The 55,901-nt window shown below is 70.2% G+C and carries 59 protein-coding genes and 1 tRNA gene; 50 read left to right on the top strand and 10 right to left on the bottom strand.

Annotated elements, in window-relative coordinates; all coding sequences use genetic code 11:
• Positions 1-13: 13 nt before the first annotated feature.
• The 10 genes from BJP40_RS20960 to BJP40_RS20915 all read left to right on the top strand — a co-directional run bounded on the left by BJP40_RS20960 (position 14) and on the right by BJP40_RS20915 (position 12,603).
• Positions 14-86, top strand: a tRNA-Trp gene (locus tag BJP40_RS20960).
• 102 nt (positions 87-188) lie between these two features.
• Positions 189-473 (top strand): preprotein translocase subunit SecE, encoded by a 285-nt coding sequence (gene secE, locus BJP40_RS20955; protein ID WP_071273091.1) that lies wholly within the window; start codon positions 189-191, stop codon positions 471-473.
• Between the two features lie 77 nt (positions 474-550).
• Entirely contained in the window at positions 551-1,438 is an 888-nt protein-coding gene (gene nusG / locus BJP40_RS20950) for a transcription termination/antitermination protein NusG (protein ID WP_071281664.1), read from the top strand.
• 181 nt (positions 1,439-1,619) lie between these two features.
• Complete coding sequence (rplK, locus tag BJP40_RS20945; protein WP_071273094.1) at positions 1,620-2,054, top strand: 50S ribosomal protein L11; 435 nt, start codon at positions 1,620-1,622, stop codon at positions 2,052-2,054.
• 82 nt (positions 2,055-2,136) lie between these two features.
• Entirely contained in the window at positions 2,137-2,859 is a 723-nt protein-coding gene (rplA, locus tag BJP40_RS20940) for a 50S ribosomal protein L1 (RefSeq protein ID WP_071273097.1), read from the top strand.
• Positions 2,860-3,015: 156 nt separating this feature from the next.
• Positions 3,016-3,267, top strand: coding sequence for a hypothetical protein (locus tag BJP40_RS20935; protein ID WP_143065980.1), 252 nt, complete (start codon positions 3,016-3,018; stop codon positions 3,265-3,267).
• Positions 3,268-3,552: 285 nt separating this feature from the next.
• Positions 3,553-4,083: a 50S ribosomal protein L10 gene (rplJ, locus tag BJP40_RS20930; protein ID WP_071273103.1), complete on the top strand. Its 531-nt coding sequence runs from the start codon at positions 3,553-3,555 to the stop codon at positions 4,081-4,083.
• Positions 4,084-4,199: 116 nt separating this feature from the next.
• Complete coding sequence (gene rplL, locus BJP40_RS20925; RefSeq protein WP_071273106.1) at positions 4,200-4,589, top strand: 50S ribosomal protein L7/L12; 390 nt, start codon at positions 4,200-4,202, stop codon at positions 4,587-4,589.
• A gap of 532 nt (positions 4,590-5,121) precedes the next feature.
• Positions 5,122-8,607: a DNA-directed RNA polymerase subunit beta gene (rpoB, locus tag BJP40_RS20920; RefSeq protein ID WP_071273109.1), complete on the top strand. Its 3,486-nt coding sequence runs from the start codon at positions 5,122-5,124 to the stop codon at positions 8,605-8,607.
• Between the two features lie 96 nt (positions 8,608-8,703).
• Positions 8,704-12,603, top strand: coding sequence for a DNA-directed RNA polymerase subunit beta' (locus tag BJP40_RS20915; RefSeq protein ID WP_071281662.1), 3,900 nt, complete (start codon positions 8,704-8,706; stop codon positions 12,601-12,603).
• A gap of 164 nt (positions 12,604-12,767) precedes the next feature.
• Here the strand turns inward: BJP40_RS20915 and BJP40_RS20910 are convergent, their stop codons facing one another.
• Positions 12,768-13,028, bottom strand: a complete 261-nt coding sequence (locus BJP40_RS20910; RefSeq protein ID WP_071273115.1) for a hypothetical protein — start codon at positions 13,026-13,028, stop codon at positions 12,768-12,770.
• 844 nt (positions 13,029-13,872) lie between these two features.
• Here BJP40_RS20910 and rpsL point away from each other — a divergent pair.
• The 4 genes from rpsL to tuf all read left to right on the top strand — a co-directional run bounded on the left by rpsL (position 13,873) and on the right by tuf (position 18,234).
• Positions 13,873-14,244 (top strand): 30S ribosomal protein S12, encoded by a 372-nt coding sequence (gene rpsL, locus BJP40_RS20905; protein WP_003948652.1) that lies wholly within the window; start codon positions 13,873-13,875, stop codon positions 14,242-14,244.
• Between the two features lie 2 nt (positions 14,245-14,246).
• Positions 14,247-14,717, top strand: coding sequence for a 30S ribosomal protein S7 (gene rpsG / locus BJP40_RS20900; RefSeq protein WP_023587042.1), 471 nt, complete (start codon positions 14,247-14,249; stop codon positions 14,715-14,717).
• A 39-nt stretch (positions 14,718-14,756) separates the two neighbouring features.
• Positions 14,757-16,883 carry an elongation factor G gene (fusA, locus tag BJP40_RS20895; protein WP_071273118.1) on the top strand — a complete coding sequence of 709 codons (2,127 nt, stop codon included), beginning with the start codon at positions 14,757-14,759 and terminating at the stop codon, positions 16,881-16,883.
• 157 nt (positions 16,884-17,040) lie between these two features.
• Entirely contained in the window at positions 17,041-18,234 is a 1,194-nt protein-coding gene (gene tuf / locus BJP40_RS20890; protein WP_031134103.1) for an elongation factor Tu, read from the top strand.
• Positions 18,235-18,538: 304 nt separating this feature from the next.
• On the opposite strand, the gene BJP40_RS20885 is transcribed toward tuf, so the two are convergent.
• On the bottom strand, positions 18,539-20,551 hold the full coding sequence (locus tag BJP40_RS20885; RefSeq protein WP_371258674.1) for a PIG-L family deacetylase: 2,013 nt from the start codon (positions 20,549-20,551) through the stop codon (positions 18,539-18,541).
• Positions 20,552-20,933: 382 nt separating this feature from the next.
• Between BJP40_RS20885 and BJP40_RS36370 the strand changes: the two genes are divergently transcribed.
• Positions 20,934-21,689, top strand: a complete 756-nt coding sequence (locus tag BJP40_RS36370; protein WP_071281661.1) for a MarR family winged helix-turn-helix transcriptional regulator — start codon at positions 20,934-20,936, stop codon at positions 21,687-21,689.
• 68 nt (positions 21,690-21,757) lie between these two features.
• On the opposite strand, the gene BJP40_RS35775 is transcribed toward BJP40_RS36370, so the two are convergent.
• From BJP40_RS35775 to BJP40_RS20845, 7 genes are all read right to left on the bottom strand, one after another.
• Positions 21,758-24,940: an RNA repair domain-containing protein gene (locus BJP40_RS35775; protein WP_226962503.1), complete on the bottom strand. Its 3,183-nt coding sequence runs from the start codon at positions 24,938-24,940 to the stop codon at positions 21,758-21,760.
• A 4-nt stretch (positions 24,941-24,944) separates the two neighbouring features.
• Positions 24,945-26,618 carry an RNA ligase family protein gene (locus BJP40_RS20870; protein WP_071281660.1) on the bottom strand — a complete coding sequence of 558 codons (1,674 nt, stop codon included), beginning with the start codon at positions 26,616-26,618 and terminating at the stop codon, positions 24,945-24,947.
• A gap of 165 nt (positions 26,619-26,783) precedes the next feature.
• Positions 26,784-27,116, bottom strand: coding sequence for a hypothetical protein (locus tag BJP40_RS20865; RefSeq protein ID WP_071281659.1), 333 nt, complete (start codon positions 27,114-27,116; stop codon positions 26,784-26,786).
• Positions 27,113-27,610, bottom strand: coding sequence for a DUF6232 family protein (locus BJP40_RS20860; RefSeq protein WP_071281658.1), 498 nt, complete (start codon positions 27,608-27,610; stop codon positions 27,113-27,115). The genes BJP40_RS20865 and BJP40_RS20860 overlap by 4 nt, the downstream gene beginning before the upstream one ends.
• Positions 27,611-28,173: 563 nt before the next feature.
• Positions 28,174-29,058, bottom strand: coding sequence for a hypothetical protein (locus tag BJP40_RS20855; RefSeq protein WP_071281657.1), 885 nt, complete (start codon positions 29,056-29,058; stop codon positions 28,174-28,176).
• 10 nt (positions 29,059-29,068) lie between these two features.
• Positions 29,069-30,304, bottom strand: a complete 1,236-nt coding sequence (locus BJP40_RS20850; RefSeq protein WP_071281656.1) for a hypothetical protein — start codon at positions 30,302-30,304, stop codon at positions 29,069-29,071.
• Positions 30,305-30,444: 140 nt separating this feature from the next.
• Complete coding sequence (locus BJP40_RS20845; RefSeq protein ID WP_071281655.1) at positions 30,445-30,999, bottom strand: ATP-binding protein; 555 nt, start codon at positions 30,997-30,999, stop codon at positions 30,445-30,447.
• 158 nt (positions 31,000-31,157) lie between these two features.
• On the opposite strand from BJP40_RS20845, the gene BJP40_RS20840 reads away from it, so the two are divergent.
• The 34 genes from BJP40_RS20840 (at position 31,158) to truA (ending at position 53,002) form a co-directional block, all read left to right on the top strand.
• Positions 31,158-32,018 (top strand): helix-turn-helix transcriptional regulator, encoded by an 861-nt coding sequence (locus BJP40_RS20840; RefSeq protein ID WP_071281654.1) that lies wholly within the window; start codon positions 31,158-31,160, stop codon positions 32,016-32,018.
• Complete coding sequence (locus BJP40_RS20835; RefSeq protein WP_071273145.1) at positions 32,015-32,224, top strand: DUF397 domain-containing protein; 210 nt, start codon at positions 32,015-32,017, stop codon at positions 32,222-32,224. The genes BJP40_RS20840 and BJP40_RS20835 overlap by 4 nt, the downstream gene beginning before the upstream one ends.
• Before the next feature lie 278 nt (positions 32,225-32,502).
• Positions 32,503-33,456, top strand: a complete 954-nt coding sequence (locus tag BJP40_RS20830; protein WP_226962501.1) for a hypothetical protein — start codon at positions 32,503-32,505, stop codon at positions 33,454-33,456.
• A 909-nt stretch (positions 33,457-34,365) separates the two neighbouring features.
• Positions 34,366-34,674: a 30S ribosomal protein S10 gene (rpsJ, locus tag BJP40_RS20825; protein ID WP_003948644.1), complete on the top strand. Its 309-nt coding sequence runs from the start codon at positions 34,366-34,368 to the stop codon at positions 34,672-34,674.
• A 13-nt stretch (positions 34,675-34,687) separates the two neighbouring features.
• The gene (gene rplC, locus BJP40_RS20820) at positions 34,688-35,332 is read left to right on the top strand and encodes a 50S ribosomal protein L3 (RefSeq protein ID WP_071273227.1); all 645 of its coding nucleotides are present in this window, start codon (positions 34,688-34,690) and stop codon (positions 35,330-35,332) included.
• 8 nt (positions 35,333-35,340) lie between these two features.
• Positions 35,341-35,994 (top strand): 50S ribosomal protein L4, encoded by a 654-nt coding sequence (rplD, locus tag BJP40_RS20815; RefSeq protein ID WP_071273148.1) that lies wholly within the window; start codon positions 35,341-35,343, stop codon positions 35,992-35,994.
• Positions 35,994-36,317, top strand: a complete 324-nt coding sequence (gene rplW / locus BJP40_RS20810) for a 50S ribosomal protein L23 (protein WP_071273151.1) — start codon at positions 35,994-35,996, stop codon at positions 36,315-36,317. Before rplD ends, rplW begins: the two co-directional genes overlap by 1 nt.
• A gap of 41 nt (positions 36,318-36,358) precedes the next feature.
• Complete coding sequence (gene rplB / locus BJP40_RS20805) at positions 36,359-37,195, top strand: 50S ribosomal protein L2 (protein ID WP_071273154.1); 837 nt, start codon at positions 36,359-36,361, stop codon at positions 37,193-37,195.
• Positions 37,196-37,207: 12 nt separating this feature from the next.
• On the top strand, positions 37,208-37,489 hold the full coding sequence (gene rpsS, locus BJP40_RS20800) for a 30S ribosomal protein S19 (protein ID WP_071273157.1): 282 nt from the start codon (positions 37,208-37,210) through the stop codon (positions 37,487-37,489).
• Between the two features lie 44 nt (positions 37,490-37,533).
• Entirely contained in the window at positions 37,534-37,881 is a 348-nt protein-coding gene (rplV, locus tag BJP40_RS20795) for a 50S ribosomal protein L22 (protein ID WP_071281653.1), read from the top strand.
• A complete protein-coding gene (gene rpsC / locus BJP40_RS20790; RefSeq protein ID WP_071273163.1) occupies positions 37,881-38,708 on the top strand; it encodes a 30S ribosomal protein S3 in 828 nt (275 codons plus the stop codon). Before rplV ends, rpsC begins: the two co-directional genes overlap by 1 nt.
• Positions 38,709-38,713: 5 nt before the next feature.
• On the top strand, positions 38,714-39,133 hold the full coding sequence (rplP, locus tag BJP40_RS20785) for a 50S ribosomal protein L16 (RefSeq protein ID WP_009190136.1): 420 nt from the start codon (positions 38,714-38,716) through the stop codon (positions 39,131-39,133).
• The gene (rpmC, locus tag BJP40_RS20780) at positions 39,133-39,357 is read left to right on the top strand and encodes a 50S ribosomal protein L29 (protein WP_071273166.1); all 225 of its coding nucleotides are present in this window, start codon (positions 39,133-39,135) and stop codon (positions 39,355-39,357) included. Before rplP ends, rpmC begins: the two co-directional genes overlap by 1 nt.
• Positions 39,357-39,644: a 30S ribosomal protein S17 gene (rpsQ, locus tag BJP40_RS20775; protein ID WP_071273169.1), complete on the top strand. Its 288-nt coding sequence runs from the start codon at positions 39,357-39,359 to the stop codon at positions 39,642-39,644. The genes rpmC and rpsQ overlap by 1 nt, the downstream gene beginning before the upstream one ends.
• 151 nt (positions 39,645-39,795) lie before the next feature.
• Positions 39,796-40,164 carry a 50S ribosomal protein L14 gene (gene rplN, locus BJP40_RS20770; protein ID WP_003956455.1) on the top strand — a complete coding sequence of 123 codons (369 nt, stop codon included), beginning with the start codon at positions 39,796-39,798 and terminating at the stop codon, positions 40,162-40,164.
• Positions 40,165-40,166: 2 nt separating this feature from the next.
• Complete coding sequence (rplX, locus tag BJP40_RS20765; protein WP_071273172.1) at positions 40,167-40,490, top strand: 50S ribosomal protein L24; 324 nt, start codon at positions 40,167-40,169, stop codon at positions 40,488-40,490.
• Complete coding sequence (gene rplE / locus BJP40_RS20760) at positions 40,490-41,047, top strand: 50S ribosomal protein L5 (protein ID WP_019329632.1); 558 nt, start codon at positions 40,490-40,492, stop codon at positions 41,045-41,047. The genes rplX and rplE overlap by 1 nt, the downstream gene beginning before the upstream one ends.
• Before the next feature lie 5 nt (positions 41,048-41,052).
• Positions 41,053-41,238 carry a type Z 30S ribosomal protein S14 gene (locus BJP40_RS20755; protein WP_003948630.1) on the top strand — a complete coding sequence of 62 codons (186 nt, stop codon included), beginning with the start codon at positions 41,053-41,055 and terminating at the stop codon, positions 41,236-41,238.
• A gap of 209 nt (positions 41,239-41,447) precedes the next feature.
• Positions 41,448-41,846, top strand: coding sequence for a 30S ribosomal protein S8 (gene rpsH, locus BJP40_RS20750; protein ID WP_071273175.1), 399 nt, complete (start codon positions 41,448-41,450; stop codon positions 41,844-41,846).
• Between the two features lie 21 nt (positions 41,847-41,867).
• Positions 41,868-42,407, top strand: a complete 540-nt coding sequence (gene rplF / locus BJP40_RS20745; protein WP_071273178.1) for a 50S ribosomal protein L6 — start codon at positions 41,868-41,870, stop codon at positions 42,405-42,407.
• Between the two features lie 3 nt (positions 42,408-42,410).
• Complete coding sequence (gene rplR / locus BJP40_RS20740) at positions 42,411-42,794, top strand: 50S ribosomal protein L18 (protein ID WP_071273181.1); 384 nt, start codon at positions 42,411-42,413, stop codon at positions 42,792-42,794.
• 40 nt (positions 42,795-42,834) lie between these two features.
• On the top strand, positions 42,835-43,440 hold the full coding sequence (rpsE, locus tag BJP40_RS20735) for a 30S ribosomal protein S5 (protein ID WP_016645168.1): 606 nt from the start codon (positions 42,835-42,837) through the stop codon (positions 43,438-43,440).
• Entirely contained in the window at positions 43,440-43,622 is a 183-nt protein-coding gene (rpmD, locus tag BJP40_RS20730; protein WP_023587020.1) for a 50S ribosomal protein L30, read from the top strand. Before rpsE ends, rpmD begins: the two co-directional genes overlap by 1 nt.
• Before the next feature lie 2 nt (positions 43,623-43,624).
• Complete coding sequence (rplO, locus tag BJP40_RS20725) at positions 43,625-44,080, top strand: 50S ribosomal protein L15 (RefSeq protein ID WP_071273188.1); 456 nt, start codon at positions 43,625-43,627, stop codon at positions 44,078-44,080.
• Between the two features lie 1,428 nt (positions 44,081-45,508).
• The gene (secY, locus tag BJP40_RS20720) at positions 45,509-46,828 is read left to right on the top strand and encodes a preprotein translocase subunit SecY (RefSeq protein ID WP_071273191.1); all 1,320 of its coding nucleotides are present in this window, start codon (positions 45,509-45,511) and stop codon (positions 46,826-46,828) included.
• Positions 46,828-47,487: an adenylate kinase gene (locus tag BJP40_RS20715; RefSeq protein WP_071273194.1), complete on the top strand. Its 660-nt coding sequence runs from the start codon at positions 46,828-46,830 to the stop codon at positions 47,485-47,487. Before secY ends, BJP40_RS20715 begins: the two co-directional genes overlap by 1 nt.
• A 136-nt stretch (positions 47,488-47,623) precedes the next feature.
• A complete protein-coding gene (gene map, locus BJP40_RS20710) occupies positions 47,624-48,460 on the top strand; it encodes a type I methionyl aminopeptidase (protein WP_071281652.1) in 837 nt (278 codons plus the stop codon).
• Between the two features lie 174 nt (positions 48,461-48,634).
• Complete coding sequence (gene infA, locus BJP40_RS20705; RefSeq protein ID WP_003956442.1) at positions 48,635-48,856, top strand: translation initiation factor IF-1; 222 nt, start codon at positions 48,635-48,637, stop codon at positions 48,854-48,856.
• A gap of 56 nt (positions 48,857-48,912) precedes the next feature.
• Positions 48,913-49,026 (top strand): 50S ribosomal protein L36, encoded by a 114-nt coding sequence (gene rpmJ / locus BJP40_RS20700; protein ID WP_071273200.1) that lies wholly within the window; start codon positions 48,913-48,915, stop codon positions 49,024-49,026.
• Between the two features lie 192 nt (positions 49,027-49,218).
• The gene (rpsM, locus tag BJP40_RS20695) at positions 49,219-49,599 is read left to right on the top strand and encodes a 30S ribosomal protein S13 (RefSeq protein ID WP_071273203.1); all 381 of its coding nucleotides are present in this window, start codon (positions 49,219-49,221) and stop codon (positions 49,597-49,599) included.
• Positions 49,600-49,672: 73 nt separating this feature from the next.
• Positions 49,673-50,077, top strand: coding sequence for a 30S ribosomal protein S11 (gene rpsK, locus BJP40_RS20690; protein WP_003956432.1), 405 nt, complete (start codon positions 49,673-49,675; stop codon positions 50,075-50,077).
• Between the two features lie 269 nt (positions 50,078-50,346).
• Complete coding sequence (locus tag BJP40_RS20685) at positions 50,347-51,369, top strand: DNA-directed RNA polymerase subunit alpha (RefSeq protein ID WP_071273206.1); 1,023 nt, start codon at positions 50,347-50,349, stop codon at positions 51,367-51,369.
• A gap of 148 nt (positions 51,370-51,517) precedes the next feature.
• Complete coding sequence (gene rplQ, locus BJP40_RS20680; RefSeq protein WP_071281651.1) at positions 51,518-51,997, top strand: 50S ribosomal protein L17; 480 nt, start codon at positions 51,518-51,520, stop codon at positions 51,995-51,997.
• Positions 51,998-52,126: 129 nt separating this feature from the next.
• Entirely contained in the window at positions 52,127-53,002 is an 876-nt protein-coding gene (gene truA, locus BJP40_RS20675) for a tRNA pseudouridine(38-40) synthase TruA (protein WP_071281650.1), read from the top strand.
• Here the strand turns inward: truA and BJP40_RS20670 are convergent.
• Complete coding sequence (locus BJP40_RS20670) at positions 52,964-54,022, bottom strand: hypothetical protein (RefSeq protein ID WP_071281649.1); 1,059 nt, start codon at positions 54,020-54,022, stop codon at positions 52,964-52,966. The two genes, truA and BJP40_RS20670, sit on opposite strands and share 39 nt — an antisense overlap.
• 77 nt (positions 54,023-54,099) lie before the next feature.
• On the opposite strand from BJP40_RS20670, the gene BJP40_RS20665 reads away from it, so the two are divergent.
• On the top strand, positions 54,100-55,722 hold the full coding sequence (locus BJP40_RS20665; protein ID WP_107416823.1) for an ABC-F family ATP-binding cassette domain-containing protein: 1,623 nt from the start codon (positions 54,100-54,102) through the stop codon (positions 55,720-55,722).
• Positions 55,723-55,901 lie beyond the last annotated feature (179 nt).

Genomic DNA, 55,901 nt, shown 5'->3' with positions numbered 1-55,901 from the left:
GGGAGCACCACAAAGGGTCGTAGCTCAATTGGTAGAGCACTGGTCTCCAAAACCAGCGGTTGGGGGTTCAAGTCCCTCCGGCCCTGCTACACACACCGCCAGGATGTGTGCGCAGGTATGTACTTCATTGCACCGCCGTGCGGCTCCACCCGGGCGCGGCACGGCCGACCCGGAATCAGGTGAGAGACGTGACGGACGCCGTAGGCTCCATCGACATGCCTGATGCTGAAGACGAAGCGCCGGAGTCGAAGAAGAACCGCAAGGGTGGCAAGCGAGCCAAGAAGGGCCCGCTGGGCCGTCTCGCGCTCTTCTACCGCCAGATCGTCGCCGAGCTGCGCAAGGTCGTCTGGCCCACTCGTAGCCAGCTCTCGACCTACACGACCGTTGTGATCATCTTTGTTGTCATCATGATCGCCATGGTGACCGTGATCGATCTCGGCTTCACGGAAGCAGTCAAGTACGTCTTCGGCTGATTCCCGCGGAGGGCGCCCACCCCGGCGCCCCTTTTCGCATGTTCCACCCCATCTGTATCCAGGAAGAAGCAGCCACCGTGTCTGACCCGAACCTGAACGAGTCCGCCCAGGACGAGCTCGACGTCGTCGAGGCGGCCGACGAGGACCAGGCGGAAGCTGCGGACGCCGCTGCCGACGAGGCGGCCGAGGGTCACGCCGAGGCCGGCGAGACGGCGGATGACGCCGAGGACGCCGACGAGACGGAGTCCGAGGACGAGGTCGAGGCCGAAGAGGCCGACGAGGACGTCCAGGACGAGGCCGCCGAGGCTGACGACGAGTCCGAGGACGAGGCTGAGGCCGCCGCCCCCGTCGATCCGGTCGCCGCCCTCCGCGAGGAGCTGCGCGGCCTCCCGGGCGAGTGGTACGTGATCCACACCTACGCGGGCTACGAGAAGCGCGTGAAGGCGAACCTGGAGCAGCGTGCCGTCTCGCTGAACGTCGAGGACTTCATCTACCAGGCCGAGGTCCCCGAGGAAGAGATCGTCCAGATCAAGAACGGCGAGCGCAAGAACGTCAAGCAGAACAAGCTGCCTGGCTATGTGCTCGTCCGCATGGACCTGACGAACGAGTCCTGGGGCGTCGTCCGCAACACGCCCGGCGTCACCGGCTTCGTCGGCAACGCCTACGACCCGTACCCGCTGACCCTGGACGAGATCGTCAAGATGCTCGCCCCGGAGGCCGAGGACAAGGCCGCCCGCGAGGCCGCGGAGGTCGCGGGCAAGCCCGCCCCCGCCCGCAAGGTCGAGGTCCAGGTCCTGGACTTCGAGGTCGGCGACTCCGTCACCGTCACCGACGGTCCGTTCGCCACGCTGCAGGCGACCATCAACGAGATCAACGCCGACTCGAAGAAGGTCAAGGGCCTCGTCGAGATCTTCGGCCGCGAGACCCCGGTCGAGCTCAGCTTCGACCAGATCCAGAAGAACTGAGGCCAAGCCGGGCCCACCCGGCGTTCTGAAGGCTTCCGGACAGGTCAGAGGTGGGGCTTCCCACTTCTGACCTGCTCGGTTTTTGGACGTGCACCGATACCCGTTATCGTTGTGCGGTATGCCTCCATCCGGATGATGCCGGGTGGCGGCGGAACACTCTCACTAGGACCCGGAGAGAGCAATGCCTCCCAAGAAGAAGAAGGTCACGGGGCTTATCAAGCTCCAGATCCAGGCCGGCGCCGCCAACCCGGCCCCGCCGGTCGGCCCGGCGCTGGGCCAGCACGGCGTCAACATCATGGAGTTCTGCAAGGCCTACAACGCCGCGACCGAGTCGCAGCGCGGCTGGGTGATCCCGGTGGAGATCACGGTCTACGAGGACCGCTCCTTCACCTTCGTCACCAAGACTCCGCCGGCCGCGAAGATGATCCTCAAGGCCGCGGGTGTGGAGAAGGGCTCCAGCGAGCCGCACAAGACCAAGGTCGCCAAGATCACCGAGGCGCAGGTCCGCGAGATCGCCACCACCAAGATGCCCGACCTCAACGCGAACGACCTGGACGCCGCCGCGAAGATCATCGCCGGCACCGCCCGTTCCATGGGCATCACGGTCGAGGGCTGACCAGCCCCCTCGCAGTGACCTCTGTGGTAGGGCCAGGCGCTGGCCCGCACCACGACTCCACCCCTGAAACACAGGAGAAGCAGTGAAGCGCAGCAAGGCTCTGCGAGCCGCGGACGCGAAGATCGACCGGGCGCGCAACTACGCCCCCCTCGAGGCCGTCCGCCTCGCCAAGGAGACCGCCAGCACCAAGTTCGACGGCACCGTCGAGGTCGCCATGCGTCTGGGCGTCGACCCGCGCAAGGCCGACCAGATGGTCCGCGGCACCGTGAACCTTCCGCACGGCACCGGCAAGACCGCCCGGGTCCTGGTCTTCGCGACCGGTGACCGTGCTGCGGCCGCGGAGGCCGCCGGCGCCGACATCGTCGGCTCCGACGAACTGATCGACGAGGTGGCGAAGGGTCGTCTGGACTTCGACGCCGTCGTCGCCACCCCGGACCTCATGGGCAAGGTCGGCCGCCTCGGCCGCGTCCTCGGCCCGCGTGGTCTGATGCCGAACCCGAAGACCGGCACCGTCACCATGGACGTTGCCAAGGCCGTCACCGACATCAAGGGCGGCAAGATCGAGTTCCGTGTCGACAAGCACTCGAACCTGCACTTCATCATCGGCAAGGTGTCGTTCGACGAGACGAAGCTGGTCGAGAACTACGGCGCGGCCCTGGAGGAGATCCTCCGTCTGAAGCCGTCCGCCGCGAAGGGCCGCTACGTCAAGAAGGCGACCCTCACCACCACCATGGGCCCCGGCATCCCGCTGGACCCGAACCGCACCCGGAACCTCCTCGTCGAGGAGGACCCGGCCGCGGTCTGAGCCTGACGGCTCACCCGGTTCGCCGACCGGCCCCCGCCCTTCTCCGGAAGGGCGGGGGCCGGTTTGTGTGGCGGCCCCCGTTCCTCTCCCCTGAGGGCCGGGGGCCGGCCCCATCCAGAGGGGGTGCCGGCCCCTTGGGTTGCCGTGCAGGTGCTCGTGACCGAGGTCTGGGTCAACGGGGACGGCTGCCCCGTCAAGATGGACGCCGGCATGGAGTCGGCACAGGGCACGGTGAAGGTCACCGCCGAGTACTCCGACTACGGCACCGAGGCGGCCGTGACGGCGCCGCCGGCCGACGAGACCGTCGACCTCGTCAAGATGCTCGAAGGGATGACGGGCGCCGCGGACGAGGGCACGGGTGCCGACGGCACGGGCGCTGGCGAGGACCCGTTCGCCGACGCGGCCTGACGCGCGGCCCCCGGGAGCGGTCGGCGCCGATTTGCCTGTCGGCGTCACCCTCCCGTACGCTGCCTGGGAAGCCAAAGACCGCTGGTCGCTGCTGTGCCCGTACGGGTGCGGCGGCCGAAGGATCCGCTAGCTGCGGACGACCCGCGCAGGTGACTCAGGAGTGCTCCCAGGATTCTCGTCCTGGTCGAGTGACGCCCCGTGTGCCTGCGCCGGGGCGTTTCGTTTTGCCCAGTCTCCTTCCTTCAGCCACTGCGGTCCGAATCACCCGGAAGGAGGCCGAGGCTCATGGCGAGGCCCGACAAGGCTGCCGCGGTTGCCGAGCTGACGGACAAGTTCCGCAGCTCCAGCGCCGCTGTGCTGACCGAGTACCGCGGTCTCACCGTGGCGCAGACCAAGCAGCTGCGCCGTTCGCTCGGTGAGAACGCCCAGTACGCCGTGGTGAAGAACACGCTGACCAAGATTGCGGCCAACGAGGCCGGGATCAGCACGCTCGACGACCTGTTCAACGGTCCGACGGCGGTCGCCTTCGTCACCGGTGACCCGGTCGAGGCGGCGAAGGGTCTTCGTGACTTCGCCAAGGAGAACCCGAATCTCGTCATCAAGGGCGGTGTCCTTGACGGCAAGGCGCTGTCCGCCGACGAGATCAAGAAGCTTGCGGACCTCGAGTCCCGCGAGGTTCTGCTCAGCAAGCTGGCCGGTGCCTTCAAGGCGAAGCAGTCCCAGGCTGCCTCCGTCTTCCAGGCGCTGCCGTCGAAGCTCGTCCGCACCGTGGACGCGCTGCGCGCCAAGCAGGCCGAGCAGGGCGGTGCCGAGTAATTCGGCTCGCACTCTGATCGCCGCCTGATCCCCGGCGGCGGTCACCGCGGGCCAGACGTACGCCCGCCTCACATGTACATCCCGGCACCTGCCGAATGAGTGGAAGGACCGCCATCATGGCGAAGCTCACCCAGGACGAGCTGCTCGCGCAGTTCGAGGAGATGACCCTCATCGAGCTCTCCGAGTTCGTGAAGGCCTTCGAGGAGAAGTTCGACGTCACCGCCGCCGCTGCCGCGCCGGTCGTCGTCGCCGGTGGTGCCGCTGGTGGCGCCGCCGCCGAGGCCGAGGAGGAGAAGGACGAGTTCGACGTCATCCTCACCGGCGCCGGCGACAAGAAGATCCAGGTCATCAAGGTCGTGCGCGAGCTGACCTCCCTCGGCCTGAAGGAGGCCAAGGACCTGGTCGACGGCACCCCGAAGCCGGTCCTGGAGAAGGTCAACAAGGAGGCCGCCGAGAAGGCCGCCGAGTCCCTCAAGGGCGCCGGTGCCTCCGTCGAGGTCAAGTGACCTCCTGCGGGTCTCCTGACTCGTTCTGACGCCCCTCAGCGGGCGTGAGGAAGGGCGATCACCCATTGGGGTGGTCGCCCTTCCGTCGTTGCGTGGCAGCCGGGTTGCACTGGGGCTCCAGGGGAGTATGGTGATCTTCGCCGTGCGCCGCGCACAGCCCGGGGCCTTGACGAACCGCACGCCGCGCGCAATTCTCAGGACGCGTCGGCAGCCGATCCAGATCCGAGGCATGGATCGGTGACCGAACGGGCAGTATCGATGTGCGCCGACGGCGCGAGGTGCGCGAAGTTGAGAACAACGAGGGTCGCGATCTACTCGCCCTGGACATCAGTGGGCCAAGTGGCTACACTGACCCTTTGCGCTGCCTGTTAGCTGCTCCCTGCCCGTCACCAGGGGCATCCCCTCGCAAGAGCACAGTTGACCGAGTGCCCTGACCAGGCCCTTTGGCCCCTTCAGGAACATTCGTCGTCTCTGCGCCCGGCTGGGAACCGGTACGCGCGTAGTGAGTCCGAGCCCTCGGAAGGACCCCCTCTTGGCCGCCTCGCGCAACGCCTCGACCGCGAATACGAACACCGGCGCAAGCACTGCTCCGCTGCGCATCTCCTTTGCAAAGATCAAGGAGCCCCTTGAGGTTCCGAACCTTCTCGCCCTGCAGACCGAGAGCTTCGACTGGCTGCTCGGCAACGCGGCGTGGAAGGCTCGTGTCGAGGCGGCTCTTGAGCGGGGAGAGGACGTCCCCACCAAGTCCGGTCTTGAGGAGATCTTCGAGGAGATCTCCCCGATCGAGGACTTCTCCGGGTCGATGTCGCTCACCTTCCGCGACCACCGCTTCGAGCCTCCGAAGAACTCGATCGACGAGTGCAAGGAGCGCGACTTCACCTACGCCGCGCCGCTCTTCGTCACGGCCGAGTTCACGAACAACGAGACCGGCGAGATCAAGTCCCAGACGGTCTTCATGGGCGACTTCCCGCTCATGACGAACAAGGGCACCTTCGTCATCAACGGCACCGAGCGTGTCGTGGTGTCGCAGCTCGTCCGCTCGCCGGGCGTCTACTTCGACTCCTCCATCGACAAGACGTCCGACAAGGACATCTTCTCGGCCAAGATCATCCCGTCCCGGGGTGCCTGGCTGGAGATGGAGATCGACAAGCGCGACATGGTCGGCGTCCGCATCGACCGCAAGCGCAAGCAGTCCGTCACCGTCCTCCTCAAGGCGCTCGGCTGGACCACCGAGCAGATCCTGCAGGAGTTCGGCGAGTACGAGTCCATGCGCGCCACCCTGGAGAAGGACCACACCCAGGGCCAGGACGACGCGCTGCTCGACATCTACCGCAAGCTGCGCCCGGGCGAGCCCCCGACGCGTGAGGCCGCGCAGACGCTGCTCGAGAACCTCTACTTCAACCCCAAGCGCTACGACCTGGCCAAGGTCGGCCGCTACAAGCTGAACAAGAAGCTGGGTGCGGACGAGCCGCTGGACGCGGGTGTCCTGACCGTCGACGACATCATCGCGACGATCAAGTACCTGGTGCAGCTGCACGCCGGTGAGACCGAGACCGTCGGTGCCAACGGCTCGACGATCGTCGTCGAGACCGACGACATCGACCACTTCGGCAACCGCCGCCTGCGCAACGTCGGCGAGCTCATCCAGAACCAGGTCCGCACCGGTCTGGCCCGTATGGAGCGCGTCGTCCGCGAGCGCATGACGACCCAGGACGTCGAGGCGATCACGCCGCAGACCCTGATCAACATCCGGCCGGTCGTCGCCTCCATCAAGGAGTTCTTCGGCACCAGCCAGCTGTCCCAGTTCATGGACCAGAACAACCCGCTGTCCGGGCTGACGCACAAGCGTCGTCTGTCCGCGCTCGGCCCGGGTGGTCTGTCCCGTGAGCGGGCCGGCTTCGAGGTCCGCGACGTGCACCCGTCGCACTACGGCCGCATGTGCCCGATCGAGACCCCCGAAGGCCCGAACATCGGTCTGATCGGCTCGCTCGCCTCCTACGGCCGCGTCAACGCGTTCGGCTTCGTCGAGACCCCGTACCGCAAGGTCATCGACGGCCAGGTCACCGACGACGTCGACTACCTGACCGCCGACGAGGAAGACCGCTTCGTCATCGCCCAGGCCAACGCGCCGCTGACCGAGGACCTCCGGTTCGCCGAGCCCCGCGTCCTGGTCCGCCGCCGCGGCGGCGAGGTCGACTACCTCCCCCCCGAGGACGTCGACTACATGGACGTCTCGCCGCGCCAGATGGTGTCGGTCGCGACCGCCATGATCCCCTTCCTGGAGCACGACGACGCCAACCGTGCCCTCATGGGCGCGAACATGATGCGCCAGGCCGTGCCGCTCATCCAGGCCGAGTCCCCGCTCGTCGGTACCGGCATGGAGTACCGCTCCGCCGTCGACGCCGGCGACGTGGTCAAGGCCGAGAAGGACGGTGTGGTCCAGGAGCTCTCCGCCGACTACATCACCGTCGCCAACGACGACGGCACGTACATCACGTACCGGCTGGCCAAGTTCGCCCGCTCCAACCAGGGCACCTCGGTCAACCAGAAGGTCATCGTCGCCGAGGGCGACCGGGTCGTCGAGGGCCAGGTCCTCGCCGACGGCCCGGCCACCGAAGACGGCGAGATGGCGCTCGGCAAGAACCTCCTCGTGGCCTTCATGCCGTGGGAGGGCTACAACTACGAGGACGCGATCATCCTGTCGCAGCGCCTCGTGCAGGACGACGTCCTCTCCTCGATCCACATCGAGGAGCACGAGGTCGACGCCCGCGACACCAAGCTGGGCCCCGAGGAGATCACCCGGGACATCCCGAACGTCTCCGAGGAGGTCCTCGCCGACCTCGACGAGCGCGGCATCATCCGCATCGGTGCCGAGGTCGTCGCCGGCGACATCCTCGTCGGCAAGGTCACCCCGAAGGGCGAGACCGAGCTGACCCCCGAGGAGCGCCTGCTCCGCGCGATCTTCGGCGAGAAGGCCCGCGAGGTCCGCGACACCTCGCTGAAGGTGCCGCACGGTGAGACCGGCAAGGTCATCGGCGTGCGCGTCTTCGACCGCGAGGAGGGCGACGAGCTGCCCCCGGGCGTGAACCAGCTGGTCCGCGTCTACGTGGCGCAGAAGCGCAAGATCACCGACGGTGACAAGCTCGCCGGCCGCCACGGCAACAAGGGCGTCATCTCCAAGATCCTGCCGATCGAGGACATGCCGTTCCTGGAGGACGGCACCCCGGTCGACATCATCCTCAACCCGCTCGGTGTGCCGTCCCGAATGAACCCGGGACAGGTCCTGGAGATCCACCTCGGCTGGCTCGCCAGCCAGGGCTGGGACGTCTCCGGCCTCCAGGAGCAGTGGGCCGAGCGGCTCCAGTCCATCGGCGCCGACCGCGTCGAGCCGGGCACCAACGTCGCGACCCCGGTCTTCGACGGCGCCCGCGAGGACGAGCTGGCCGGTCTGCTGGAGCACACCATCCCGAACCGCGACGGCGACCGCATGATGCTGCCGTCCGGCAAGGCGCGCCTGTTCGACGGCCGCTCCGGCGAGCCGTTCCCGGACCCGATCTCGGTCGGGTACATGTACATCCTCAAGCTGCACCACCTGGTCGACGACAAGCTGCACGCCCGGTCGACCGGTCCGTACTCGATGATCACCCAGCAGCCGCTGGGTGGTAAGGCTCAGTTCGGTGGCCAGCGCTTCGGTGAGATGGAGGTGTGGGCGCTGGAGGCTTACGGCGCCGCATACGCCCTCCAGGAGCTGCTGACCATCAAGTCCGACGATGTCACCGGCCGCGTGAAGGTCTACGAGGCCATCGTCAAGGGCGAGAACATTCCCGAGCCCGGCATCCCGGAGTCCTTCAAGGTGCTCATCAAGGAGATGCAGTCCCTGTGCCTCAACGTGGAGGTGCTGTCCTCGGACGGCATGTCCATCGAGATGCGCGACACCGACGAGGACGTCTTCCGCGCTGCGGAGGAGCTCGGCATCGACCTGTCCCGGCGCGAGCCGAGCAGCGTCGAAGAGGTCTGACGGGTCGGCCGGCCGGACCCCCCGAGGTCCGGCCGGCCACCCCGCGACCCGTACAGACCATGGATTGACACAAACCCTGAGAGGGATTGACGCATAGTGCTCGACGTCAACTTCTTCGACGAGCTGCGGATCGGCCTGGCCACCGCGGACGACATCCGCCAGTGGTCCCACGGCGAGGTCAAGAAGCCGGAGACCATCAACTACCGCACCCTGAAGCCCGAGAAGGACGGCCTCTTCTGCGAGAAGATCTTCGGCCCCACCCGGGACTGGGAGTGCTACTGCGGCAAGTACAAGCGTGTCCGCTTCAAGGGCATCATCTGTGAGCGGTGTGGCGTCGAGGTCACCCGCGCGAAGGTGCGCCGTGAGCGGATGGGCCACATCGAACTGGCCGCCCCCGTCACCCACATCTGGTACTTCAAGGGCGTCCCGTCCCGGCTGGGCTACCTGCTGGACCTCGCCCCGAAGGACCTGGAGAAGGTCATCTACTTCGCGGCGTACATGATCACGTACGTCGACGAGGAGCGCCGCCAGCGCGACCTGCCCTCGCTGGAGGCCCACGTCTCCGTCGAGCGCCAGCAGATCGAGCAGCGCCGCGACGCCGACCTCGAGGCCCGCGCCAAGAAGCTCGAGACCGACCTGGCCGAGCTGGAGGCCGAGGGCGCCAAGGCCGACGTGCGCCGCAAGGTCCGTGAGGGTGCCGAGCGCGAGATGAAGCAGCTCCGCGACCGCGCCCAGCGCGAGATCGACCGCCTCGACGAGGTGTGGAGCCGCTTCAAGAACCTCAAGGTCCAGGACCTGGAGGGCGACGAGCTGCTCTACCGCGAGCTGCGCGACCGCTTCGGCACCTACTTCGACGGCTCGATGGGCGCCGCCGCGCTGCAGAAGCGCCTGGAGTCCTTCGACCTGGACGAGGAGGCGGAGAAGCTCCGCGAGATCATCCGCACGGGCAAGGGACAGAAGAAGACCCGCGCCCTCAAGCGGCTCAAGGTCGTCTCCGCGTTCCTGCAGACCTCCAACAGCCCCAAGGGCATGGTCCTGGACTGCGTCCCGGTCATCCCGCCGGACCTGCGTCCGATGGTGCAGCTGGACGGTGGCCGCTTCGCGACCTCCGACCTGAACGACCTGTACCGCCGCGTCATCAACCGGAACAACCGCCTGAAGCGGCTTCTCGACCTCGGCGCGCCCGAGATCATCGTGAACAACGAGAAGCGCATGCTCCAGGAGGCCGTCGACGCGCTGTTCGACAACGGCCGCCGCGGCCGCCCGGTCACCGGACCCGGCAACCGCCCGCTGAAGTCCCTCAGCGACATGCTGAAGGGCAAGCAGGGCCGCTTCCGTCAGAACCTGCTCGGCAAGCGCGTCGACTACTCGGCCCGTTCCGTCATCGTCGTCGGCCCGCAGCTCAAGCTGCACCAGTGCGGTCTGCCGAAGTACATGGCGCTGGAGCTGTTCAAGCCGTTCGTGATGAAGCGCCTGGTCGACCTGAACCACGCGCAGAACATCAAGTCGGCCAAGCGCATGGTCGAGCGCGGCCGCACCGTCGTGTACGACGTCCTCGAAGAGGTCATCGCCGAGCACCCGGTGCTGCTGAACCGTGCCCCCCCCCTGCCCCGCCTCGGCATCCAGGCCTTCGAGCCGCAGCTGGTCGAGGGCAAGGCCATCCAGATCCACCCGCTCGTCTGCACCGCGTTCAACGCGGACTTCGACGGTGACCAGATGGCCGTCCACCTGCCGCTCTCCGCGGAGGCGCAGGCCGAGGCCCGCATCCTGATGCTGTCCTCGAACAACATCCTCAAGCCCGCCGACGGCCGCCCGGTCACCATGCCGACCCAGGACATGGTGCTCGGCCTGTTCTTCCTCACCACCGACGAGGAGGGCCGGGAGGTCAAGGGCGCGGGTCGCTCCTTCGCCTCGACCGCCGAGGCGATCATGGCCTTCGACGCCCGCGAGCTGTCGCTCCAGGCGAAGGTCGAGATCCGCTTCCCGATCGGCTCGGTCCCGCCCCGCGGCTGGACGCCGCCGGCCGCGGAGGAGGGCGAGCCCGAGTGGCAGCCGGGTGACGGGTTCCGTCTGGAGACGAGCCTGGGCCGCGCGCTCTTCAACGAGCTGCTGCCCGAGGACTACCCGTTCGTCGACTACCAGGTGGGCAAGAAGCAGCTCTCCGAGATCGTCAACGACCTCGCCGAGCGCTACCCGAAGACGATCGTGGCGGCGACGCTCGACAACCTGAAGGCGGCCGGTTACCACTGGGCCACCCGCTCCGGTGTCACCGTCGCCATCTCCGACGTCGTCGTGCCCGAGGCGAAGAAGACCATCGTCGCCGGCTACGAGGCCCAGGACGAGAAGGTCCAGAAGCAGTACGAGCGCGGTCTGATCACCAAGGACGAGCGCACTCAGGAGCTCATCGCGATCTGGACCAAGGCGACCAACGAGGTCGCCGAGGCGATGAACGAGAACTTCCCGAAGACGAACCCGATCTTCATGATGGTCGACTCGGGTGCGCGCGGAAACATGATGCAGATGCGTCAGATCGCCGGTATGCGCGGTCTGGTGTCGAACGCCAAGAACGAGACCATCCCGCGTCCGATCAAGTCCTCGTTCCGTGAGGGCCTGTCCGTGCTGGAGTACTTCATCTCCACGCACGGTGCGCGTAAGGGTCTGGCGGACACCGCTCTGCGTACCGCCGACTCGGGTTACCTCACCCGTCGTCTCGTCGACGTCTCCCAGGACGTCATCATCCGCGAGGAGGACTGCGGCACCGACCGCGGTCTGCGTCTGGCGATCGCCGAGCGCGGCGCGGACGGCGTCCTGCGGAAGACGGAGAACGTCGAGACCAGTGTGTACGCGCGCTGCCTCGCCGAGGACGTCGTCGTCGACGGCAAGGTGCTGGCCCCGGCCGGTGTCGACCTCGGTGACGTGCTCATCGAGCAGCTGGTCGGCGCCGGCGTGGCGGAGGTCAAGACCCGCTCGGTCCTGACCTGCGAGTCCGCCGTCGGCACCTGCGCCATGTGCTACGGCCGCTCGCTGGCCACCGGCAAGCTGGTCGACATCGGTGAGGCGGTCGGCATCATCGCCGCCCAGTCCATCGGTGAGCCCGGCACCCAGCTGACGATGCGTACCTTCCACACCGGTGGTGTGGCCGGTGACGACATCACCCAGGGTCTGCCGCGTGTCGTCGAGCTCTTCGAGGCCCGTGCCCCCAAGGGCATGGCGCCGATCGCCGAGGCCTCCGGCCGCGTGCGGATCGAGGAGACCGAGAAGACCAAGAAGATCGTCATCACGCCGGACGACGGCAGCGACGAGACGGCCTACCCGATCTCGAAGCGCGCCCGTGTCATGGTCGGCGAGGGCGACCACGTCCAAGTGGGCCAGAAGCTCACCGTGGGTACCGAGAACCCGCACGACGTGCTGCGCATCCTCGGCCAGCGGGCCGTGCAGGTCCACCTGGTCGGCGAGGTGCAGAAGGTCTACAACTCGCAGGGCGTGTCGATCCACGACAAGCACATCGAGATCATCATCCGGCAGATGCTGCGCCGTGTGACGATCATCGAGTCGGGCGACGCAGAGCTGCTGCCCGGCGAGCTGGTGGAGCGCTCGAAGTTCGAGACCGAGAACCGTCGCGTGGTCCAGGAAGGGGGCCACCCGGCCTCCGGCCGTCCGCAGCTGATGGGTATCACCAAGGCGTCGCTGGCGACGGAGTCGTGGCTGTCCGCGGCCTCCTTCCAGGAGACGACCAGGGTCCTGACGGACGCGGCGATCAACGCCAAGTCCGACTCCCTGATCGGCCTCAAGGAGAACGTCATCATCGGTAAGCTCATCCCGGCCGGTACGGGCCTGTCCCGTTACCGCAACATCCGGGTCGAGCCGACCGAGGAGGCCAAGGCCGCGATGTACTCGGCCGTCGGCTACGACGACATCGACTACTCGCCGTTCGGCACGGGCTCCGGCCAGGCCGTTCCGCTGGAGGACTACGACTACGGTCCGTACAACCAGTAAGGCGTACGTCTGACGAAGGGCGGTCACCCCGTGCGGGTGGCCGCCCTTCGGCGTGTCCGGGGCCCGGGGGAGTCCCGGGTGGGACCGCCGCCCCCCAGCGGGTCTGCCGCGGCGTGCGGGCCTCCGTGAAGCGTGGTGGGCGCGGTCGGTCCTCGCGCCGCCCCCTACGGGACCAGCGCGAGGTGGACGCGGCGCAGGGCGCGTACGCCGACGGCCAGCACCGGTGGGACGTCCTCCGCCGGGACGCGGCGGGCCAGGGCGAAGGCGTCGACCGCGACGGCGTAGTCGTCCACGACGGGCCGCGGGGTGTCCGGGGCGGTGGCCGCGGTGGCGTAGTCGGCGAGGACGTCGCCGTACGCGATCACGGTGAGGCGGACGTCCACCTCCACCACGTCGTACCGCTGCTGCGGCTGCTCGTCCGCCATCGTCCACCCCCGTGTGCCGAAGATCGCTGAGAATGCATTGTCCGGGCAGGGCGACGGAGGCGGCAGGGGGCTGTCTGCGCCGTCTTCGTCCGGGCAGGCTGCCGGGTGTCGGCAAGGTGGCCGGAGGTCCGCGTGTGCCCGCGGCATGGGGGGAGCGGAGGGGCCGGGGATGCCGCAGCCGGTTCTTGCCGGGCGGGGTGCCCGGGGCGTCTCCCGTGGTACTTCGTGCGGCGACGACACCGCAGGAGGTGCGGCGGGTACGGCTCGTGCGGCTGAGGCGGCACCCCGTGCGAGGGGGATGGGCGCGCGGGCATCGGGCCGGGCGCGAGGCCCGCGCTCCGCCCGGGTCCACCACGAGGGGCCGGACGGCCGGTCGCGGATGACCGGGGCAGGTTCACGGCGGCTGCCGGGCCGATCCGGCGGCCCCCGACCGGGCCCGTACGGGCGACCACGGCACGTGCACGGCCCCCGCCGCGGGCCGGTCGTCGTGCGGGGCTGCCGGTCCGGGCCGAGGGCGGGCGCGCCGGCCGTCCCCGTGGTCGACCTGCTGGTGGCGGCCACGGAGGCTCCCCGCCCCTGTTCGGGGGTTGCGCGGCCGGTTCGGGGCCCTGGCATTTGTTTTGACCGGAGTCCATGCGATAGGTACGCTCAGACCTTGTGCCTGGGGTGTGCCTGGGCTCCTGTGCGTGTCCTCAGCCGCACGGGCAGCCAGCAAGGGCCACCGCAATCTGTGCTCGTTCCCGCCCTGCGGCGGGGGCCCGCCTGATTCGACACACCCGACCGCGTGGGTCGGCGAAGTTCCAGGTTAGCTTTACTTATACGGCACACAGAAACCGGAGAAGTAGTGCCTACGATCCAGCAGCTGGTCCGCAAGGGCCGGCAGGACAAGGTCGAGAAGAACAAGACGCCCGCCCTTGAGGGTTCCCCTCAGCGCCGCGGCGTCTGCACGCGTGTGTTCACGACCACCCCGAAGAAGCCGAACTCGGCCCTGCGTAAGGTCGCGCGTGTGCGTCTGACCAGCGGGATCGAGGTCACCGCTTACATTCCGGGTGAGGGACACAACCTGCAGGAGCACTCCATCGTGCTCGTGCGTGGTGGCCGTGTGAAGGACCTGCCGGGTGTTCGCTACAAGATCATCCGCGGCTCGCTCGACACCCAGGGTGTCAAGAACCGCAAGCAGGCCCGCAGCCGCTACGGCGCCAAGAAGGAGAAGTAAGAATGCCTCGTAAGGGCCCCGCCCCGAAGCGCCCGGTCATCATCGACCCGGTTTACGGTTCTCCTCTGGTGACCTCGCTGATCAACAAGATCCTCCTGAACGGCAAGCGCTCCACCGCCGAGCGCATCGTGTACGGCGCCATGGAGGGCCTGCGCGAGAAGACCGGCCAGGACCCGGTCATCACGCTGAAGCGCGCCCTCGAGAACGTCAAGCCCGCTCTTGAGGTCAAGTCCCGCCGTGTCGGTGGCGCCACCTACCAGGTGCCGATCGAGGTCAAGCCCGGTCGTGCCTCCACCCTGGCGCTGCGCTGGCTGGTCGGTTACTCCCGCGCCCGTCGCGAGAAGACCATGACCGAGCGCCTGATGAACGAGCTGCTCGACGCCTCCAACGGCCTCGGCGCCTCGGTCAAGAAGCGCGAGGACACGCACAAGATGGCCGAGTCCAACAAGGCCTTCGCGCACTACCGCTGGTAGTCGCAACCCCCATCGAGACCGAGAGAAGACTGAAGCCTTATGGCTACCACTTCGCTTGACCTGGCCAGGGTGCGCAACATCGGCATCATGGCCCACATCGACGCGGGCAAGACGACCACCACCGAGCGCATCCTCTTCTACACCGGTGTTTCCTACAAGATCGGTGAAGTCCACGACGGCGCTGCCACGATGGACTGGATGGAGCAGGAGCAGGAGCGCGGCATCACGATCACGTCCGCCGCGACGACCTGCCACTGGCCGCTCGAGGACGTCGACCACACCATCAACATCATCGACACGCCGGGCCACGTCGACTTCACCGTCGAGGTGGAGCGTTCCCTGCGCGTGCTCGACGGCGCCGTCACCGTGTTCGACGGTGTCGCCGGTGTGGAGCCGCAGTCCGAGACCGTCTGGCGTCAGGCGGACCGCTACGGCGTTCCGCGTATCTGCTTCGTCAACAAGCTCGACCGTACGGGTGCCGAGTTCCACCGCTGCGTGGACATGATCTCGGACCGCCTGGGCGCGCAGCCGATCGTCATGCAGCTGCCGATCGGTGCCGAGGCGGACTTCAAGGGCGTCATCGACCTGGTCCGCATGAAGGCGCTGGTCTGGTCCGCCGAGGCCGCCAAGGGCGAGATGTACGACGTCGTCGACATCCCGGACACCCACGCCGAGGCCGCCGAGGAGTACCGCAACAAGCTCGTCGAGGCTGTCGCGGAGAACGACGAAGAGATCATGGAGCTGTACCTGGAGGGCCAGGAGCCCTCCGAGGAGCAGCTGTACGCCGCGATCCGTCGTATCACCATCGCCTCCGGCAAGGGCACCGGCACCACGGTGACCCCGGTGTTCTGCGGCACCGCGTTCAAGAACAAGGGCGTCCAGCCCCTGCTCGACGCGGTCGTGCGCTACCTGCCGTCGCCGGTCGACATCGAGGCCATCGAGGGCCACGACGTCAAGGACCCGGAGGAGGTCATCAAGCGCAAGCCGGCCGACTCCGAGCCGCTCGCCGCCCTGGCCTTCAAGATCATGAGCGACCCGCACCTGGGCAAGCTCACGTTCGTCCGCGTGTACTCCGGCCGCCTGGAGTCCGGCACCTCGGTGCTGAACTCCGTCAAGGGCAAGAAGGAGCGCATCGGCAAGATCTACCGCATGCACGCCAACAAGCGTGAGGAGATCGAGTCGGTGGGCGCCGGTGACATCGTCGCCGTCATGGGTCTGAAGCAGACCACGACGGGTGAGACGCTGTGCGACGAGAAGAGCCCGGTGATCCTGGAGTCCATGGACTTCCCGGCGCCGGTCATCGAGGTCGCGATCGAGCCCAAGTCCAAGGGTGACCAGGAGAAGCTGGGTGTCGCCATCCAGCGTCTCGCGGAGGAGGACCCCTCCTTCCAGGTGCACACCAACGAGGAGACCGGCCAGACCGTCATCGGCGGTATGGGCGAGCTTCACCTCGAGGTGCTCGTCGACCGCATGAAGCGCGAGTTCAAGGTCGAGGCCAACGTCGGCAAGCCGCAGGTCGCGTACCGTGAGACCATCCGCAAGACGGTCGAGCGCGTGGACTACACCCACAAGAAGCAGACCGGTGGTACCGGTCAGTTCGCCAAGGTGCAGATCGCGATCGAGCCGATCGAGGGCGGCGACGCCTCGTACGAGTTCGTCAACAAGGTCACCGGTGGCCGCATCCCGAAGGAATACATTCCTTCCGTGGACGCCGGTTGCCAGGAGGCCATGCAGTTCGGCATCCTCGCGGGCTACGAGATGACGGGCGTGCGCGTCACCCTCCTCGACGGTGGCTACCACGAGGTCGACTCCTCCGAGCTCGCCTTCAAGATCGCCGGTTCGCAGGCCTTCAAGGAGGCCGCGCGCAAGGCATCCCCCGTGCTCCTTGAGCCGATGATGGCCGTCGAGGTCACCACGCCCGAGGACTACATGGGTGAAGTCATCGGTGACATCAACTCCCGCCGTGGCCAGATCCAGGCCATGGAGGAGCGTGCCGGCGCCCGTGTCGTCAAGGGCCTGGTGCCGCTGTCGGAGATGTTCGGCTACGTCGGCGACCTCCGCAGCAAGACCTCGGGTCGCGCAAGCTACTCGATGCAGTTCGACTCCTACGCCGAGGTTCCGCGGAACGTCGCCGAGGAGATCATCGCGAAGGCCAAGGGCGAGTAACTCCACCGAGTTCACGCTTTAGGCTTGTCACCGGATACACCGGGGCGTTCGCCGCGATTCGCTGAAGAGCGGCGCGCGCCCCGGGGCCGGCATCCCAGCAAAGATCACCTGGCGCCGATGAGTAAGGCGTACAGAACCACTCCACAGGAGGACCCCAGTGGCGAAGGCGAAGTTCGAGCGGACTAAGCCGCACGTCAACATCGGCACCATCGGTCACATCGACCACGGTAAGACGACCCTCACGGCCGCCATTACCAAGGTGCTGCACGACAAGTACCCGGACCTGAACGAGGCCTCGGCCTTCGACCAGATCGACAAGGCTCCTGAGGAGCGCCAGCGCGGTATCACCATCTCCATCGCGCACGTCGAGTACCAGACCGAGTCGCGTCACTACGCGCACGTCGACTGCCCGGGTCACGCGGACTACATCAAGAACATGATCACCGGTGCCGCGCAGATGGACGGCGCCATCCTCGTGGTCGCCGCCACCGACGGCCCGATGCCGCAGACCAAGGAGCACGTGCTCCTGGCCCGCCAGGTCGGCGTTCCGTACATCGTCGTCGCCCTGAACAAGGCCGACATGGTGGACGACGAGGAGATCCTGGAGCTCGTCGAGCTCGAGGTCCGTGAGCTGCTCTCCGAGTACGAGTTCCCGGGCGACGACGTTCCGGTCGTCAAGGTCTCCGCTCTGAAGGCGCTCGAGGGCGACCCGGAGTGGGCCGAGTCGGTCCTCAACCTGATGAACGCCGTCGACGAGGCCATCCCGCAGCCGGAGCGCGACGTCGACAAGCCGTTCCTCATGCCGATCGAGGACGTCTTCACGATCACCGGTCGCGGTACGGTCGTCACCGGCCGTATCGAGCGTGGTGTCCTGAAGGTCAACGAGACCGTCGACATCATCGGCATCAAGACCGAGAAGACCACCACCACGGTCACCGGTATCGAGATGTTCCGCAAGCTGCTCGACGAGGGCCAGGCCGGTGAGAACGTCGGTCTGCTGCTCCGCGGCATCAAGCGCGAGGACGTCGAGCGCGGCCAGGTCATCATCAAGCCGGGCTCGGTCACCCCGCACACCGAGTTCGAGGCGCAGGCCTACATCCTCTCCAAGGACGAGGGTGGCCGCCACACGCCGTTCTTCAACAACTACCGCCCGCAGTTCTACTTCCGTACCACGGACGTGACCGGCGTCGTGACCCTCCCCGAGGGCACCGAGATGGTCATGCCGGGCGACAACACCACCATGTCGGTCTCGCTGATCCAGCCGGTCGCCATGGAGGAGGGCCTCAAGTTCGCCATCCGTGAGGGTGGCCGGACCGTCGGCGCCGGCCAGGTCACCAAGATCGTCAAGTGAGTCCCCGGACTCCCTGACGGCCTGAACGGCTGACCTGGTTGCTCCCAGGAGCACCTGGAGCATCAGCAAGGGCCCCGCACCTTTCGGTGCGGGGCCCTTTGCCGTGCGCAGAAGCAGGTCTCCCGGGGGCCGGACGCGCACGCGGTGACCAGTGCCGGCATCCGTACGCGTGCGAGCCCCCGTACGGATGCGTACGGGGGCTCGGTGCTGACCCGCGCGGCCCGGGAGGGTCCGGCAGGCGGGCTCACGGGCGGGGCGGGGCGGGCCCGGTGGCGCCGCCGTGGGTGCCGTCGCGCGGCGCTGGTCAAGCCGCGTCGCCGTGCGGCGCCCACGACCACGGGTAGGCGTCCGCCCCGATGCCCACCGCCACGGCACCCTGCGGGCCGAGGTGCAGCGTCGCCGCCCCCACCGGGACCACGCCGTGCGCCCGGGTGGTCCGGCGCCCCCCGGCGTGCAGCTGCATCCGGCCGCGCAGGTCGCGGCCGAGCAGCACCGGGCCGCTCGGCGTGCCGGCCGCGTGGGTCCGCCCGTACCCGTGGAACACGGGGCCGGAGGAGGGCCGGGCGGCGGTGCCGTCGATCCGTACCGCGGCCAGTTCCTTGCGGGTGGGGCGCCGGTAGTACAGCTCCAGCGTCCCGTCCGGTGCCGTCGTCACGGCCACCGGACCGTCCGGCGCGGGCAGGCCGGCGACCGGGCGCCACGTGACCGGCTCCCCGTGGTCGCCCTGCGCCCAGTGGTGCACGCCGCGGCGGCCCGCAGCGAACAGATGCACCAGACCGCGGCCGTCGACGACGGCCGTCAGACCGTCCTGGACGTCGCCCCCGCCCAGGTCGCGCCACGGGCCCCAGGTGCCGTCCGTCTCCCGTACGCGGCTGCTGACGGCCTTGTCGGCGTTCCGCACGAACAGGTGCACCCGTCCGTCCGGGGCGGTCACCGCCACCGGCACGCCGATGCGCCGGCCCCGGTCGTCGCTGCGCTCCGGGTTGCCGAGCCCGCTCCACGCCAGGAACGGGCCGCCGGGCGCGCGCTGTTCCAGCACCGCGATCTCCCGGTCGTTCGCGGCCCGGTGCCCGGCGAGCGCCGAGAACCGCAGGCCGAAGAGCAGCTGACGGCCGTCCGGCAGGGCCGCCGCGCCGAGGCCCGGCGCGAGCGGGCCGCCGCCCAGGTCGTCCGGCTGCTCCCACTGGCCGCTGCCGGCCTCCGTCTCCCTCCAGCGGACCGCGCGCAGCCCCAGCACCCCGTACACGACGAGCCGCCCGTCCTGGCCGGCGGTCACGACGGGGCCCGCCCCCGCGTAGCGGTGGTGGGTGGCGCGGACCCAGCCCTTCTTGTTGGTGAGCGGCCGCCTGCCGCCCACCATGTAGTCGCCGCACCCGCTGGGGTTGCCGCACTGCCACTCCGGGTCGCCGCCGTACGGGACGAGGTGCGCGGCCTTCCGCTTGAGGACCGCCTCGGGGAGGTTCTTCGGCCAGTGGCGGTTGTAGTACCCGCGGAAGGACGTGGCGACGAAGCCGGGTATCGCGCCGCCGTCCCTGCTGGCCTCCGCGGCCCAGCGGACCAGGGCGGCCCAGCTGAACGACGCGACGGCGGTGTGGTCGGCGTGGTCGGAGTAGCCGGGCTGCTCGGAGTCCTTCCTGCGGGTCTCCTCGTCGCTGTGCTGGAGGTCCGGGTCCGGGTCCAGCGTGTGCACGACGGTGGGCTGGTAGCGCTCCATCAGCCCCACCAGCACGTCGATCAGCCCGTCGTGGTCGTACCGGGACGACCGGCGCACCGGCGAGTCGGACGCGACGACGGTACGGACCGTCGTCGCCCGCTCCCCCCACAGCGAAGGCACGGCGTGGTACGTGCGCGGCTCGTGCATCGCGAGGTTCAGGAAGACCAGCTCCACGCGGCGGTTGCCGTGGGTCAGGGTGTCGACCTCGGCCTGCCGGTCGCCGCGCAGCGTCATCACGCCCTTCTGCCACGGCGTGAACATGTCGAGCCCCAGCATGGCGGCGTACGCCTGGCGAAGGCCCTGGTGGCGCGCGGACGAGTAGCCCGGCCGGTCCGCGGGCGGCGGCGTCGGGGACCCGGGGACGCGGTTGAGCCCGTTGTGCTCGCCCGCCGTCACGTAGACGCAGACCAGTGGCACCCCGGAGTCCACCATCTGCCGGCAGTCCGGGTTCATGAAGTACAGGTCGTCGTCCGGGTGCGCCATGATCTGCATGAGCTGGGCCCGACGGGTGCTCGTGATCGGCATGCCCGGGGCCGGGTCCGCGGTGGGGCCCGTCCGCCGCGGTGCGGGTACGGTGCAGCCGCCGAGGCCGGCGGCCGCCACGGTGACACCGGCCGCGGCGGCGGTCGCGGACGCCAGGAAGCGGCGCCTGCCGGGACGGAAGGTCCGGAGCGCGCGGAAGGTCCGGAAGCGGGCCGGTCGGCCCGGAGCGGCCTGGGAGTCCCGCTCGGCGGCCTGCGGGCCCCGCTCGCCCTGGACGAGGGCAGGGCGGAGCTCGGTTCCCCTTGAGTCGTTCACGTGGTCCCCGTGGCGAGAGAGTGGAGCTGGCTGCGCGGCAGAACACCCCTGGTCACAGCCGTGCCCCCGCGACCAGCAAGACTGGCATTCGATACGGGGGGTTGTGTGCGAAGGGTGTGACGTCCGAATCGTTACCGGGGTCGCGGGCCTTGACCTCAAGTCGAGTCGAGGTCGTAGCGTCCGCGGCATGACGGAGACGATCACCGACTTGAACCGGGCCGTGCACGCGGCCACCGACTCCACCGGCGCCCACCAGTCCGTGCTCTCCCCGGCGGTCGCCGACCCGCAGGCGGCGGACGCCGAACTGGCCGCGCAGCCCATCGGTTACTGGGCGGGCATGACCGGCCGGGTCGTGGTCGGCCTGCTGCGGGACGAGATGGCCCGCCTCGACGTGACCCAGCCCATGTGGTGGGCGCTGAACCGGATCCTGGCCGCGGGTGAGCAGGGCGCGACCCGGGAGGCGGTGGCGGCCCAGCTCGCGGAGGTCGCCGACGACCCGTACACGGTGCCGCGCGTCCTCGACCAGCTGCTCCACCGCGCATGGGTCAGCGCGGACACGGACGGCTCCCTGCACCTCACCGACGCGGGACGGGCGGGCCACGCCGCCGTGAAGCGTCTGGTCACCGGCCTACGCGCCCGGGTGCACGAGGGCGTGCCGGACGAGGAGTACGTGGCGGCGCTGAAGGTGCTGCGCAGGATGATGGCGAACGCGAGGGCGGCCGCGGCCGCCGCCTCCGCGGTGCCGCCCGTCGCCTCCGTGGTGCCGGCAGCCGCTTCCTCGGTGCCGCCCGCCTCCTCCTCGGGGCTGCCCGCCGCTTCCTCGGGGCTGCCCGCCGCTTCCTCGGACTCGGTGCCGTCCGCCGCTCCCTCCGCGGATACGTCCGCCGTTCTTCCTTCCGAGGTGTCCGCCGCTTCTCGTCCCGAAGCGTCCGCCGCCTCCTGAGGCCCCGCCGGGCCCGCGGTCCGGCCTTCGTGCCCGGCAACTCCCTTGAGGGTGCGCGGGGCGCCGCCTCAGCCGAGTGTCGGCACCTCGCCCCCGTCGGCCAAGGTCAACGTCGTGTCCGGCAGGCCGTGCAGCCAGCCGTCGCCGAGACGGGCGAGGGTCGCGCGGTCGGGCGGCGCGGCACCCAGGCCGATGGCGTACCCGACGGCTCCGGCCCGGCCCGCGCGGGGGGCGATGGGGTGGGGCCAGGCATGCGCGTCCCGGACGCCCGCCTCCTCCAACGCGGCGAGCAGGGCGCGCATACGGCCCCGGGCGCGCCCCTCCGCCACACCGGCGGGCACGGTCAGCACGGCCCACGCCGCGTGGCGGCGGTGCAGCGGCGGCGGGTCGAGGAGCCGCGCCGCGCGGGACTCCTCCAGCAACTCCCACGCCCGGTACAACTCCTGGACCAGCAGGTCCCGCATTCCGGCGCCGACCTGCGCGGTGCAGGAGCGGACGGGTGCGGTCGGGGTCAGCACGGTGACGGGTGCAGGGGGCGGGGCCGCCGGGCCGTCGCCGGTCAGGCTCACCGGCCGCTGCCAGTCCCAGGCCGCCCACGTCCCGAAGAACGCGCCGAGCAACGGCCCGGTCCGCAGGGCGTCGGCATCCTCCGCGTCCCGTACGGTACGGGCCGCCAGCACCGTCCACGCCAGCCCCGGCAGCCCGCCGAACGGTGCCGAGTCCAGCCCCCTGGCCCGCGCCCACCCCTTGACCTGCCGGACCAGCCGCGCGAACGCCTCCCGCCGGTCGCCGACCTGCGCCACCACGGCCTCCGCGTCGCTCACGGCGCTGAGCGCCACCGCCGCCGCGTCGCCCAGTTCGGTGCGCCGGGCCACCGCGTCCCGGGGCGGCAGCCCGCCGGCCGCCACGACGGCGAGGTCCACACCGAGGCCGCCCGTACGGAACCGCAGCCCGGGCACGCGCGCCCCGACGACCTCGCGCAGGCCGACGCAGTCCGGCAACGCGGCGGCGACCCGGTCCCTCATCCGCGGCAGGTCGGCCTCTCCCGGGACGACCGCGACGAGGTCGACGTCCGCTCCGGGCAGTGCGCACCCCATGCTGCGCGAACCGGCCAGGTGCAGCGCGCCTCCGTCCCGGGCGGCGGCACACGTCACGGAGCGGACGATCTCCTCCACGTGCTGCGCCGACCCCGCCGGGCGCTCGGATCCGCTCGTGCGCCCCGGCCCTGGCGGGCGCTCCTTCTCTGCCGGGTCTGCCGGGTCTGCCGGGTCTGCCGATGTCGCCGGGCGCTCAGATCCGCGCGGGCGCCCCGGCCCTGTCAGGCGCTCCCTCTCTGCCGGGTCTGCCGATGTCGCCGCACGCTGCGTCTCTGTCGTGTGCCCCGGCCCTGACGTGCGCTCCGACCAGGCCGTGTGTCCCGGCCCCGTAGGGTCTCCTGGCGTCGCCGCACGCCCCGGCTCTGCCGCACGCCCCGGCTCTGCCGGGCGCCCCGACCCCGCCGTGTCCCCGTGCGGGTCCGGGTTCCCGTCCGTCGGGTGGTCGACGGCGTCGTGCCACCGCACCTCGCCCGTGCCCAGCGCCACCGTCGCCCGCACCCGCATCGGTTCGTCGCCACGCCGCGACAGCAGGGCCACCTCGCCCACGCGGGCCTCCAGCGGTCCGCCCAGCCGGGCCTCGCACTCCGCGGTGACGGCCAGCGGCTCCGCCGTGCGGCCCAGGCTCAGGTGCGGGGTGAATCCGTGCCGGTGTCCCCGGCAGCGCGGGAACCGCTGCTCCAGCGCCCGGCGCAGCTCCGCCCACGGGCTCGCGCCGCCGGCCGCCGGGTCCAGCCACACCGTCGCGTACTCGCGGTGCCCGAAGCTGTGCACCCCGTCCAGCAGCGCGTCGAACGGCGCCATCCCCTCCACGGCGGCGGCCACCAGCTCCGCCGCGCGCTCGAACTGTGCCTCGGGGACGAACCCGTACAGCAGGTTCACGTGCGGCGGCCAGCGCCGGATCTGCGGGTCGTGGTCCCGGCGGATGGCCTGCACCGGCGGCCACAGCTCGTCCGGCGGCAGCCAGGCCAGCGCCGTGCGCGCGGACGGCTCGGCGTCCAGGACACCCGCGGGCCCCGCACCGTCGAGGCCCAGGTCGACCGCCACCCCGTAGTGGTCCGAGACGTACAGGCCGCCCGGTCCTGCGGGCCGGTCGCCCACCAGCACCGCGGAGTCCACCCGGGCACGGTCGGCGCGCAGCAGCACCCGGTCGAGGCGCGCGGCGCGACCGGTCAGCGACGACACCGCGGCGAGCGGGTTGGCGACCGGGTCGAACGTCGGCGTCCCGTCGCCCGGCCCGTGCGCCTCGGTCCACGCGTCGCGCATGCCGAGCGTGGTCTGCGGGAGGTCGCCGCCGTCGTTGAAGTCGCCGACCAGCACCACGTCCGCCTGGACGCCGGCCAGCCCCTCGGCGAGCCGGCCCAGTTCGGCGTCCCGCCGGGCGGCACCGCCCTCGGAGTGGTCGCTGCTCAGGTGGGTGACCGCCACGACGAGCGGGCCCGTCGCGGTGTCGACGGCCACGGCCGCCACCGCCTTGTGCGGGCCCAGCAGGTGCACGCCCGCCTCCCGCACGGGCAGGCGGCTGAGCAGCAGCAGACCCGTGTCGGCCACGTCCGGCGAGGCCGGGTCGGTGGCGACGACGTACTCCCCGCGCACCCAGTCGGCCTCCAGCAGCAGGCGCAGCAGCTCCGGCTCGGCCTCCTGGAGCGCGATGACGTCGGCGTCCGCGTCCCGCAGGGCCTCCATCAGGAGGGGCCGCCGCCGGGCCGTGTCGATGCGGTCGCTGTCGTACCGGTCCCACAGGGTGTTCCAGGTCAGCACGCGCAGCGCACCCGCGCCGGGCGACGCAGCCCGGGGAGGCGCGGGCCGCCAGCTCCCGGAGGCACCGGCGGCGCCGGACGCGGGCCGCCGGCTCCCGTCCCACGCGTACGGCTGCCGGGCGGTGAAGAACGGCGCCCGCAGCAGCCGGGCCTCCCGGACGCGGCCCGCGTCGGTGGCGTCGATGCGGTCGACGCCCGACCGGCGGTCCCAGACGACCTCCCCGTCCGCTTCGATGAACAGCACCCGGTGCCACGGGATCTCCCCGCCGGGCACGAACGCGGGCAGCGGCACCCGCTTCGGGCCGGCCCCGCGCTGCATGACGCCGACGACGAACCGCGCCGGGTCGAAACGGCTGTCCCACCGCACCCGGTGGTAGATCTCCTCGCTGGTACGCACCGCTCTACGCCTCCTCTTCCACGGTCCCACCGGCCCCGACGTACCAGGTGCGGTGCGCCTCGCCCGGGTGCGGCGGCACGAACCGCCGCAGCTGGGCCGCGAGCACGCCGGGCGGCACGGGATGCTGCCGGGTGGCGTTCCGCCGCGTGAGCTCCCGCTCGTCGACGAGCAGCACGGCGTGCGTGACCAGCGCGTCGCGGCGGCGGGCGACGGCGTGGACCAGGGAGCGCTGGTGCCGGTTCAGCGACGTGGCGTCCCACACGACGGTGCCGGTCCCGGCGGCCAGCGCCGCGTCGAGCCGGGCCAGCCCCTCCCGCAGCACGTCGCCGTTGCCCCGCTGGTCGGCCCGGCCGCCGCGTTCCTCCCGCAGCTCGTCGAGCGACACGTACGCGCTGACGCCGGGCAGCCCCCGGGCGAACGCGCTCTTCCCGCTCCCGGACGGCCCCACCAGGTGGACCAGCCGCGGGAACGCCCCGTCCCGCCACCGCCAGGTCGCGGCGACGGCTTCCTCCTCGGTCGTGATGCGCCCGTCCGCGTACGCGAGGCGGGCCTCGCCCCGGCAGCGTGCGGCGGCCTCCGGCTCCAGGCCGGCGAAGGCCCGCCCGAACGCCGGGGGACCGCTCCCGAGAAGCCCGGCCTCCTCGGCCAGGAGCGCCGACCAGTCGGTCTGCTCGCGCGCCCCGGCGTCCGGGGCCGTGGCCCAGGCGACGGCGTGCAGGACGTCCAGGTCCACGGCGTACCCCATCCGTACGAGCCCGGCGCGGCGCTCCCCGTCCGGGTACGGCCGGTGCAGTTCCGCGTGCAGGCCGACGAGGTCCGCGACGCGCCGCGCGGGCGGCAGCCCCAGCGCGGGCGCGAGCCGCCCCGCCAGCGTGCCGCGCGGCTCCCGGTGCAGGAGCCCGGCCAGCACCCCGGCCAGCCGCGCGTCACCGAGCCGCGCCCCGGCCGACGCGGCCACCTCGGCGGCGGCCGCCGCGTCCCCGTGCTCCGCCCCGACGGCGGAGAGCAGCGCCCCGGCGTCGGGCGCACCCCCGGACCGCACGTCCCACAGCGCGGCGCGGGGGCCGAGCCGGTTGGGGGTCACCGCGGTGTGCATCCAGTGCGTGCCGGTCTGCACGTGCCCCGGCCGCACCCACTTGGCCACGTGCCGCCCGAAGTCGTCGGCCGTGAAGCCCTCTGCGGTGCGTACGACGTATCCCTCCTGCCGCCCGGTGTCCACCGCCAGCCGTCGCAGGGCCCGTTCGTCGAAGACACCGCGCCACAACACGCGCGGGGTGGGGATCCCGATGTTCTTCAGGAAGTCCACGGTGAAGTCCCACCCGGGGCACCAGTGGAGCTCGTCCCACACGGAGAAGCCGTAGAAGTAGCTGTCCAGGTCCTCGTACGGGAGGGAGTGCCGGGCGTACAGGTTCTCGCCGCAGACCCGCCAGCCCTCGGGGATGCGCTGCCCGATCCGTCCCTGGAGCGCCTTCACCCAGGCGCGGGAGGGGTGGTGCGCGGAGTCCGGGGACCGGGCGTGCAGCCCGTCCGCGTACAGGGTGGTGTTCTCGCCGTCGAGCTTCTCGGTGACCACGACCTCCCGCCCGGTGAACCCGGTGAGGTCCGCGACCCGCACGTCGTCCCGGGACGCGCCCGGGGACCACGGCAGGTGCGGGGTGCGCGGATAGTGCGTACGCATGACGGAAGGCCCCCCGGGACGGGATGTGGTGCCCGGCCACTGTAGGGAGCGGGGGAGTGCGGCTCGACCGATTAACGCGTGGGCGACGCGGGGCGCGGGGTGGGGACGGCGAGGCTCCGGGACCATCGCGGTCCCGGAGCCTCGCCCTGTCCTGCGGGGGTGCGGTCAGGCGGCCAGCAGGCTCCTGACCGCGGCCACCACGGGTGCGCCCACCTCGGCCAGCGCCGCGATGCCGTTGATCTGCTGGAGCAGTCGCCTGAAGCGGCTCGGCTCCGGGTCGGCGCCGAGCTCCTCGACGGCCTCGTCCATGGCGGCCCGGTCGTCGTCGCTCAGGTGCGGCTTCAGGGCCTGGATCTCGGCCAGGAGCTGTTCGAGCCGCGGGTCCGCCGACGCGGCGGAGCCGTCGCCCTTGCCCCCGGCGACGATGTCACCGGAGCCGTGGTGCTCGGCCTTGCCGATGCTGTGGGCTCCGTACTGGTTGAACACGTCCCCGCTCATCGTCCTCCGATGTTCCCTTGTCCGTAGTGCTGCGCCTTGCCGATGCTGTGGTCCCCGTACTGGTTGATCACGTCGCCCTGCACGGCGTGCTCCACGTTGAACACGACCTGGGCCGTGTCCGGGTGACCGAGGGCCCTGGCGACTTCTGCCACCAGCGCGTCGATCTCCTTCTCACTCGTCGACCAGACCGCGTCGAACTGGGTGCCCGACGTGTTCAGGATCAGTCCGTACAGCGGCGGCTTCCGCAGGTCGCTGACCAGGCTCCAGATGATCAGGCCCTCCACGCCCAGCAGGATGATCATGCCGATCGTGTCGAAGACGGCGGCGATGATCCCGCCGACGATGAGCCACCCGAAGGTCATCTGGAAGAAGTCCTTCCAGGCTTTGCCCGTGTTGACGACGAGCCCGCGCTTCGCCACGTGCGAGATGTTGCGCAGCGGGTAGGCGTCACCGCCGACCCACAACACACCCTCATTGATGGTGATTTGACTCATAGCGGCCTCCCCGAGCCCCCGATTGCCACTGCACCTGATTGTGTCTCAGATCCCTGGCGCCTCGACAGCCCTGCCTGCCGGGAGGCAGGCCCGTTATGCGATCGTCACGTCCCGGGCTCACGTCTGCGGAACGCCTCTCGACCTCCGAGGAGTTGCCCTGCCTGACAGCGGGATGGTGCGGCGATGGCGAGGCGAGGGGGACGACGCTCGGAGGTCCCGGAGGGCGACCCGGCCGCCGGCCGTCCCGACGCCGGGGACGGGCGGCCCTCTGGGCCGGCTCGGGGCAGGCGAATCCCGCGGCATACGGGACGACACCGGGCATGCTGCGCCCGGACGGACAGCCGTGTGGTCTCCGCCGACAGCGACGGAGGCAGAGGCAGAGGCAGAGGCGCGCGTGCGCTCTCCCCCGACGGCCCCGTCGCGCCTCATGCCCGGCGCCGACCACACGGGCGCCCGAGCCGCAGGGCGCCCCCCCGCCTCGGCCCGTGGCCGCAGGGCCGCTGGTGGCGCGCCGGGGAGGGCGGCGACGCCACCAGGGCCTGACACCCGATACGGGGGGCGGGCTACGCGTCGCCGAAGATCTCTTCCGCGGTGGTGGCGGTGAGGGCGCGCACGAGCCAGTCGTGCAGCTCGTCGGGGTCCTCACAGCCGGTGACGCGCTCACGCACATGGGCGGACACTTCGAGGCCCCGCTGCTCCAGGACGGTCAGGACATCCTTGGCGCCGCGCTGCACTTCGCCCTGCTCGCGGCCCTGCTCTCGGATCTCTTCGGACAGAGGCGACTTGTAGAAGGAAAGGTCCACGGCCACCAGTTTGCTCCAGATGTGAGAGGCCGGGCGGTTGCCCAGGCCCTGTGCGGTGAATTCGACGACGGGATTGACGAGGTCGTCGGGCATGCCCCGCAGCGCGGTGGACAACGCCTTCAGTATCCCGGCGACCTCCGGATGGGCCGCGTGGGTGATGGCCGACAGGGTGGCGAGGACGAGATCCTCACGTGCCTCGGCCGGATCGGTGATCACGGGCATGTTGTGGGGTCCTACGACAAGCGGGTACAGGCTGAAGGTCGTCCATGCGTCGTGACCGAAGTGGAAGGGCTCTGCCGCCCACTCGGCCGTGGGCCGGTCCTGGCAGATGACCAGAAGCAATGGCGGCAGCCCGTACTTCTCGTGCAGGTACGAGCAGTAGTACGCCCAGCTGCCGGGCTTCGCGAGATCCTTCTTCCCCTGGGCTTCGACGGCGACGAGGAACGCGCCGGCCGTCTCCGTCTCGAAGCGCAGCAGGGTGTCCACGCGGCGTTCGACGGGCTTCGTCTCGGTGAGGTCGGTCGGCATGACCGTGATGGATGTGGGCTGAGGGAAGTCGATGCCGAGCACTTTGGAGACCCGGGAGAAGAGCTCCGGGAACTCCTGGAAGATGCGGTGCATCGCCTCGTGCGGTGAGCTGACCACAAGGCTCCTTTCAGAGGGGTGAGGCGTGGGTTCGGGGCGCGGTGCGGCAGGCGCGGCACAGGCCCGGTTCGGGGGCGCGGAACGCGTGGTCGCAGAGGTCGCAGTTCTGGAGCGGGTCCGTGCGGACCGGTCGCGTGCTGGGCGGCGGCAGCGCGTCGGTGAGCCGGTGGGCCAGGAAGGCGGCCGGGCGGCGCAGCGGCTCCGGCGGCAGGTGGGCGGTGAGGGCGTGGCGTACGGCCTCGGGGCTCGCGTCGCGTTCCAGCCATGCGGCGACCCCGGGGGCGAGCTGCTCGATGTCGCGGCCCGACAGCATCAGCCGCGGTTCTTCGCGGCGCAGCCCCGCGAGCAGGTCGGCCGCGGACTGGAGCAGTGCCGCCGCGGGGAAGGCGGGCTGTGGTACGCGCAGGGTCGCGGGGTGCCGCCGGGGCGGCCGTGCGGGTGCGGAGGCGCACGCGCACGCGGCCGGAGGCTCGGCGGCGGGCTTCGCCGTGGGCGTGACGGACCCTGTGGTGGGTTTCGCCGCGGGCTCGCCGGCCGGGCCTGCGCCAGGCTGGGCGGCCGGGCCTGTACTGGGCACGGTGTCTGCTGCGGGCGGCTCCGCGGTGCGCGGCGTGGGTTCGGCGGCCGGCTTCCCGGTGGGTTCGGTGGCGGGCTCGACGCTGGGCGTGGCCGACGCTGGGGGAGGCTCCGCAGTGGTCGCTGCTGCCGCTGCGGGCTCCCCGGCGGGCTCGTCCTGCGGGGCGGGCCCGGCCTCGGGGACGGGCTCCGGGTCTGCGACCAAGGCCGGGCCCGAGGCCGGGTCCGAGGCCAGATCCGAGGTCAGGTCAGGGGCCGAGTCCGGATGCGGAGCTGAGTCCGGGGCCTTGTCGCCCGCGCCCGGCTGGTTGCAGGAGTACGTGCGGGTCCTGACGCGGCCGTCCGGCCCGCGCTCCCGTACCCGGCGGAAGTATCCGTGCGCCTCCAGTTCGCGCAGGCTAGCGGCGATGCGGGCGGCGCTCTCGGGGAACCGGGCCGTGAGCGTCTTGATGTCCACGGACGTGCCGGTGGGCAGCGACTGGATGTGGACGGCGAGCCCGATGGCCAGCAGTGAGAGCTCGCGGTGCTGGGCGAGGTGGTTGCCGATGACGGTGAAGCGGCTGGTGTGCCGGGTGTTGAGGTGGACGACCCCGGACGAGTGGTGTCGGGCCGGCTTCCGGGTTACGGGGCGCGAGGTCCGTAAGGGCGCGCTAGGGTGCTGCGTATCCATCGGGAAGGTCTTTGCTTCCTGCGTGGTCAGGCCCTCGCCCCGGGGTGCTAGCCCGGGCGGGGGCCGACGTATGTCTGCGGTATATGCATGGTGAGCCTAGAACGTCCAACCCGCCCCAGCGCCAGCCCAATTGACCTTTTTCACCCGAGAGGGTGAGGGCGTCCTGAACGGGGGGAGGGGTGGGGTTTGGAGGGGTCCTTTCCTTCCGTTCGTTCCTTGGAAGGACTGGCGAGCCCACCGGAGCACGGTTCTCCGGGTTCCGGTGCGAGGTCCAGTTCCGCCCACACCGTCTTGCGCGGCGGCGGGCCCGTGGTCACGCCCCACCGGCAGGCCAGACCGTCGACGATCAGCAGCCCGCGCCCCGACTCCGCGTCGCCCGCGGGCGGCTGTGGGCGTGCGGGCGGGATCCGGTCGCCCCGCGTGTCGGTCACCTCGACCCGCAGCACGCGGCCACCGTCTGCGAGGCGCAGTTCCAGGAGGGCGTCCCGCCCCGGCACCCGCCCGTGCAGCGCCGCGTTGGCGGCCAGCTCCGCCACGATCTGGACGGCCGCTTCCGCCGCGGGGCGGGGCAGGCCCCTGCGCCCCAACCACCAGGCGGCGAGCTCCCGCGCGAGCCGGGCACCCGGACGCGAGGGGTGCATGCGAAGGCTGAACTGCCTTTCGTCGGAAACCTCTTGAGAGGCAATGTGACTCATGTCACGAGATCGTGGAGGGGATACCTTCGTGGCCGCTAGTGGTGCCACGGTTGCGTACAGTCACTGTCCGCTGGCTGTCCGACCGTGTCCGGCCTGTCCGGAGGGGGTGGAAGGCTCCAGCGCACGGGTGCGGTGACACGTCGGGAGGTGACGCGCGGATGGCGACAGACCTGAAGGGTGAAGCGGACGAACCGGGCTGGGAGGTCGACCCGGACGACGAGTCCGGTGCGGCGGTCGTGGCGGCGGTGGGCCGCCAGCTCAAGCTGCGTCGCGAGATGCTGGCCATGAAGGCTGCGGAGTTCGCGAACGCCATCGGGTATGGAGAGGACCTGGTCTACAAGGTGGAGGCGGGTAGGCGGATTCCCCGCCCGGAGTACCTGGACAAGGCGGACAAGGTCTTGACGGCGGGCGGCCTCGTCGCCGCGATGAAGAAGGACGTGGAGGAGGTCCGTTACCCGAGGAAGGTGCGGGAGTTGGCTGCCCTTGAAGCCAGGGCGGTGGAGATCGGCATGTACGAGTGCAACACCGTCCATGGCCTGTTGCAGACGCCGGAACACGCACGGGCGCTGTTTGAAGCCCGGCAACCCGCCTACACGCATGACGAGGTGGAGCGCATGGTGGCTGCTCGCATCTCACGGCAGTCGATCTTCGAGCGGTCGCCCGCACCGGCGCTGAGCTTCGTCCAGGAAGAGGCCACTCTGCTGCGCCCGATCGGGGGCACAATGGTGTGGCGACAGCAGCTTGAACATCTGCTTGAGGTGGGCCAGTTGCGCAACGTCTCGCTACAGGTCATGCCGACGCGCGCTGGGCCCCACGCCGGGCTGGACGGAAGGATCGAGGTGCTGAAGTTCGAGGACGGCACCGCCGTGGGCCGTTCCGACGGCGCGTTCAATGGACGCCCTACCTCGGATCCGAAGCAACTCCGCATCCTGGAACTGCGCTACGGCACCGTCCGGGCGCAAGCTCTCCGCCCGGTGGAGTCGCTTACCTTCATCGAGCAACTGCTGGGAGAGACATGATCCGCAAGTCCCATGACGAGGAAGCGTCCGCGCTGGAGTGGCGCAAGAGCAGCCACAGCGGCGGCACCGAAGGCGATTCGTGCGTCGAGGTCGCCGCCACCCCCACCACCGTCCACATCCGCGACTCCAAGGACACCAGCGGCCCCCGCCTGGCCGTCGCCCCGCAGGTCTGGGCCCGCTTCCTCGGCTACGCCCGGAAGCCCTGAGAAGGGCACGCCGTACAGGTGGGGCCATCGACCATGAAGGCCGGCAGCACCGGGCTGCGGGGCGAGGCGCGCCGGGACCCCCGACCTCGTAACCCGGCCGGTGAGGGGGCCGGCGCGCCGACCCCGCGCCCCGCGGTCCTGAGCGAGCCGCCGCCGCGCCATCCCGCCCGGCACGCGGTCACGTGATCGTCACGTTTTCCCCGTTCGCTTGCGGACGGCACCGTTCATACGTGAAATGCCCAGGTCAACACCCACAGCAGTAGACCAGGCGAGGACCCATGCCGTCGGACCACGAACAGAGCCACTCCGCACCCACGGCCCGGCGACGCAGCCGCACCGCCGCCCTCGGTGTGCTGGTCGCGCTGAGCCTCACCGTCAGCGGGTGCGCCCTCCTCGGCGGCGGATCCGACGGCCGCCCGGCCGCCGCGCCCCTGCCGCCGGAGACGGCCCGCCCCAGCAGCGCCCCTCCGGAGGAGATCTTCCCCGACGCGCCCACGGTGAAGGAGCCCTTCCGGGGCTCGCCCGCCCTCCGCTGGGCCGACGGCGCCGCCGGGATCGAGGTGCCCGAGGCCAAGGCGGTCGGCGGCTTCTCGCAGAAGCAGGTCACCCAGGCCCTGGCCGCGGTCAGGGAACTGCTGGTCGAGGCGAACATCAAGCCCGCCACCCTGCGCGGCGAGCACCCGAAGGCGGCGCTCGACCTGCTCGACCCGCTGCAGAAGGACGGGCGCGGGCTCATGGAGAGCGGTCTGCGCAAGCCGACCAAGGACGCCGACCCGGTCATGCTGTTCAGCCGCTTCGACCCGACCGAGACCCGCGTGCTGCGCGACCTCGTCAAGACCCGGGGCCGCATCACGTACGAGAAGGGCGAGACCGACGGGGAACTCCTGATCCGCGCCGACTTCTCGTTCGTCTACCCGGTGGTCAAGGTCAAGACGGGCAACCGGGAGGTCGACCGTTCCGTCATCCGCCGCGAGCTGACGTTCGCGCTGTACGACCCCGAGGAGTACGAGACGACCCCCGGCAAGCTGTTCATGGTCGAGTGGGCGATGTCCTCCGGCAACGACGACTGCGCCCGCTCCGTCGACGGCTTCCTGCACCCGACGTTCCCCTCGGACCGCATAGGCCAGCCGGACACGTCCGCCGCCCCCTCCGGTGAGGCGGTCGACCCCTACGACCGCAGCAAGTCCCTGGACGACATGCCGCAGGAGTGCGCCGAGACCACCCGCAGCTGACCCGGTCCGCCCGGGATGCCCGGCCGGTGCGTCCCGCCACGCCCGGCCGGTCGGCGGCGACACGGTCCGCGGGTACGTTCCGCCACCCGGCCGGTACGGCGGCAGCGGCCGGTCCGCAGGTGGGGACGGCCCGCCCCGCGTACGCGACCCGCAGCGGCCACCGGGCTCCTGCGGCACGCGACGCCCCGCGCCCTGCGACTCCGGCTCCGACGACACGCCACGCCCCGGTCCCTGCGACTCCGGCGGCACACAACGCCGCGGGGGACAACGGCAGCCCTGCGGGTCCGGCCCCGCAGCCGGCACCGCGCACGCCACTCCGCCTGTGCTGCCTACGCTGCCCGCCCCTCCCGCACCCCCGCACGTCCCGTGCGGCAGAGCGGAGGGCGGGGCCGCCCGCAGGGCACAGACCCGGGCCGGAGCCGTGGGGCGCGGCCCGAGAGGGCCCGGAAACGGCCCGCCCGCGGGCCGGAGGCGCGCCCCGCTCGCGCCTCGGTTTGATCGGTCCCGGCCTCGGGGTAAGCTCTTCGGCTCGATTGGCGGACAGGCTGCCCCGTATGGCAGACTGTCCGGGTTGCTCGGTTGAGTGCCGATGCTGCGCGCCTCCCGCCGGGAGGACCGGAAGCGAGTCCCACAGTACTCGTCGCCCCTGCGTGGGGCGGACGTACGGGAATCTTCCGGGAAGCGTGGGCGGGGCCCTCACCAGGCACCCGGTGGGCTCCGCCGCGGATCCGGAAGGATCATGCGGTTCCCCCGGCACTGCGGGCCCGGGTCCGTTCCCCCTTGGTTGGGATCTCCTCTATGGGAGATCTGCGTAGAGGGGGCGCGACACGCCCGACCGCGGGGGTCGGAGGGCCAGGGGTCGCCCACCAGGTTCCGGAGCGTTACGAGAGACAGGACTACTGAGTAGCCATGGCGGGACAGAAGATCCGCATCCGGCTCAAGGCCTACGACCACGAGGTCATCGACTCCTCGGCGAAGAAGATCGTCGAGACGGTGACCCGTACCGGTGCGTCGGTCGCGGGCCCGGTGCCGCTGCCCACTGAGAAGAACGTGTACTGCGTCATCAAGTCGCCGCACAAGTACAAGGACTCGCGCGAGCACTTCGAGATGCGTACGCACAAGCGCCTCATCGACATCCTCGACCCCACGCCGAAGACGGTCGACTCGCTCATGCGTCTCGACCTGCCGGCCGGCGTCGACATCGAGATCAAGCTCTGAGGTGACGCGCGAGATGGCTAAGAACATTAAGGGCGTCCTGGGCGAGAAGCTCGGCATGACGCAGGTGTGGGACGAGAACAACCGCGTCGTCCCGGTCACCGTCGTCAAGGCCGGCCCCTGCGTCGTCACCCAGGTCCGCACCAACGACACCGACGGCTACGAGGCGGTCCAGATCGCCTTCGGCGAGATCGACCCGCGCAAGGTGAACAAGCCCCTCAAGGGCCACTTCGCCAAGGCCGACGTCACCCCGCGCCGCCACCTTGTCGAGATCCGCACCGCTGACGCCTCCGAGTACACGCTCGGCCAGGAAGTCACCGCCGAGGTCTTCGAGGCCGGCGTGAAGGTCGACGTCACCGGCAAGAGCAAGGGCAAGGGCTTCGCCGGTGTCATGAAGCGCCACAACTTCCGTGGCCTGGGCGCCGGTCACGGCACCCAGCGCAAGCACCGCTCGCCCGGTTCCATCGGTGGCTGCGCCACCCCGGGCCGCGTGTTCAAGGGCCTCCGCATGGCGGGCCGCATGGGCAACGAGCGGGTCACCACCCAGAACCTGACCGTCCACGCCGTTGACGCGGAGAAGGGTCTGCTGCTCATCAAGGGCGCGGTTCCCGGTCCGAACGGCGGCCTCGTCCTGGTCCGTACCGCGGCCAAGGGGGCCTGAGGTAACCGATGAGCACCATTGACATCCTTTCGCCGGCTGGCGAGAAGGCCGGGACCGTCGAGCTCCCCGCGGAGATCTTCGACGCGAAGGTCAGCGTCCCGCTGATCCACCAGGTCGTCGTCGCGCAGCTGGCCGCTGCCCGCCAGGGCACGCACAAGACCAAGACCCGCGGCGAGGTCCGTGGCGGTGGCAAGAAGCCGTACCGCCAGAAGGGCACCGGTCGCGCCCGCCAGGGTTCGACCCGCGCGCCGCAGTTCGCCGGCGGTGGCGTCGTGCACGGCCCCGTGCCGCGCGACTACTCGCAGCGCACGCCCAAGAAGATGAAGGCCGCCGCCCTGCGCGGTGCCCTCACCGACCGGGCGCGCAACTCCCGCATCCACGTCGTCACCGGCGTGATCGAGGGCGAGGCGCCGTCCACCAAGGCCGCCAAGACCCTGTTCGGCAAGATCAGCGAGCGCAAGAACCTGCTCCTGATCGTCGACCGGGCCGACGAGGCCGCGTGGCTGTCCGCCCGCAACCTGCCCCAGGTGCACATCCTGGAGCCGGGCCAGCTGAACACGTACGACGTGATGCGATCCGACGACGTGGTCTTCACCAAGGCCGCCTTCGAGTCCTTCGTGTCTGGCCCCAAGGCCGTTGAGACCGAAGGGAGCGACGCCTGATGTCCGAGGCGACCGTCACCAGCAAGACCTTCACGGACCCGCGTGACATCCTCGTCAAGCCGGTTGTCTCCGAGAAGAGCTACGCGCTGCTGGACGAGAACAAGTACACGTTCGTCGTCGACCCGCGCGCGAACAAGACCCAGATCAAGCAGGCCGTCGAGGCGGTCTTCTCGGTCAAGGTCACCGGGGTCAACACGATCAACCGGCAGGGCAAGCGCAAGCGCACCCGCACGGGCTTCGGCAAGCGCGCCAACACCAAGCGCGCGATCGTGACCCTTGCCGAGGGCAACCGTATCGACATCTTCGGCGGTCCGACCGCCTAAGGGCGGTCTGGATCGTCCGAATATCGGACGAGGACTGAGAAATGGGTATCCGCAAGTACAAGCCGACGACTCCTGGCCGTCGTGGCGCCAGCGTCGCCGACTTCGTCGAGATCACGCGGTCCACGCCGGAGAAGTCGCTGGTCCGCCCCCTGCACAGCAAGGGCGGCCGTAACAACACCGGTCGTGTGACCGTTCGCCACCAGGGTGGCGGACACAAGCGCGCCTACCGCGTGATCGACTTCCGTCGTCACGACAAGGACGGCGTCCCGGCGAAGGTCGCTCACATCGAGTACGACCCGAACCGCACCGCGCGCATCGCGCTCCTGCACTACGCGGACGGCGAGAAGCGCTACATCATCGCCCCCAAGGGCCTCCACCAGGGCGACCGGATCGAGAACGGCCCCGGTGCCGACATCAAGCCCGGCAACAACCTGGCCCTCCGCAACATCCCGGTCGGTACCACGATCCACGCGATCGAGCTCCGTCCCGGTGGCGGTGCCAAGTTCGCCCGGTCCGCCGGCGCCTCCGTGCAGCTGCTCGCGAAGGAGGGCTCCATGGCCCACCTCCGCATGCCGTCCGGTGAGATCCGCCTGGTCGACGTCCGCTGCCGCGCCACCATCGGCGAGGTCGGCAACGCCGAGCAGTCGAACATCAACTGGGGCAAGGCCGGCCGCAAGCGCTGGCTGGGCGTTCGCCCGACCGTCCGCGGTGTGGCGATGAACCCGGTTGACCACCCGCACGGTGGTGGTGAGGGCAAGACCTCCGGTGGTCGTCACCCGGTCTCCCCGTGGGGTCAGAAGGAGGGTCGTACGCGTTCTCCCAAGAAGGCGAGCAACAAGTACATCGTCCGCCGCCGCAAGACGAACAAGAAGCGCTAGGAGCGGGTTTAGATGCCGCGTAGTCTCAAGAAGGGGCCCTTCGTCGACGACCACCTGATCAAGAAGGTGGACACGCAGAACGAAGCAGGCACCAAGAACGTCATCAAGACCTGGTCCCGTCGCTCGATGATCGTCCCGGCCATGCTCGGCCACACGATCGCGGTGCACAACGGTAAGACCCACGTCCCGGTGTTCGTCACCGAGTCGATGGTCGGCCACAAGCTCGGCGAGTTCTCGCCGACCCGCACCTTCCGCGGCCACGTCAAGGAAGACCGGAAGTCGAAGCGCCGCTAAAGGCGGGGTGTGAACGACTGATGACTTACACCGAAGGGACAACCATGGAAGCCAGGGCCCAGGCGCGGTACATCCGCGTCACGCCCATGAAGGCCCGCCGCGTGGTGGACCTCATCCGTGGCATGGACGCCACGGAGGCTCAGGCGGTCCTGCGTTTCGCCCCGCAGGCCGCGAGCGTGCCGGTCAAGAAGGTGCTGGACAGCGCCATCGCCAACGCCGCGCACAACAACAACCACACGGACGCCTCCTCGCTGTTCATCAGCGAGGCGTACGTGGACGAGGGTCCGACCCTGAAGCGGTTCCGTCCGCGCGCCCAGGGCCGCGCCTACCGGATCCGTAAGCGGACCAGCCACATCACTGTGGTCGTCAGCAGCAAGGAAGGAACCCGGTAATGGGCCAGAAGGTAAACCCGCACGGGTTCCGGCTCGGCATCACCACCGACTTCAAGTCGCGCTGGTACGCCGACAAGCTGTACAAGGACTACGTCAAGGAAGACGTCGCCATCCGTCGGATGATGACGTCCGGCATGGAGCGCGCCGGCATCTCCAAGGTCGAGATCGAGCGCACCCGTGACCGCGTCCGCGTGGACATCCACACCGCTCGCCCGGGCATCGTCATCGGCCGCCGCGGCGCCGAGGCCGACCGCATCCGCGGCGACCTGGAGAAGCTCACCGGCAAGCAGGTCCAGCTGAACATCCTCGAGGTCAAGAACCCCGAGGTCGACGCTCAGCTCGTGGCCCAGGCCGTGGCCGAGCAGCTGTCCTCCCGCGTCTCCTTCCGCCGCGCCATGCGCAAGAGCATGCAGTCGGCGATGAAGGCGGGCGCCAAGGGCATCAAGATCCAGTGCGGTGGCCGCCTCGGCGGCGCCGAGATGTCCCGCTCGGAGTTCTACCGCGAGGGCCGTGTGCCGCTGCACACCCTCCGCGCGAACGTCGAGTACGGCTTCTTCGAGGCCAAGACCACCTTCGGCCGCATCGGCGTGAAGGTGTGGATCTACAAGGGCGACGTCAAGAACATCGCCGAGGTTCGCGCCGAGAACGCCGCCGCCCGCGCCGGCAACCGCCCGGCCCGTGGCGGTGCCGACCGCCCGGCCCGCGGTGGCCGTGGCGAGCGCGGCGGTCGCGGCCGCAAGCCGCAGCAGCAGAACGCCGCCGCCGAGGCCCCCAAGGCCGAGGCCGCTGCCGCTGCTCCGGCTGAGAGCACCGGAACGGAGGCCTGACCGACATGCTGATCCCCCGTAGGGTCAAGCACCGCAAGCAGCACCACCCCAAGCGGAACGGTATGTCCAAGGGTGGTACGCAGGTTGCGTTCGGCGAGTACGGCATTCAGGCCCTCACCCCGGCGTACGTGACCAACCGCCAGATCGAGGCGGCCCGTATCGCGATGACCCGCCACATCAAGCGTGGCGGCAAGGTCTGGATCAACATCTACCCGGACCGCCCGCTCACCAAGAAGCCCGCCGAGACCCGCATGGGTTCCGGTAAGGGCTCCCCGGAGTGGTGGATCGCGAACGTCAAGCCCGGTCGGGTCATGTTCGAGCTGTCCTACCCGAACGAGAAGATCGCGCGTGAGGCCCTCACTCGTGCGGCCCACAAGCTGCCGATGAAGTGCCGCATCGTGAAGCGCGAAGCAGGTGAGGCGTGATGTCGGCCGGTACCAAGGCGTCCGAGCTGCGCGAGCTGGGCAACGAGGAGCTTGTCGGCAAGCTCCGCGAGGCCAAGGAAGAGCTGTTCAACCTCCGCTTCCAGGCGGCGACCGGTCAGCTCGAGAACCACGGCCGTCTGAAGGCGGTCCGTAAGGACATCGCCCGGATCTACACCCTGATGCGTGAGCGCGAGCTCGGCATCGAGACGGTGGAGAGCGCCTGATGAGCGAGAGCAACGTGACTGAGCAGCAGAAGACCGAGCGCAACGCGCGCAAGACCCGTGAGGGTTACGTCGTCAGCGACAAGATGGACAAGACCGTCGTCGTCGCCGTCGAGGACCGCGTGAAGCACGCGCTGTACGGCAAGGTCATCCGCCGTACGAACAAGCTCAAGGCGCACGACGAGCAGAACGCTGCCGGCGTCGGCGACCGCGTCCTCCTGATGGAGACCCGGAAGCTGTCCGCCACGAAGCACTGGCGCGTCGTCGAGATCCTCGAGAAGGCCAAGTAAGAGTGCGGGGGCACCGCCTCGTGGATCACGAGGCGGGCCGTCCCCGCAAGCCCCCGCTGGGGCTCGCCCCAGCACTTAGTTCCGCCAGGCTCCGCCGGGGGCTGGGAGACCAGCCCCCGGCGGGGAACCGGCAGACGATCAGGAGATAGACGTGATCCAGCAGGAGTCGCGACTTCGGGTCGCCGACAACACTGGTGCGAAGGAGATCCTTTGCATCCGTGTGCTCGGTGGCTCCGGTCGCCGCTACGCGGGCATCGGTGACGTCATCGTCGCCACCGTCAAGGACGCGATCCCCGGTGGCAACGTGAAGAAGGGTGACGTCGTCAAGGCGGTCATCGTTCGCACCGTCAAGGAGCGCCGCCGCCAGGACGGCTCGTACATCCGCTTCGACGAGAACGCCGCCGTCATTCTGAAGAACGACGGCGACCCTCGCGGCACCCGTATCTTCGGCCCCGTGGGCCGTGAGCTGCGCGAGAAGAAGTTCATGAAGATCATCTCGCTCGCGCCGGAGGTGCTGTAAGCATGAAGATCAAGAAGGGCGACCTGGTCCAGGTCATCACCGGTAAGGACAAGGGCAAGCAGGGCAAGGTCATCGCGGCCTACCCCCGCGAGGACCGCGTCCTGGTCGAGGGTGTCAACCGGGTCAAGAAGCACGTCAAGGCGAACCAGCCGGGCCGCGCCTCCCAGGCCGGCGGCATCGTCACGGTCGAGGCCCCGGTCCACGTGAGCAACGTTCAGCTCGTCGTGGAGAAGGACGGCCAGAAGGTCGTGACCCGCGTCGGTTACCGCTTCGACGAGAACGGCAACAAGATCCGCGTTGCCAAGCGGACGGGTGAGGACATCTGATGGCTACCACCACCACTCCGCGTCTGAAGACGAAGTACCGCGAGGAGATCGCGGGCAAGCTGCGCGAGGAGTTCTCGTACGAGAACGTCATGCAGGTTCCCGGCCTCGTCAAGATCGTGGTCAACATGGGTGTGGGCGACGCCGCCCGCGACTCCAAGCTGATCGAGGGCGCCATCCGCGACCTCACCACGATCACCGGTCAGAAGCCGGCCGTCACCAAGGCCCGCAAGTCCATCGCGCAGTTCAAGCTGCGTGAGGGTCAGCCGATCGGTGCCCACGTCACGCTCCGTGGCGACCGCATGTGGGAGTTCCTGGACCGCACCCTGTCGCTCGCGCTCCCGCGCATCCGCGACTTCCGTGGTCTGTCCCCCAAGCAGTTCGACGGCCGTGGCAACTACACCTTCGGTCTCACGGAGCAGGTCATGTTCCACGAGATCGACCAGGACAAGATCGACCGCGTCCGGGGTATGGACATCACCGTGGTCACCACGGCGACCAACGACGCTGAGGGCCGCGCGCTCCTCCGTCACCTCGGCTTCCCGTTCAAGGAGGCGTGAGCGAGATGGCGAAGAAGGCTCTGATCGCGAAGGCTGCTCGCAAGCCCAAGTTCGGTGTGCGTGGCTACACCCGTTGCCAGCGCTGCGGTCGTCCGCACTCCGTGTACCGCAAGTTCGGCCTGTGCCGTGTGTGCCTTCGTGAGATGGCTCACCGCGGCGAGCTGCCGGGCGTCACCAAGAGCTCCTGGTAACAACCGACTTCGGTTGACGCCAGGCTCTCGGTAAGCACTCTGGCCGGCAGTCGCCCTTCTCCCCATGCCGTAGGCTTGTGGGGTTGGGCGCCTGCCGCCCATACGACTTACTACGCCGTAGGTCCCCGCGCCGCACCCGTCCCGCCCCTGAGCGGGGAGAGGGATGGCGCATACAGGAAACCCCGGCGAGAGAGGCCCAAGGCCAATTCATGACCATGACTGATCCGATCGCAGACATGCTCACGCGTCTGCGTAACGCGAACTCGGCGTACCACGACTCCGTGTCGATGCCGCACAGCAAGATCAAGTCTCACATCGCGGAGATCCTCAAGCAGGAGGGCTTCATCACGGACTGGAAGGTCGAGGACGCCGAGGTCGGTAAGAACCTCGTCCTCGAGCTCAAGTACGGTCCGAACCGTGAGCGCTCCATCGCGGGCATCAAGCGGATCTCGAAGCCCGGTCTCCGGGTCTACGCGAAGTCCACGAACCTGCCGAAGGTCCTCGGCGGTCTCGGCGTGGCGATCATCTCCACGTCGCACGGCCTCCTGACCGGCCAGCAGGCACAGAAGAAGGGCGTGGGTGGGGAAGTCCTCGCCTACGTCTGGTAATCGGGAACGGAGGAATAGCCAATGTCGCGTATCGGCAAGCTCCCCATCTCGGTTCCCGCTGGTGTGGACGTCACCATCGACGGCCGTACGGTGCAGGTGAAGGGCCCCAAGGGCACCCTGAGCCACACCGTCGCCGCGCCGATCGAGATCGCCAGGGACGAGGACGGCACCCTGCGTGTCACCCGCCCGAACGACGAGCGTCAGAACAAGGCCCTGCACGGCCTGTCCCGCACGCTGGTGGCGAACATGATCACCGGCGTGACCCAGGGGTACACGAAGGCGCTCGAGATCAGCGGTGTCGGTTACCGCGTCGCCGCCAAGGGCTCCAACCTGGAGTTCCAGCTCGGATACAGCCACCCGATCCTGGTGGAGGCCCCCGAGGGCATCTCCTTCAAGGTCGAGTCGCCGACCAAGTTCTCGGTCGAGGGCATCGACAAGCAGAAGGTCGGCGAGGTCGCCGCGAACATCCGCAAGCTGCGCAAGCCCGACCCGTACAAGGCCAAGGGCGTGAAGTACGCGGGCGAGGTCATCCGCCGCAAGGTCGGAAAGGCTGGTAAGTAAGCCATGGCATACGGCGTGAAGATTGCCAAGGGCAAGGCCTACAAGGGCGCTGCTCTGAAGCGTCGCCACATCCGCATCCGCAAGAAGATCGCGGGTACCGCGGACCGTCCGCGTCTGGTCGTGACGCGCTCCAACCGTGGCATCACCGCCCAGGTCATCGACGACATCGCCGGCCGCACGGTCGCCTCGGCGTCGCACCTGGACGCGTCCATCCGCGGCGGCGAGGGCGACAAGTCGGCGAAGGCGAAGCAGGTCGGCCAGCTCGTGGCCGAGCGTGCCAAGGCCGCCGGTGTCGAGGCCGTCGTGTTCGACCGCGGTGGCAACAGGTACGCGGGGCGCATCGCCGCCCTGGCGGACGCCGCCCGCGAAGCCGGACTCAAGTTCTGAGCCGCTTCCGTAGCTAGCGGAGAAGAGAGAGGTAATTCCAATGGCTGGACCCCAGCGCCGCGGTGGCGGCGCCGGTGGCGGCGAGCGGCGGGACCGGAAGGGCCGTGACGGCGGCGCTGCTGCCGCCGAGAAGACCGCGTACGTTGAGCGCGTCGTCGCGATCAACCGTGTTGCCAAGGTTGTGAAGGGTGGTCGTCGCTTCAGCTTCACCGCGCTGGTCGTGGTGGGCGACGGTGACGGCACCGTGGGTGTCGGTTACGGCAAGGCCAAGGAGGTGCCGGCCGCGATCGCCAAGGGCGTGGAGGAGGCCAAGAAGCACTTCTTCAAGGTCCCCCGCATCCAGGGCACCATCCCGCACCCCATCCAGGGTGAGAAGGCCGCGGGCGTCGTCCTGCTCAAGCCTGCTTCCCCCGGTACCGGTGTGATCGCCGGTGGTCCGGTGCGCGCCGTCCTGGAGTGCGCCGGCGTCCACGACATCCTGTCGAAGTCGCTCGGCTCCGACAACGCGATCAACATCGTGCACGCGACCGTGGCGGCCCTGAAGGGCCTGCAGCGTCCCGAGGAGATCGCGGCCCGCCGCGGTCTGCCGCTCGAGGACGTCGCCCCCGCGGCCCTGCTGCGTGCGCGTGCGGGAGCGGGTGCGTAATGGCTCGCCTCAAGATCACGCAGACGAAGTCGTACATCGGCAGCAAGCAGAACCACCGTGACACCCTGCGGACCCTGGGCCTCAAGCGCCTGGGTGACGTGGTCGTCAAGGAGGACCGCCCCGAGTTCCGCGGCATGGTGCACACCGTCCGCCACCTCGTGACGGTCGAGGAGGTCGACTGATCATGGCGGAGCAGAACCCGCTGAAGATCCACAACCTCCGTCCCGCCCCGGGCGCCAAGACCGCCAAGACCCGTGTGGGTCGTGGTGAGGCGTCGAAGGGTAAGACGGCCGGTCGTGGTACCAAGGGCACGAAGGCCCGTTACCAGGTTCCGGAGCGCTTCGAGGGTGGCCAGATGCCTCTCCACATGCGCCTCCCGAAGCTCAAGGGCTTCAAGAACCCCTTCAAGACCGAGTACCAGGTCGTGAACCTGGACAAGCTCGCCTCCCTCTACCCCGAGGGTGGCGAGGTCACGGTCGACGACCTGGTCGCCAAGGGCGCGGTTCGCAAGAACCAGCTCGTCAAGGTGCTCGGCCAGGGCGAGGTCTCCGTGGCGCTGCAGGTGACGGTCGACGCCGTCTCCGGCTCCGCCAAGGAGAAGATCACCGCCGCCGGCGGTACGGTCACCGAGCTCGTCTGAGCCTCGCGCTGACGCTTCACGGCCCGGGTGGCCGCCCCTTCGAGGGCGGTCGCCCGGGCCGCGGCGTTTTCCGGGGCCGGGCCGGCCGGCTGCCGGGGCCCGCGGGTGGCGCCCCGGCCCCTTCGCGGGCAGGCCCCGGGTGATGCGGTGACGCCCGCCGGCCCGTCGCGGTGTGGGACGGCGTGGCCTGGGGGCCGGGGCAGGGGAAAGGCCCGCTCGTCGGCCGCCCCGCACACCTGCGGCATGCGGTACGGCGGCGTCCGGCGGTCCCGCGCACCCGGTCTGCGCGGGGCGGCCGCTGCTCCCCTGGTTCCCGCGGTGGGCCCGCCCGGTGCAGGCAGCCGTATGGCGGTCGGCCCCGCGGTACGTCCGTCAGCTGCCCGGGACGCGGACGGCGGTCCGGTCCCGTGGTACGTCCGGCCGGCGCTTCCGGCGCTTCCGGCGCTTCCGGCGCTTCCGGCGCTTCCGGCGTGCGAGGCGCTTCGACCCGTGACCGGGCCCGGTCGTACGGCGGGGCGGGAGCCACGGGCCGGGTGCGCGCCGTGACGCGGAACGCGGGGGCGCGGGCCCTGGCCGTCCGGGGTGAGGAGCCCCAAGGCGGGAGCTACCGCAGCGGCCGAGACGTGCAGCCGCAGGGCGGGGGAGGCCGGGTCGCGGGGCTGGGGGGTGAGGCCCGGGCGGCCGGGTCGCTGGGCCGGGGGTGAAGGCCGCTCGGTGCGCCGGGTTCTGGGGCGGCCGTGGCGTGCAGCCGCTGGGCGGGAGGCGCGGCGGGGCGTGGCCGGCCGTGGTCGGTGGGGGGCGTACGCCCCGGGGGCCGCGCCGCCGGGCCGCACCGGGCGGTGGCGCGGCGGCTCCGGCCCCTGGGAGCCGAGCCGTCCGGCCGCGGTGGCGACGACCGCCCCGCCCCGGATGCCTGCGCCCGCAGCGAACCTCGCGCATGCCCCACCCGTCCTGTGGCACACGGGCGACCCGCCCCGGAGCGCCCATCCTGCGCCCCGGTCTTCCTGGAGTCGCTGCCGTCTCCGCGGGCCGGGGAGGGGCCGGGCATCGGGACCCTGTGGCACCGCTGCGGCCCCGCCGACCTGCGCTCCAGGCGGTCCCGCCCGTCCGGAGGGGACCGGGAGGCGGCGGCTGCGAGGCCGGGCCGGCCTCGCAGCGGGGGCGGGAGCCCCGGGAAACCGCGGTCGGGGAGTCGCGCTTGCGGGTGAAAGCGAGGGAGGGGGAACAGGAGCCCCCGGACCCCCGTTCAGCAGGGGCGTCCCGGCCTACGGCGGTCCGCAGATGTTTCCCGTGGCACGCAAGGGCGGGTAGGGTGGCGCCATTAATCTTCGGGCGGACTGTGCGCGCACAGTGCCGCCCTGCCAGGTAACCGCTGATTCTTTTACCCGTCGCCTCTGACGCGCTAGCTCGGGGGTCGCAGGAGGCACCGTGCTCACCGCGTTCGCCCGGGCGTTCAAGACGCCCGACCTGCGTAAGAAGCTGCTCTTCACGTTCGGCATCATCGTGATCTACCGGCTCGGTGCGCACATCCCCGTTCCCGGTGTGAACTACGAGAACGTCCAGATCTGTGTCGACCAGGCACAGCAGGGCAACAACAACCTGCTCGGTCTCGTGAACATGTTCAGCGGTGGTGCCCTGCTGCAGATCACCATCTTCGCGCTCGGCATCATGCCGTACATCACGGCGAGCATCATCCTTCAGCTGCTGACCGTGGTCATCCCGCGGCTGGAGGCCCTCAAGAAGGAGGGGCAGACCGGCCAGGCGAAGATCACGCAGTACACGCGCTACCTGACCGTCGCGCTCGCCATCCTCCAGGGCACCGGCCTGGTCGCCACCGCCAAGAGCGGTGCGCTGTTCACCGGCTGCACCGTGGGCACCCAGATCGTGCACAACCCGACGATCTTCACGATCATCGTCATGGTCATCACGATGACCGCCGGCACCGCCCTCGTGATGTGGCTCGGTGAGCTCGTCACCGACCGCGGTATCGGCAACGGCATGTCGATCCTGATGTTCATCTCGATCGCCGCCGGCTTCCCCGGCTCCCTCTGGGCCATCAAGGAGAGCGGCAAGCTCGCCAAGGGCTGGATCGAGTTCGGCACCGTCATCCTGATCGGCTTCGTGATGGTCGCCCTGGTCGTCTTCGTCGAGCAGGCCCAGCGCCGCATCCCGGTCCAGTACGCGAAGCGCATGATCGGCCGTCGGTCCTACGGCGGCACGTCGACGTACATCCCTCTCAAGGTGAACCAGGCGGGTGTGATTCCCGTCATCTTCGCCTCGTCGCTGCTCTACATCCCGATCCTGATCGTCCAGTTCGCAGGCAGCGCCAACACCGGGTGGTCTGCGTGGATTCAGCAGCATATGGTCGACGGCAAGCCCATCCACACGATCATCTACTTCTTCCTGATCGTGTTCTTCGCCTTCTTCTACGTGGCCATCTCCTTCAACCCCGAGGAAGTGGCCGACAACATGAAGAAGTATGGTGGCTTCATCCCGGGCATCCGGGCTGGTCGACCTACTGCTGAGTACCTGAGCTACGTGCTGAACCGGATCACTTGGCCGGGCTCGCTGTACCTGGGTCTGATCGCTCTCGTGCCGACAATGGCGTTGGCGGGCTTCGGCGGTGCGAACCAGAACTTCCCGTTCGGCGGGACGAGCATCCTGATCATCGTGGGTGTGGGGCTGGAGACCGTGAAGCAGATCGAGAGTCAGCTCCAGCAGCGCAACTACGAAGGGTTCCTCCGCTGATGCGAATCGTCCTCGTCGGGCCGCCCGGTGCAGGCAAGGGAACGCAGGCCGCGTTCCTCGCCAAGAACCTGTCGATCCCGCACATCTCCACGGGCGACCTGTTCCGAGCCAACATCAGCCAGGGCACCGAGCTGGGCAAGCAGGCGAAGGCGTTCATGGACGCCGGCCAGCTGGTCCCCGACGAGGTCACCATCGGGATGGCCAAGGACCGCATGTCCCAGCCGGACGCCACCGGCGGCTTCCTGCTCGACGGCTTCCCGCGCAACGTGGCCCAGGCCGAGGCGCTCGACGCCATGCTGGAGGCCGAGGGCATGAAGCTGGACGCGGTGCTCGACCTGGAGGTCCCGGAGGACGAGGTCGTGAAGCGGATCGCGGGCCGCCGCATCTGCCGCAACGACAGCGCACACGTCTTCCACGTGTCGTACACCCCGCCGAAGCAGGACGGCGTCTGCGACGTCTGCGGCGGCGAGCTCTACCAGCGCGACGACGACTCCGAGGAGACCGTCCGCACGCGGCTGGAGGTCTACCACACGCAGACCGAGCCGATCATCGACCACTACAAGGGCCAGGGCCTGGTCGTCACGATCTCCGCGCTCGGCAAGGTGAACGAGGTCACCGACCGCGCCATGGGCGCCCTGCGGGGCGAGCAGGCCGCGTAACCCTCCCTCTCCGTCGTCTCGGCCGCGGTGCCCTCTGGGTGCCGCGGCCGAGGCGTTGTCGTCGGGCGTGCGCCCGTATGGTGGTACTGCAGTCCCTTCGAACCCCCTCGTCCGTCCGAGAAAGGCGTCAGCCGACATGGTGCAGATCAAGACCCCGGAGCAGATCGCGAAGATGCGCGAGGCGGGGCTGGTCGTCGCCGCCATCCACCGGGCGACGCGTGAGGCCGCCGTCCCCGGAGCCACCACCAAGGACCTCGACGAGGCGGCGCGGAAGGTCATCGCCGAGCACGGCGCCAAGTCGAACTTCCTCGGCTACGGCGGCTTCCCCGCCACCATCTGCACCTCGGTCAACGAGGTCGTCGTCCACGGCATCCCCAGCGACGACGTCGTCCTCAAGGACGGCGACATCATCTCCGTCGACGCCGGCGCCATCATCGACGGCTGGCACGGCGACGCCGCGTACACCGCGTTCGTCGGCTCCGGGCACGCCCCCGAGCTGATCGAGCTGTCCCGGGTCACCGAGGCGTCGATGTGGGCCGGCATCGCCGCGATGAAGAACGGCAACCGACTGGTGGACATCTCCCGGGCCATCGAGACGTACATCCGCCGCCAGCCGAAGCCGGGCGGCGGCAAGTACGGGATCATCGAGGACTACGGCGGCCACGGCATCGGCTCCGAGATGCACATGGACCCGCACCTGCTGAACTACGTCACCCGCAAGCGCGGCAAGGGACCGAAGCTGGTGCCCGGCTTCTGCCTGGCGATCGAACCGATGGTGTCGCTCGGGACGCCCAGGACCGAGGTCCTGGAGGACGAGTGGACCGTCATCACGACCGACGGCACCTGGTCCTCGCACTGGGAGCACTCCGTCGCCCTCACCGAGGACGGCCCCCTCGTCCTGACGGCCCCCGACGGAGGCAAGGCCCGTCTCGCGGAGCTCGGCGTCACCGCGGCGCCCGACCCGCTCGGCTAGGCCCCCGTTCCCCGTGCGACCCGCGCCCCGCGGCGCGCGTAGGGATCATCGAGGTTGGGCAGAATTCGTCTTTCCGCGGGGCGTGGCGTAGACTGACGCGTCGGCTCTCGTGTACCCGTGTGTCCGCACACGGCTGCGGGAGTCGATCAAGGTAGCCGATTCGAAGGGCGAAGCGTGGCCAAGAAGCAAGGTGCCATCGAAATTGAGGGCACCGTGATCGAGTCCCTGCCGAACGCGATGTTCAAGGTGGAGCTCCAGAACGGTCACAAGGTCCTCGCGCACATCAGCGGCAAGATGCGGATGCACTACATCCGTATCCTCCCGGATGACCGGGTCGTCGTGGAGCTGTCTCCGTACGACCTGACGCGTGGCCGGATCGTCTACCGATACAAGTAGATCTTGTCCGTGCCCCATTCCGCGGGGCGCTGGCACTGACCCGGAGAACCTCACCCATGAAGGTCAAGCCGAGCGTCAAGACGATCTGCGACAAGTGCAAGGTGATCCGCCGTCACGGCCGGGTCATGGTCATCTGCGAAAACCTGCGCCACAAGCAGCGCCAGGGCTGACGCACGCCGACCGACCTGCACTCCGCAGTTCACGCGCGACGCAACGTTTCTTTGTACATACGCAGTGCCCGCCCGACCGGTGTCGAAACCGGTTGGCGACACCTCCGGCGGGGGCCGGGGACCCGGAACGTACCTCGTACGGCGGCCGGGAACGGCACTGCGGAAGACCCCCGAGCACACAGGAGCCATTGAATGGCACGCGTTTCCGGTGTCGACATCCCGCGCGACAAGCGCGTGGAGGTCGCACTCACCTACGTCTTCGGCATTGGCCGCACCCTGGCGCAGGAGACCCTCGCCGCCACTGGTGTGAACCCGAACACCCGCGTTCGCGACCTGTCCGAGGAGGACCTGGTCAAGATCCGCGAGTACGTGGACAACAACATCAAGACCGAGGGTGACCTCCGCCGCGAAGTCCAGGCCGACATCCGCCGCAAGGTCGAGATCGGCTGCTACCAGGGTCTGCGCCACCGCCGTGGTCTGCCGGTCCGCGGTCAGCGCACCAGCACGAACGCGCGTACCCGCAAGGGCCCGCGTCGCGCCATCGCCGGTAAGAAGAAGCCGGGCAAGAAGTAGTCCGCAGCGGACGAACCGTCCAACGGTCTTCGCTCTTCGCTGTAGGACCGACCACCTCCCGTAGGAGTTAGAGATGCCCCCCAAGGGACGTCAGGGCGCTGCCAAGAAGGTGCGCCGCAAGGAAAAGAAGAACGTCGCTCACGGCCACGCGCACATCAAGAGCACGTTCAACAACACGATCGTCTCGATCACGGACCCGTCCGGCAACGTGATCTCCTGGGCCTCCGCCGGCCACGTCGGCTTCAAGGGCTCGCGCAAGTCGACTCCGTTCGCCGCGCAGATGGCCGCCGAGTCCGCCGCGCGCCGCGCTCAGGAGCACGGCATGCGCAAGGTCGACGTCTTCGTCAAGGGCCCGGGCTCCGGTCGTGAGACCGCGATCCGTTCCCTCCAGGCCACCGGCCTTGAGGTCGGCTCCATCCAGGACGTCACGCCGACCCCGCACAACGGCTGCCGCCCGCCGAAGCGCCGCCGCGTCTGACGCCGGTGCCGTGCGGCGCCGAGCGTGTCGCACGAGGGCGTGGGCCGTGCCGGGGGTCCGGGGGTCGTCCCCCGGGTGTCCGCGGTACGGCTGCCGCCCGCCGAAGCGCCGCCGCGGCTGACGCCGCGCTTCGCTCTGCTTGAGGGTCCGGGCGGTACGCCTCTTTTCTGGCGTACCGCCCGTACCCTTGCTAAGTGACACCACCGGGCAGCCGCCCGGTGACCGAGGACGTCAAATAGCGGGCGTCCACGACTGAAGGACACATCACCATGCTGATCGCTCAGCGTCCCTCGCTGACCGAAGAGGTTGTCGACGAGTACCGCTCGCGGTTCGTCATCGAGCCGCTGGAGCCCGGCTTCGGCTACACGCTCGGCAACTCCCTCCGTCGCACCCTCCTCTCCTCCATCCCCGGTGCCGCTGTCACCAGCATCCGCATCGACGGGGTCCTGCACGAGTTCACCACCGTGCCGGGCGTCAAGGAGGACGTCACCGACCTGATCCTCAACATCAAGCAGCTCGTCGTCTCCTCGGAGCACGACGAGCCCGTCGTGATGTACCTGCGCAAGCAGGGCCCGGGCCTGGTCACCGCCGCCGACATCGCGCCCCCGGCCGGTGTCGAGGTGCACAACCCCGACCTCGTCCTCGCCACGCTCAACAGCAAGGGCAAGCTGGAGATGGAGCTGACCGTCGAGCGCGGTCGCGGCTACGTCTCCGCCGTGCAGAACAAGCAGGTGGGCCAGGAGATCGGCCGCATCCCGGTCGACTCCATCTACTCGCCCGTCCTGAAGGTGACCTACAAGGTCGAGGCCACCCGAGTCGAGCAGCGCACCGACTTCGACAAGCTGATCGTCGACGTCGAGACCAAGCAGGCCATGCGGCCGCGCGACGCCATGGCGTCCGCCGGCAAGACGCTGGTCGAGCTGTTCGGTCTCGCCCGTGAGCTGAACATCGACGCCGAGGGCATCGACATGGGCCCGTCCCCCACGGACGCCGCCCTGGCCGCCGACCTGGCGCTGCCCATCGAGGAGCTGGAGCTCACCGTCCGCTCCTACAACTGCCTCAAGCGCGAGGGCATCCACTCCGTGGGCGAGCTCGTCGCCCGCTCCGAGGCCGACCTGCTCGACATCCGCAACTTCGGTGCGAAGTCGATCGACGAGGTCAAGGCGAAGCTGGCCGGCATGGGCCTGGCCCTCAAGGACAGCCCGCCCGGATTCGACCCGACCTCCGCCGCCGACACCTTCGGCGCGGACGACGACGCCGACTCCGGCTTCGTCGAGACCGAGCAGTACTGACCGGCCGGGGCGTCCCCAGCGGACCGCCCTGCCGTCACCCGCACCACCGAGCGCCCGCGCTCACGCGATAGCTGCCCGCAGGCATCCGCCTGCGGGGTCCTGACACCGGTACCTGACACGGCCGGTGCAGATCACAAGGAGAAACACCATGCCGAAGCCCGCCAAGGGCGCCCGTCTGGGCGGCAGCGCTGCGCACGAGAAGCTGCTCCTCGCGAACCTCGCGAAGTCGCTCTTCGAGCACGGCCGCATCACCACGACCGAGGCCAAGGCCCGCCGCCTGCGCCCCGTCGCCGAGCGCCTGATCACCAAGGCGAAGAAGGGCGACATCCACAACCGTCGCCTGGTGCTGCAGACGATCACGGACAAGGGCATCGTCCACACGCTCTTCACCGAGATCGCCCCGCGCTACGCCGAGCGCCCGGGTGGCTACACCCGCATCACGAAGATCGGCAACCGTCGCGGCGACAACGCCCCGATGGCGGTCATCGAGCTGGTCGAGGGCGAGATCGCCAAGAAGGCGACCGTCGCCGAGGCCGAGGCCGCGACCAAGCGCGCGGTGAAGGAGGCCGACGAGGCCAAGGCCGACGAGGCCGCCGAGGCTCCGGCCGAGGAGACCAAGGAGGCCTGAGCCTCCTCCCCTCCCGCGTGAGCGGGGGAGGACCGGAGGCCCGAAAGCCTCCTGAGCTACGGCTCTGACGGGCCCGTCCCCCTGGGACGGGCCCGTTCCGTATGAGAAGGGGTCTGAGAGGATCGTGGCGTGAGCGATGAGGTGGAGCCCGGTTTCGTACGGGTGCGGCTGGACCTGTCGTACGACGGCAGGGACTTCCACGGCTGGGCCAAACAAGCCGGCGGGCAGCGCACCGTGCAGGGCGAGATCGAGGACGCGCTGCGCACGGTGACGCGGTCCTCCGAGACGTACGAGCTGACCGTCGCCGGGCGGACCGACGCCGGGGTGCACGCCCGCGGCCAGGTCGCCCACGTCGACCTGCCGCAGGACGTGTGGGACGCGCACCGGGAGAAGCTGCTGCGGCGGCTCGCGGGACGGCTGTCGCACGACGTGCGGATCTGGCGTGTGGAGGAGGCGCCCCCCGGGTTCAACGCCCGGTTCTCGGCGATCTGGCGGCGCTACGCCTACCGCGTCACCGACGCCCCGGGCGGTGTCGACCCGCTGCTGCGCGGCCACGTCCTCTGGCACGACTGGACCCTCGACGTCGACGCCATGAACGCCGCCGCCGAGACCCTGCTCGGGGAGCACGACTTCGCCGCGTACTGCAAGCGGCGCGACGGGGCCACCACCATCCGCACGCTCCAGGAGCTGCGGTGGGAGCGGCTGCCGAGCGGCGTCCTGGAAGCCACCGTGCGGGCCGACGCCTTCTGCCACAACATGGTGCGCTCGCTCGTCGGGGCGCTGCTGTTCGTCGGCGACGGGCACCAGGGCGTGGAGTGGCCCGCGAAGGTGCTGGCCGCGCGGGTGCGGGACTCCGCCGTGCACGTCGTCCGGCCCCACGGGCTCACCCTGGAGGAGGTCGGGTATCCGGCGGACGAGCTGCTGGCCGCCCGCAACCGGGAGGCCCGCAACAAGCGCTCCCTGCCGTCACTGACCGCCGGAAGCGGGAGTGGTGGCTGCTGCTGACGCCTGGGCGCGGCCCCGTGCGTAGATCTGGTTGAAGGTGAAGGTGCCCAGGTCGTCGCTGGTCTGGAAGACGGCGGCGTCCTGCTGGGTGACCTTGCGGCCGTCGGCGAAGCCGGCCTGCGTGAAGTAGGCGTAGCGGCCGAGCGCGTTGGAGCGGCGCAGGCAGACCGTCGCGCGGCAGAAGGTGTCGACGCCGTCGCCGGCCAGCGGCGCGATGCCGCCCTTGGCGTCCTGCTTGGCCTTCAGCGCCGTCGCCTCGTCCTCGAAGAGGGCGACGCCGGCGGTGACGGCGACCCCGTCCCGCTCGTAGGTGGCGCGGATCACCCGGGTGCATCCGTGCTGCTGCAGCACCGCGCCGAGACCGTCCTTGCCGGCGCCCGCGCAGTTCGTCGTGGAGGCGACGGCGCCCTTCCGGTAGACGCGGTCCCCCACGGTGAGCTTCTTGCCGGGGAACAGGTCCTCCGGTGCGAGCGGCGCCTTGTCCTTGTCCGCGGTGGTGAGGAAGTCCATCGGGTCCGGCGGGGGAGCGGGCGCGACCGAGGAGAACGACGGCTCGGGTCCGGCCGTCCCCGCGGGGATCTCGGGGCCGCCGGGGGCGGTCGCGGCGCTGCCGGCCGGGGCCTGCGCGGTCGTGCCCTTGTCGGCCGCGGTCACGGCGACGGCCACGACGGTGCCGATGGCGGCGACGGCGAGGAGGCCGCCACCGGCCAGCATGAAGCGCTTGCGGCGCTGCCGGGCGGCGGAGGCGTCGGCGAGGGCGCCCCAGTCCGGGGTGTGCGCGTCGGAGGCCGCCGCGCCGAAGGGGCTGCTGCTCCCGCCTCCGAAGGGCTGCGCGGGCTGCTGCCCGTACGGTCCGCCGTACGGCTCGGCGGACTGCCCGGCGTGCGGCTGAGCGGGCTGCTGCCCGGCGTAAGGGTCGCCGTACCGTCCCCCCGGCTGCTGTCCTTGCGGCGGCGGGCCGAAGCCCTGCCCGCCCTGCTGCTGCGGCTCCTGCGGCCACTGCGGTCCCCCAAAGCTCATGCCGCGCATCCTAGACCGGGCGGGCCGCTCGGAAATCCGTTGGGCCGACGGCCGCCGGGCCGGGGAGAATGCGCGGCATGGGGCATGTCGAGGTCGCGCATCTGGAGTACTACCTGCCGGACGGACGGGCGCTGCTCGCCGACGCGTCGTTCCGGGTCGGTGAGGGGGCCGTCGTGGCCCTCGTCGGGGCCAACGGCGCGGGGAAGACGACCCTCCTGCGGCTGATCGCCGGGGAGTTGCAGCCGCACGGCGGCTCGGTGTCGGTCAGCGGCGGCCTGGGCGTCATGCCGCAGTTCGTGGGGTCCGTACGGGACGAGCGGACGGTGCGGGACCTGCTGGTGTCCGTGGCGCCGCCGGAGATCCGAAAGGCCGCGCGGGAGGTCGACGAGGCCGAGCACCTCGTGATGACCGTGGACGACGAGGCCGCGCAGCTGCGCTACGCGCAGGCGCTCAGCGACTGGGCGGAGGTGCGCGGGTACGAGTCCGAGACCCTCTGGGACGTGTGCACGACGGCCGCGCTGGGCGTGCCGTACGAGAAGGCGCAGTGGCGGCAGGTGCGCACCCTCAGCGGCGGCGAGCAGAAGCGGCTGGTGCTGGAGGCGCTGCTGCGCGGACCCGACCAGGTGCTGCTGCTGGACGAGCCCGACAACTACCTGGACGTGCCCGGCAAGCGGTGGCTGGAGGAGCGGCTCGCGGAGACCCGCAAGACGGTGCTGTTCATCTCGCACGACCGGGAGCTGCTGTCCCGGGCCGCGCAGAAGATCGTCGCGGTGGAACCGGGGCCCGCGGGGTCGGACGTGTGGGTGCACGGCGGCGGGTTCGGGACGTTCCACGAGGCGCGGCGGGAGCGCTTCGCCCGCTTCGAGGAGCTGAAGCGGCGCTGGGAGGAGAAGCACGCCCAGCTGAAGAAGCTCGTGGCGACCCTGCGGCAGGCCGCCTCCGTCAGCCACGAGATGGCCTCCCGGTACGCGGCGGCGCAGACACGGCTGCGGAAGTTCGAGGAGGCCGGGCCGCCGCCGGAGCCTCCGCGCGAGCAGGACATCCGGATGCGGCTGCGCGGCGGGCGCACCGGTCTGCGCGCGGTGACCTGCGAGCGGCTGGAGCTCACCGGCCTGATGAAGCCGTTCGACCTGGAGGTCTTCTACGGCGAGCGGGTCGCCGTGCTGGGCTCGAACGGGTCGGGCAAGTCGCACTTCCTGCGGCTGCTGGCGGGCGACCCGTCCGTGGCCCACACGGGGCACTGGAAGCTGGGCGCGCGCGTCGTGCCCGGCCACTTCGCCCAGACCCACGCACACCCCGAACTGGAGGGCCGCACGCTCGTCGACATCCTGTGGACCGAGCACGCCAAGGACCGGGGCGGCGCGATGTCGGCGCTGCGCCGGTACGAGCTGGAGCGCCAGGGCGACCAGAGCTTCGACCGGCTGTCGGGCGGGCAGCAGGCGCGGTTCCAGATCCTGCTGCTGGAACTGTCGGGGACGACGGCGCTGCTGCTGGACGAGCCGACGGACAACCTGGACCTGGAGTCGGCGGAGGCGCTCCAGGCCGGCCTGGAGGCGTATGAGGGGACGGTGCTGGCGGTGACGCACGACCGCTGGTTCGCCCGGTCCTTCGACCGGTTCCTGGTGTTCGGCGCGGACGGGGTCGTGCGGGAGACGGCGGAGCCGGTGTGGGACGAGCGGAGGGTGCAGCGGGCGCGGTGAGGCGCGCTGCGGTCAGGGACGGGGCGCGCCCGCCCGCGCTGCGGTGACCGGCCGGCCGGTCCCGGATCCGGTCGGTGGGTGCGGGTGGTGCGTGCGCGTGCGGTGGGTGCGGGTGGTGCGCGGGCGGGCGGTGCCCGGGGCTTCGGGGCCGCTTGAGTCTGCGGGGCTGCACGGGGCTG

It is taken from the genome of Streptomyces sp. CC53 (assembly GCF_001865245.1).
Taxonomy (GTDB): Bacteria; Actinomycetota; Actinomycetes; order Streptomycetales; family Streptomycetaceae; genus Streptomyces.
Note: the sequence above shows the minus strand (reverse complement) of the source record. Positions and strands in the feature narration are given on the sequence as shown.

Bases quoted from the DNA above. Each gene is read 5' to 3' on its own strand.
- rplK (WP_071273094.1), top strand. From the start codon at position 1,620: ATGCCTCCCAAGAAGAAGAAGGTCACGGGGCTTATCAAGCTCCAGATC.
- rplJ (WP_071273103.1), top strand. From the start codon at position 3,553: ATGGCGAGGCCCGACAAGGCTGCCGCGGTTGCCGAGCTGACGGACAAG.
- rplL (WP_071273106.1), top strand. From the start codon at position 4,200: ATGGCGAAGCTCACCCAGGACGAGCTGCTCGCGCAGTTCGAGGAGATG.
- BJP40_RS20910 (WP_071273115.1), bottom strand. From the start codon at position 13,028: ATGGCGGACGAGCAGCCGCAGCAGCGGTACGACGTGGTGGAGGTGGAC.
- rpsG (WP_023587042.1), top strand. From the start codon at position 14,247: ATGCCTCGTAAGGGCCCCGCCCCGAAGCGCCCGGTCATCATCGACCCG.
- fusA (WP_071273118.1), top strand. From the start codon at position 14,757: ATGGCTACCACTTCGCTTGACCTGGCCAGGGTGCGCAACATCGGCATC.
- BJP40_RS36370 (WP_071281661.1), top strand. From the start codon at position 20,934: ATGACGGAGACGATCACCGACTTGAACCGGGCCGTGCACGCGGCCACC.
- BJP40_RS20870 (WP_071281660.1), bottom strand. From the start codon at position 26,618: ATGCGTACGCACTATCCGCGCACCCCGCACCTGCCGTGGTCCCCGGGC.
- BJP40_RS20865 (WP_071281659.1), bottom strand. From the start codon at position 27,116: ATGAGCGGGGACGTGTTCAACCAGTACGGAGCCCACAGCATCGGCAAG.
- BJP40_RS20860 (WP_071281658.1), bottom strand. From the start codon at position 27,610: ATGAGTCAAATCACCATCAATGAGGGTGTGTTGTGGGTCGGCGGTGAC.
- BJP40_RS20850 (WP_071281656.1), bottom strand. From the start codon at position 30,304: ATGGATACGCAGCACCCTAGCGCGCCCTTACGGACCTCGCGCCCCGTA.
- BJP40_RS20845 (WP_071281655.1), bottom strand. From the start codon at position 30,999: ATGAGTCACATTGCCTCTCAAGAGGTTTCCGACGAAAGGCAGTTCAGC.
- BJP40_RS20840 (WP_071281654.1), top strand. From the start codon at position 31,158: ATGGCGACAGACCTGAAGGGTGAAGCGGACGAACCGGGCTGGGAGGTC.
- BJP40_RS20835 (WP_071273145.1), top strand. From the start codon at position 32,015: ATGATCCGCAAGTCCCATGACGAGGAAGCGTCCGCGCTGGAGTGGCGC.
- BJP40_RS20830 (WP_226962501.1), top strand. From the start codon at position 32,503: ATGCCGTCGGACCACGAACAGAGCCACTCCGCACCCACGGCCCGGCGA.
- rpsJ (WP_003948644.1), top strand. From the start codon at position 34,366: ATGGCGGGACAGAAGATCCGCATCCGGCTCAAGGCCTACGACCACGAG.
- rplC (WP_071273227.1), top strand. From the start codon at position 34,688: ATGGCTAAGAACATTAAGGGCGTCCTGGGCGAGAAGCTCGGCATGACG.
- rplD (WP_071273148.1), top strand. From the start codon at position 35,341: ATGAGCACCATTGACATCCTTTCGCCGGCTGGCGAGAAGGCCGGGACC.
- rplW (WP_071273151.1), top strand. From the start codon at position 35,994: ATGTCCGAGGCGACCGTCACCAGCAAGACCTTCACGGACCCGCGTGAC.
- rplB (WP_071273154.1), top strand. From the start codon at position 36,359: ATGGGTATCCGCAAGTACAAGCCGACGACTCCTGGCCGTCGTGGCGCC.
- rpsS (WP_071273157.1), top strand. From the start codon at position 37,208: ATGCCGCGTAGTCTCAAGAAGGGGCCCTTCGTCGACGACCACCTGATC.
- rplV (WP_071281653.1), top strand. From the start codon at position 37,534: ATGGAAGCCAGGGCCCAGGCGCGGTACATCCGCGTCACGCCCATGAAG.
- rpsC (WP_071273163.1), top strand. From the start codon at position 37,881: ATGGGCCAGAAGGTAAACCCGCACGGGTTCCGGCTCGGCATCACCACC.
- rplP (WP_009190136.1), top strand. From the start codon at position 38,714: ATGCTGATCCCCCGTAGGGTCAAGCACCGCAAGCAGCACCACCCCAAG.
- rpmC (WP_071273166.1), top strand. From the start codon at position 39,133: ATGTCGGCCGGTACCAAGGCGTCCGAGCTGCGCGAGCTGGGCAACGAG.
- rpsQ (WP_071273169.1), top strand. From the start codon at position 39,357: ATGAGCGAGAGCAACGTGACTGAGCAGCAGAAGACCGAGCGCAACGCG.
- rplX (WP_071273172.1), top strand. From the start codon at position 40,167: ATGAAGATCAAGAAGGGCGACCTGGTCCAGGTCATCACCGGTAAGGAC.
- rplE (WP_019329632.1), top strand. From the start codon at position 40,490: ATGGCTACCACCACCACTCCGCGTCTGAAGACGAAGTACCGCGAGGAG.
- BJP40_RS20755 (WP_003948630.1), top strand. From the start codon at position 41,053: ATGGCGAAGAAGGCTCTGATCGCGAAGGCTGCTCGCAAGCCCAAGTTC.
- rpsH (WP_071273175.1), top strand. From the start codon at position 41,448: ATGACCATGACTGATCCGATCGCAGACATGCTCACGCGTCTGCGTAAC.
- rplF (WP_071273178.1), top strand. From the start codon at position 41,868: ATGTCGCGTATCGGCAAGCTCCCCATCTCGGTTCCCGCTGGTGTGGAC.
- rplR (WP_071273181.1), top strand. From the start codon at position 42,411: ATGGCATACGGCGTGAAGATTGCCAAGGGCAAGGCCTACAAGGGCGCT.
- rpsE (WP_016645168.1), top strand. From the start codon at position 42,835: ATGGCTGGACCCCAGCGCCGCGGTGGCGGCGCCGGTGGCGGCGAGCGG.
- rpmD (WP_023587020.1), top strand. From the start codon at position 43,440: ATGGCTCGCCTCAAGATCACGCAGACGAAGTCGTACATCGGCAGCAAG.
- rplO (WP_071273188.1), top strand. From the start codon at position 43,625: ATGGCGGAGCAGAACCCGCTGAAGATCCACAACCTCCGTCCCGCCCCG.
- BJP40_RS20715 (WP_071273194.1), top strand. From the start codon at position 46,828: ATGCGAATCGTCCTCGTCGGGCCGCCCGGTGCAGGCAAGGGAACGCAG.
- map (WP_071281652.1), top strand. From the start codon at position 47,624: ATGGTGCAGATCAAGACCCCGGAGCAGATCGCGAAGATGCGCGAGGCG.
- rpmJ (WP_071273200.1), top strand. From the start codon at position 48,913: ATGAAGGTCAAGCCGAGCGTCAAGACGATCTGCGACAAGTGCAAGGTG.
- rpsM (WP_071273203.1), top strand. From the start codon at position 49,219: ATGGCACGCGTTTCCGGTGTCGACATCCCGCGCGACAAGCGCGTGGAG.
- rpsK (WP_003956432.1), top strand. From the start codon at position 49,673: ATGCCCCCCAAGGGACGTCAGGGCGCTGCCAAGAAGGTGCGCCGCAAG.
- BJP40_RS20685 (WP_071273206.1), top strand. From the start codon at position 50,347: ATGCTGATCGCTCAGCGTCCCTCGCTGACCGAAGAGGTTGTCGACGAG.
- rplQ (WP_071281651.1), top strand. From the start codon at position 51,518: ATGCCGAAGCCCGCCAAGGGCGCCCGTCTGGGCGGCAGCGCTGCGCAC.
- BJP40_RS20670 (WP_071281649.1), bottom strand. From the start codon at position 54,022: ATGAGCTTTGGGGGACCGCAGTGGCCGCAGGAGCCGCAGCAGCAGGGC.
- BJP40_RS20665 (WP_107416823.1), top strand. From the start codon at position 54,100: ATGGGGCATGTCGAGGTCGCGCATCTGGAGTACTACCTGCCGGACGGA.